The sequence below is a fragment of the Okibacterium sp. HSC-33S16 genome (assembly GCF_024171565.1).
Classification (GTDB): domain Bacteria; phylum Actinomycetota; class Actinomycetes; order Actinomycetales; family Microbacteriaceae; genus Mycetocola_A.
Map to the genome: position 1 here is coordinate 684,810 of NZ_JALJZZ010000001.1, position 56,537 is coordinate 741,346.

Here is a 56,537-nt window from a genome sequence, read left to right on the forward strand (position 1 = left end):
GTGCTTCGCCCTGTCGGGGTTCTGTATGCTTACGGCCGCGCTGACGGCGGTGATCTCTGACCAGGTGCCGGTCAGCCAGCGTGGAACAGTCTCCGGATGGATGAGCGCGCCTCAGGCGATCGGGGTCATCCTCGGCGTTGCGCTCGTGACCTTCCTGGCACTCGGTCAGGTCGTCGGCTATCTGGTCGTATCGATAGCGCTTCTTGTGCTCGTCTGCCCGTTCCTGCTTCTCTTGCCGGATGAGGTGCTGCCTGTCGGCGAGCGCGCTCCACTCACGGTGCGCTCGTTTGTCGCGGGCCTGTGGATCGATCCGCGGACCCACCCGGACTTCGGCTGGACTCTGCTCGGCCGTGTGCTGGTGAACCTTGGAAATGCTCTGGGCACCACGCTTCTGCTCTACTTCCTCACCTATGGGCTCCTGGTGGATGATCCTGAGGACGGACTGCTTGGGCTGACGTTGGTTTATATGGTGTTCGTCATTCTGGCGTCGGTGATTCTGGGGAACCTGTCTGACCGGCTCGGGCGCAGGAAAAGCTTCGTCTTCGTGGCTGCGGCGCTGCAGGGGGTGGCTGCTCTCGTTCTGGCGTTCGTGCCGAGCTTCGAGGCGGCCCTGGTCGCGGCTGCACTGCTCGGAATCGGCTACGGCTGTTTCCTCTCCGTTGACCAGGCCCTCGCGACCCAGGTTCTCCCGGCGCAGGAGGACAGGGGTAAGGACCTCGGCATCATGAATATCGCGACGGCGGTGCCGCAGGCGTTCGCACCCCTGGTCGGCGCACTCGCTGTCGCAGCGTCCGGTGGCTTTGCCGCGCTGTTTGTGGCCGCGGGTATCGCCGCTCTTCTCGGCGCCGTTGCGATCATTCCTGTGCGGTCGGTTCGGTGACGTCGGCGACGCAACCCCTTCGAGAGCGTCAGTGGGTTTCTCTAGACTGAACAGGTGACTGATAGCACCGAGACGAAGGCCACAACGCCGACAGACCTGGAGAAGGCCGCGACCGAGGCCGGTGAGCTGACCACGCGTATCCTCGAGCTGCGCGACGCCTACTACGAGCGTGATACCTCGCTGGTGTCCGACGCGGAGTACGACGCCATGATGCACCGCCTGGAGCACCTCGAGCGTCTCTTCCCCGAGCTGCAGGGTCAAGACAGCCCAACCCAGACGGTCGGTGGCCGCGCCCAGGCAACGCTGTTCGACCCGGTCACCCACGTCGAGCGCATGCTGAGCCTCGACAACGTGTTCTCCGCCGAGGAACTCCGCACCTGGAGCGAACGCGTGGAGCGTGCGTCTGGCCGAGCGGTGCATTACCTCACTGAACTCAAAATCGATGGTCTCGCGATCAATCTGCGATACGAGAAGGGAAGGCTGGTCAGCGCGGCAACCCGCGGTGACGGCGTTGTCGGCGAAGACGTCACCGAGAACATCGCGGCAATCACCTCCATCCCCAGTCGACTGGCCGGCACCGGACACCCCGACAGGGTCGAGGTTCGCGGCGAAATCTTCTTCCCAGTCGAGGCGTTCCTTGAGCTCAATGAGCAACAGCTTGCCGCCGGTGAGAAAGTCTTCGCCAACCCTCGCAACGCGGCGAGCGGGAGCCTGCGCCAGAAGGCCGAAGGAAAGAGCTCCTCAGCGCTCAAACTCATGAAGAACCGGCTGGGCCGGCTCGAGATGCTGGTCCATGGCGTCGGCGCGTGGCCCAACCCCCCTGTCACCGCGCAGAGCGAGGTCTACGACCTGCTCGCGGGCTGGGGACTACCCACCTCGACGCATTACCGGGTCTTTGACGACATCGATGGCGTGATTGGCTTCATCGAATACTTCGGTGAACACCGCGCGAGCGTAGAGCACGAGATCGACGGAATTGTCATCAAGGTCGACGAACTCGCCCTCCACGACGAGCTCGGCGCTACGAGCCGGGCTCCACGATGGGCAACCGCGTTCAAGTACCCACCCGAGCAGGTGAACACCAAGCTTCTCAACATCGTGGTGAGCGTCGGGCGCACCGGTCGAGCAACTCCGTACGCCCAGGTGGAGCCCGTCCGCGTCGCCGGATCAACCGTCAGCCAGGCGACGTTGCACAATCAAGACGTCGTGAAGGCCAAGGGCGTGCTCATCGGTGACACGGTCGTCCTTCGCAAAGCCGGCGATGTTATCCCGGAGATCCTCGGCCCCGTTGTGGAACTTCGAGACGGGACGGAGCGCCCGTTCGTCATGCCGGAACGTTGCCCGTCCTGTGACACCCCGCTCCGACCGGCGAAGGAAGGCGACAAAGACCTCCGCTGCCCGAATTCCCGGTCCTGCCCGGCCCAAGTGCGTGGCCGTGTCGAGCATGTGGGGTCGCGTGGGGCACTCGATGTCGAAGGTCTTGGCGAGGTTGCGGCTGCCGCACTGACCCAGCCGCTCGACCCGGCCCGTCCTCCGCTCGCTGACGCGAACGGCGACGTGTCCGAAGCCGGACTCTTCTCGATGACCATCGAGGACCTCTTCCCGGTCACGGTGACAGTTTTTGACTTCGAAACCGGGCTCCCCAAAGTCACTGACGATGGCGAGGTCAAGCGGGTCACCCCGTTCCGCCGTCGGCGGGCAAAGAAAGATGGGCCATTCGATCCAAATGCTGAGACGTTCTCGGGCGACGAGTTCTTCGTACCGTCCAAGGGCGCGCTCGAATTGCTCGACAACCTGTCGGCATCGAGAACGAAACCGCTCTGGCGAATTCTGGTTGCACTGAACATCCGACACGTCGGACCGGTCGCCGCTCGGGCTCTGGCTAACTATTTCGGCTCGCTCGACGCGATCCGAGCTGCCACGCGGGAGCAGCTCGCTGAGACCGAGGGCGTCGGCGGAATCATCGCAGACGCTGTCACCGACTGGTTCGAGGTTGACTGGCACCGGCAGATCATCGAGGAGTGGACACGGGCCGGAGTGCAGTTCAGCACCCCGGGCCACCCCGGTCCCGGCGCCGCGGGCGACGAGGGTGGAGTGCTGTCCGGATTGACGGTCGTGGCCACCGGTTCTCTCGAGGGGTTCACTCGAGAGGGTGCGCTCGAAGCCATCATTGCTGCAGGCGGCAAGGCTGCGTCGAGCGTCTCCAAGAAGACCGACTTCGTCGCTGCCGGGCCTGGAGCCGGTTCGAAACTCGCGAAAGCCGAGGAGCTCGGGCTTCGAATCATCGACGCCGAGCAGTTCGCACTTCTGGTGACAGAGGGACCGGCGGCTCTCGACTAGCTCGAGCGCCCGGATTCCTTCTGCAGCAGCTGCTCACGAACCTGCTTACGCAGTACCTTGCCGATCAGTGAGATCGGCAGTTCGTCGATGAACATGATGCGCCTCGGTACCTTATACGGCGTCAGGTTGTTGCGGGCGAACTGGCGAATCGATTCGCGGTCAGCTTTCTCGCCTTCTTTGAGAACTACAGCTGCGACAACGTCCTCACCGGAGTGTGCGCTCGGCATCCCGACAACGGCGACGTCGGCAATGGCCGGGTGAAGGCGCAACGTGTTCTCAACCTCGGTCGGTGCCACGTTGAAGCCACCCGTGATGATCAGTTCCTTGATCCGGTCAACGACTCGGATGAAGCCGTCAGCATCCATCGACACGATGTCGCCGGTGCGGAACCACCCGTCGACAAAGACGGCGTTTGTCTCCTCGGGCTTGCGGTAATAGCCGGAGAACACCTGCGGGCCGCGAACCAGAAGTTCGCCCGCCTCTCCTGGAGGCACGGACTGGCTCGGGTTCTCTGGGTCGACGATCCGTACGTGTGTGCTCGGCAGCGGCAGGCCTACCGTTCCTGGCCGACGGTTGTCCGACACCGGGTTTGCCATCAACACGGGCGAGCACTCGCTGAGCCCGTAGCCCTCGATGAGGTATCCGCCGGTCGCTTCCTCGAACGGCACGACCAGTTCGTGCGGCAACGCCATGGCGCCGGTGATACCGATTTCCAAACCGCGCAGCGAAACGCCCTGATCCTTCGCCCGAGCAAGCAGGCGCTCGGCGATGGGCGGAACAGCAGGAAGGAATGTCGGCGGATGCTTCTGGGCTGCCTTGAGAACCAGATCCGGGTCGAACTTCGGGAAGAGCACGAGGCGGGCGCCGAGGCTCATTGCGAAAGTGAGGCAGAGGGTCAGTCCGTAGGCGTGGAACATGGGAAGCACGGCATAGATCGTGCAGCCGACGTGCGTGATGGTCGGGGTCCACGCGCGCGCCTGCACGGCGTTCGCCAGCAGGTTCGCGTGAGTAAGAACGGCACCCTTGGGGGCACCCGTCGTGCCCGAGGTGTACTGGATGATCGCGGTGTCGGTCGATTCCGGACGTGGGTGCGCCGGGTCGAGCGTGCGCGAGGCGCTGATGCTTGACCAGCTAATGGTGTCCTTCGTCTGTGCCGTAAGCGCGTCGCGCGACTCGCGGGCCTTAGCGATGGGCAGCTTGAGGGCAAGGCGCGTGCCCAATGGCATCGACCGGGTGATGTCTACGTCGATGAGCGACTCGACCGCTATGTCTTCGGGGAAGTCCTGCACGGTCGCGACGACCTTGTTCCAGACGATGGCGACCTTGGCGCCGTGGTCCTCGAACTGGTGGCGAAGTTCACGCGGGGTGTAGAGCGGATTGTGCTCGACGACAACTGCCCCGAGGCGCAGAACGGCGTAGAACGCGACGATGTGCTCTGGGCAATTCGGAAGAACGATGGCGACCGGGTCGCCTTTCTGAACTCCGAGCCGCCGCAGCCCCTCCGCCACGCGCTGGATGGCGTGGTGCAGCTGGCGGTACGTCGTCGTTGCCCCGAAGAACTCGAGGGCGACCAGCGAGGGGTGGCGCTCCGCCGAGATGTCGACCAGATCGCCGAGGGACCCGTCCTGGACGGGGATGTCGAAAGGAACATCCGGCGCGTAGTTGGCCAGCCATGGTCGCGTAGAGGTATCACTCACTTGTCCCACTCTAATCCCGGCCCACTCTGGCGACGAGTCGGGACATCCAGCCGCAATACAATGGAAGAACACCCCAGTACTTATGTGACGGAGACCTATGTCTGAAATTTCCGAGGAGCAGGTGGCGCATCTGGCGAACCTTGCCCGCATCGCCCTCACTCCCGAGGAGATCTCGAGTCTCACGACCGAGCTCGACCAGATCGTCGACAGCATCGCCAAGGTGCAGGAGGTTGCGACGCCTGACGTCCCTGCGACCAGCCACCCGGTTCCGCTGTCCAACGTGTTCCGTCCCGATGTCGTCGGCGAGACGCTGACCATCGAGCAGGCGTTGCAGAACGCACCCGAGCAGGCGGACAACCGATTCAAAGTATCGGCGATCCTGGGGGAGGAGCAGTAATGACCGACATCATTCGGATGACCGCTGCCGACCTGTCCACGCACCTGCAGAGCGGCGAGATCAGTGCGGTCGACGCAACCCAGGCGCACCTGGACCGCATTGAAGCCGTCGACACCGACGTACACGCATTCCTTGCCGTGTCGTCAGACGCGCTCGACACCGCTCGCCGCATCGACGAGCGTCGCGCCGCGGGCGAAAAGCTGGGCCCGCTCGCGGGGATTCCACTCGCCGTCAAGGATGTTCTCGTCACCACCGACATGCCGTCTACCTCGGGAAGCAAAATCCTCGAGGGCTACATGTCGCCCTTCGACGCCACCGTCGTGCGTTTGTCGCGCGAAGCCGGATTGATTCCGATCGGCAAGACGAACATGGACGAGTTCGCCATGGGGTCATCGACCGAGCACTCTGCCTACGGGCCGACCCGCAACCCGTGGGACCTTGACCGGATTCCCGGCGGTTCGGGCGGTGGATCGGCAGCTGCCGTCGCCGCTTTCGAGGCGCCGCTCGCTCTCGGCAGCGACACCGGTGGATCGATCCGCCAGCCGGCCCACGTCACGGGAACCGTCGGTGTCAAGCCGACCTACGGTGCCGTCAGCCGCTACGGAGCCATCGCCCTCGCGTCCTCGCTTGACCAGGTCGGTCCGGTGACACGAACCGTTCTCGATGCCGGCCTGCTGCACGACGTCATCGCGCAGCATGACCCGCACGACTCCACCTCGCTCACCGACACCTGGCCGTCCATGGCCGAGGCAGCCCGATCGGGCGCCCGCGGAGACGGCCTGGCCGGTCTCAAGGTCGGCGTCGTCCGTGAACTCAGCGGCGACGGCTTCCAGGCTGGCGTTCAGAGCCGGTTCGAAGAGACCGTTGCCCTGCTCACCGCTCAGGGCGCCGAAGTCATCGAGGTCAGCGCACCGCACTTCGAATACGCGGTCGCGGCGTACTACCTGATCCTGCCTGCGGAAGCCTCGAGCAACCTCGCCAAGTTCGACTCGGTTCGGTTCGGCATGCGTGTGCAACCCGACGGCGGCGGAACCGTCGAACAGGTCATGGCGGCAACACGCGAAGCCGGATTTGGTCCCGAGGTCAAACGACGCATCATCCTGGGCACCTACGCACTGAGCGCGGGTTACTACGACGCCTACTACGGCAGCGCGCAGAAGGTACGTACGCTCATCCAGCGCGACTTCACCGCGGCGTTCGAGCAGGTCGATGTGCTCGTCACCCCGAGTGCTCCGACGACGGCGTTCAAGTTCGGCGAAAAGCTCGCCGACCCGATGGCCATGTACCTCAACGACATCACCACGATTCCCGCGAACCTTGCCGGTATCCCCGGCATCAGCGTTCCGATCGGGCTTGCGCCGGAGGATGGCCTTCCGGTCGGTATTCAGGTCATGGCACCGCAGCGTGAAGACGCCCGTCTCTACCGCGTTGGAGCGGCAATCGAAGCTTTGCTTGAGCAGCAGTGGGGTCACACGTTGATTTCCAAGGCTCCGGCACTGGGAGGAAAATAATGGCGAAAGACGCCCTGATGGACTACGACAAGGCGCTTGAGCTGTTCGAGCCGGTGCTCGGCTTCGAGGTCCACGTCGAGCTGAACACCAAGACCAAGATGTTCTCGGCTGCCCCGAACGAATTCGGGTCCGCACCGAACACGAACGTGTCCCCGGTTTGCCTGGGCCTTCCCGGGTCGCTTCCCGTCGTCAACGAGCAGGCCGTTCGGTACGCCATCAGCCTGGGCCTCGCGCTCGGTTGCTCGATCGCTCCGTCGTCACGGTTCGCTCGCAAGAACTATTTCTACCCTGACCTGGCGAAGAACTACCAGATCTCCCAGTACGACGAGCCGATCGCGTTCGACGGTTCGGTGGACGTTGAGATGCCCGACGGCCGCATCGTTCCGATCTCCATCGAGCGTGCGCACATGGAAGAGGACGCCGGAAAGCTCACCCACGTCGGCGGGTCGACCGGTCGCATCCAGGGCGCCGAGTACTCCCTCGTCGATTACAACCGTGCGGGAGTTCCCCTGGTTGAGATCGTCACGAACATTATTTATGGGGCAGAAGCGGATGCTCCGGAGCTCGCAAAAGCGTACGTCGCGACCATCCGTGACATCGTCACAAGCCTGGGCATCTCGGACGCCAAGATGGAGCGCGGCAACCTGCGTTGCGACGCGAACATCTCGCTCCGTCCCCGCACAGCGGAGGGCGAACCACCTGCACCGCTCGGCACACGCACCGAAACCAAGAACGTCAACTCGCTGCGCTCGGTCGAGCGCGCCATTCGGTACGAGATCCAGCGTCAGGCTGCGATCCTCGCCGATGGTGGCACCATCACGCAGGAAACCCGTCACTGGCACGAAGACACCGGGCGCACGAGCGCTGGTCGGCCGAAGAGCGACGCCGACGACTACCGGTACTTCCCTGAGCCCGATTTGCTGCCCGTCGAACCGAGCCTCGAACTCATCGAAGAACTGCGATCCGCGTTGCCGGAGCCCCCGGCCGCTCGTCGCCGTCGGCTGAAGGCCGAGTGGGGCTTCACCGACCTCGAGTTCCAGGATGTTGTCAACGGCGGGCTGCTCGTGGAGATCACCGAGACGGTTGCTGCTGGCGCGTCACCCGCCGCCGCGCGCAAATGGTGGACCGGGGAGATCAGCCGGATCGCGAATGTGCAGGGGGCGGAAGCATCCGCTCTCGTCTCGCCACAAAATGTTGCGGCTCTCGCTGCGCTGGTCGACGCCGGAACGCTCACTGACAAGCTCGCACGCCAGGTGCTCGAAGGTGTCATCGCCGGTGAGGGAACCCCCCAAGACGTCGTCGACGCCCGCGGTCTCGCCGTTGTGTCCGACGATGGCGCGCTGATTGCGGCCATCGACGATGCACTGGCGTCACAGCCCGACGTGCTGGCGAAGATCCGCGACGGCAAGGTGCAGGCGGCCGGTGCCGTCATCGGTGCGGTGATGAAGGCGATGAAGGGCCAGGCCGACGCTGCTCGCGTGCGTGAACTGGTGTTGGAACGGGCGCAAAGCTAGGTTGTAAACCCACTTCCCCCGCCGAAACGGCGGAGGTACCATCGGGCCATGCTGGTGGAGGGTTCGATTCGCTGGCAGATCACCGAGGACTGCCCGAGGGATCTGCTCCTCGCGCTTGCCCTGAGAGACCTCGCGGGCCTCTCGGAGGAATGCGAAGAGCAGGTCCCTCCGGTGTTCCCTCCACCGGAGGCGATCTCGGTTCCCGACCTCGACCGTCGAGCTCTCGCTGCACAGTGGCGAGGGTGGTGGGCCGGCATTGTCCGGCGTGAGACTCGTCCGTTCATCAGTCAGGTGCGCCCGCCGCACTTTGAAGTTTTTGACCGGGCGCTTGAGCTCCAGGACCTGGTGTATTCCTGCTACGGCACGGTGACGGAGTGGGTCGAGGCGCGGCACGCCGAGTACCTCGCCGCCGTGAAGGCGCGGGAGCACCCGCTTGCTGACGCCTACGAACTGGTGCAGCGGCGGCAATTCGAACTCCGACGACAGACGGGCTCATTTCGACTCGATCTCGAGGTCCTTCCCGTCGCTCGACCGGGCGCATGGGTGGTCGCGCCAGACACGGTGATCATCGCTGAATCCCTGCGGGAGGACCCTCACGCGTTCCGTGAGTGGTTGAAGCCGGTTGTGATCGCTTTGGTCTGACGCGAGAGGCTCCCGGGGCTGCCAAAACTGGGAGAATGGATGTTATGAGTCGGCAGGATGGCAGCGCGCGTCAGGTGACGCAGGGTGTCGTCAACGACGATGGGGCACACATCCTGCACATCGACATGGACGCGTTCTTCGCGTCGGTTGAGCTGCTCGACTATCCCGAATTGCGCGGGAAGCCGGTGATTATTGGGAACCCGGAGGGGCGAAGCGTGGTGACGAGCGCCACCTACGAAGCTCGGCGGTTCGGGGTCACCGCGGCCATGCCGGTGTCGAAGGCCATTCGGCTTTGCCCGCAGGCCACGATCCTTCCGCCCCATCACGAGCGCTATACCGAGTTCTCACGGCGGGTGATGGCGATTTTCCGTGACGCGACCCCGCTTGTCGAACCGTTGAGCATCGATGAAGCGTTTTTGGACGTCTCGGGGGCGCGCCGGTTGCTCGGATCGCCGGCCGTTGTCGGCCAGCACATCCGTGAGAGGGTACAGCGGGAGACCGGTCTGACCTGTTCGGTCGGTGCTGCGGCAACCAAGTTCGTCGCGAAGGTGGCGTCCGGCCGCGCCAAGCCGGACGGCTTGTTGGTTATCCCCCCGGCCGAGACCCTGGCCTTCCTGCACCCGCTGCCGATTCGGGCGTTGTGGGGTGTTGGGGCCAAGACTGAGGAATCACTCCTCCGCATCGGACTCCACACCGTCGGTGATGTCGCCGACACCCCGCTCGCGACCCTGACCCGGGCGGTCGGTGAGGCCACCGGCCGGAAGCTTCACGAACTCGCTCACGGTCGAGACGCCCGCAGCGTCGTGACGGCAACCGCCGAAAAAAGCATCGGCCACGAGGTCACTTTCCACACCGATGTCGCTGATCCGGCGCGGGTGCGACTGGAGATGCTCCGCTTGGCGGACCAGGTCGCGGCGCGACTGCGCCGCGCCGACCTCTTCGCCAGAACGGTGGCAATCAAGGTTCGGTTCGAGGACTTCACGACCGTCACACGGTCCCGTACCTTGGCGGAGCCCTCCAATGTTGGCCGCAGGCTCTATGAGGAAGCAAGCGAACTGCTCGCCGCTCTCGAGCTCAACGGTCGAGCCGTGCGACTTGTGGGCGTGCGAGCTGAACAGCTCACCGGCGAACACGACGCAATGGCAGCCCTGTGGGACCCTGACGAAGAGTGGCGGGAGGCGGAGACAACGATCGACTCCCTGCGGGCGCGGTTCGGCGGCCAAGCCGTGAGGCGCGCCTCCCTTCTGGGCCGAAAAGGTAACGACACAGCGGGCGGAACACGTGCCCCGTCTGCGTGACGGGCAGATCGTCGTCGATGAAACAACCCGTGGCGCGCCTCGTGTCAGGCCGGTAGCGTGAGGCCATGACTAATCTCGCGTTGGAAATGGCAGACAGGTTCAAATCGATCGGAGTCACCTCCGTATACGGCGACCCGGTCGAGGTCGACGGAGCGAAGCTCGTTCCTGTCGCACTCGCCTGGTACGGCTTCGGTGTGGGCGAGGGTGAAGGCGAAGGCGACACCGCGTCGTCGAGCGTGTCGGGCAAGGGCACGGGCTCAGGTGGCGGCGGAGGCGGATTCGCTCTCCCAATTGGTGCCTACCTCCGCACAAGTACCGGCCTGCGCTTTGAGCCCAACGTCGTCTCACTCATGGCTGTCGGCATCCCCTTCGTCTGGGCAGTTGGCAAGGCGCTCGGCTTCGTGATCAAGGCACTGAAGAAGTAGCGTTCAGGCTATACTCGCCTGAGTAACACGGGAGTCCGGTGAACCGGGCTGAGAGGAAGATTCCATAATCTTCGACCGTCGAACCTGATCTGGGTCATGCCAGCGCAGGGAGGCAACCAATCTCGCTACCCGTGCCCTGTTTCTATACGGAGGGCGCGAAAGTGCATTTCACATCTACAGAATCCAACAGTTCGCTCGACGCTGGGCGGGCCCCGCTTCCTGACCGGAATCCGGTCCAGCGGTCGTCACGTTGGCGTGTCGTCGACATTGTCACCGCCAGCGTCCTGGGCGTTGCGGCCGGGGTGATCTTTTGGGCCTGGGGGCTCGCGTGGGGTCCGCTCAGCACGGCGCTCGCATTCACGCCGGGCCTCGGAGGGCTTCTCGCCGGGGGCTGGCTCTTCGCCGGCGTGCTCGGTGGACTCGTTATTCGTAAACCGGGCGCTGCCATCTATACCGAGGTTGTCGCGGCAGCCGTGTCGGCGCTCATCGGAACGGTGTGGGGCTTCGAGACCCTGATCTGGGGTCTGATCCAAGGCGTCGGAGCTGAGATCATCTTCGCGCTGTTCTTCTACCGCAGCTTCCGACTGTGGGTGGCGCTGCTGGCCGGTGCGGGAGCTGGGGTGGCCGTCGGTTTCCTCGACACGACGTTTACGAGCTATGCGGCGCTGGATGCCGGCGCGAAACTGACGTACTTCGTCAGCGCGGTGGTCTCGGGCACCGTGCTCGCGGGTCTGCTGTCGTGGTTCGCCGTTCGCGGACTGGCTGCGACCGGTGCTCTCTCTCGATTCGCGTCGGGCAACCAAACCCGGGCGCGGGCGCGGCGGGCGGGTTAAGTGCCGCACACCTTCTCTCGGCACACCGCTGGGGCGCGGGTGTCAGCGGCCGGCTGGGGGTGGCGCCATGCCGGTCGGCTGGCCCCCGCCGTTGCTGACCTGACGCTCACCATCGAGCCCGGGGAGCGAGTTCTTCTCCTCGGTCCGTCCGGTGCGGGGAAATCCACACTGCTTGCCGGTCTTGCTGGTGTGCTCGGCGGTGACGAGGAAGGTGACGAGTTCGGCGATCTCAGAATCGACGGGAAGCGGCCGGCTGAGGTCCGTGGTCGTGCAGGCCTTGTCCTGCAGGACCCGGACGCGCAGGTTGTGCTGGCGCGGGTGGGAGACGATGTCGCGTTCGGTTGCGAGAACCTTGGCGTGCCGCGCCAGGAGATCTGGCCGCGGGTGCGGTGGGCGCTGGATGCCGTCGGCCTCCAGCTTCCGCTCGAACATCCGTCGTCGAGACTGTCGGGTGGGCAGAAGCAGCGCCTCGCCCTCGCTGGTGTCCTGGCGATGCGGCCCGGCCTCGTGCTGTTGGACGAACCAACTGCCAACCTTGACCCGAGCGGGGTGACCGAGGTGCGCGACGTCGTGGCGCGGGTCATCGAAGAGACCGGGGCCACGCTGATCGTTGTCGAGCATCGGGTCGCGGTGTGGCAGGACGTGGTCGACCGGGTGATCGTTCTTGACCCGGCCGGTGGCGTGCTCGCCGATGGCAGCCCTGACGCTGTGCTTCGGACCCACGGGGCGCAGTTGGCCCGTGCGGGGGTCTGGGTTCCCGACTTCCCACCAACGCTGCCAGCGCGAGGTTCGCGCGCTGCTCGCGGTGACGAGCTGCTCGTTTCTCGGAGTCTCACGGTTGGACGCACACCGTTTGCCTCTCGGACAGCGCTACCGGCGGCATCCGCTCTCAATATTTCACTGTGCGAGGGGGAGAGCGTCGCGATCACCGGGGCCAATGGTGCTGGCAAGTCGACTCTGGCACTGACTCTTGCTGGCCTTCTTGCGCCCCTCGACGGCACGCTCGAGGCGCGACCCGCATTGAGTCGGGGCCTGAGGGCCGAACCCGGGCGGTGGAAGTCTCGCGACCTGCTCACCCGGATGGGGACGGTTTTTCAGGACCCCGAGCACCAGTTTCTGGCGTCGACCGTTCGACGCGAGCTGGCCATCGGCCCCGCGGCTCTCGGCCTTGGCGACGCGGAGGTGACGTCGCGAGTTGATGAATTGCTCACCCGGCTGCGGCTCGGTTCTTTAGCCGACGCGAATCCGTTCACCCTGTCGGGTGGCGAAAAGCGACGGCTCAGTGTTGCGACGATTTTGGCTACCAGGCCGCAGATCTTGTTTCTGGATGAGCCCACCTTCGGTCAGGATGCGACGACCTGGCGCGAGCTTGTGGGCCTGCTGCGTGAACTGGTTGATAGCGGCAGTTCGATTGTGACGGTGACCCATGACGCCGAACTCGTGCGAGCGTTGGCGGACCGGGTGTTCGAACTTCAGCCTCAGTCAGCGGTGGCTGCATGACCGGGCTGAGTGCGCCGGTGCGGCCCTCGGCCATCGCTCGGGTGAACCCCGTGGCGAAGCTTGCTGTTGCGGTGCTCATCAGTGTGGCCCTGCTGCTCTCGATCGATGTGGTGTCGGCCTCGGTGGCTCTCGCGCTCGTCGGCATTCTCCTCTTCTGGTCGGGCCTCGACGCTCGCGGGTTTTGGTTGCGCACTGCGCCGCTGTGGCTGGGTGCGCCGTTTGCCGGGCTCACCACCGTGCTCTACGGGAAGGACTCCGGCGACGTGGTTGCGTCGCTCGGATTTGCCACGGTCAGTGAAGGTTCGCTGACTCTGGGCATCGCGATCACCCTGCGCGTGCTGGCTATCGGGTTGCCCAGCATTGTGCTCTTTGCCACGACCGATCCCACCGACCTCGCGGATGGCTTGGCGCAGGTTCTTCGTCTGCCGTCACGATTCGTGTTGGGCGGATTAGCCGGTCTGCGGATGGTCGGTTTGTTCGTCGATGACTGGCGTGCTCTCGGCCAGGCCCGCCGGGCGCGCGGGGTTGGCGACGCTCATGTGTTCGTCCGTTTCACCAGTCAGGCGTTTGGGCTTCTGGTGCTCGCCATTCGGCGCGGAAGCAAGCTCGCCACCGCGATGGAAGCCAAAGGGTTCGGTTCACATGCGCGGCGTACATGGGCGCGCCCGTCCACGGTGGGTCGGCCCGAGGCAGTGTTGCTGCTCATCGGCGCCGGGATCGCGTGTGCGTCAATCGCGGCCGCTGTGCTCGCCGGCACCTGGACGTTCATTCTTGCCTGACGTCGACCGGGAGGCGGCCGTTGGGGCAATCCGATCGCGGGTGAGAAACGATGGCACCGATGTCATCCTGCTCGACGGACCCAGCGGCGCGGGAAAGTCGACCCTCGCTGACGCCCTGGTTGCCGCCTGGGCGGGCCCAGTCGAGCTGGCACTCGTCCGAATGGACGACATTTACCCGGGATGGAGTGGGCTGGCTGCAGCGGGGGAGCATGTGCATGACCACCTTCTCGTGCCGCGGAGCCAGGATGGTCAAGCGCGCTGGCAACGACACGATTGGGTGCGTGACGCCCCTGCAGAGTGGCACAGCGTTCCGAATACCGTACCTGTGCTGATCGAGGGCTGCGGTGTACTCACCCGGGCGAATGCGCCGCTCGCCTCGTTGACCGTGTGGCTTGACGCTGACGACGCGCTCCGAAAAGAACGTGCCCTGGCTCGAGACGCCGGGGCGTTCGATGCACACTGGGAAGAGTGGGACGCCCAGTTCGTTCGCTTTGTGAAGCAGGAAGATCCGCTGTCATCAGCGAAACTGGTGCTCCGCTCGACTTAAGTGGTCAGGGAGTCAATGAGCGAACCGATCACCGGAATCGGGTGAGACAAGCGCCAGAAGACCCCGGGGTCGGTGAGCGCCCGGTCGAGTGTGAGCGACGTTTTCGCGGAACTCGAACCGTCGACGACCGTGATGCTTCCCACCTTCGTACCCGTGCCCGCGTTGGAAACCCGTTCGGTGTTGACGGTGATCTCCGGAGGGGTAGCTCCCCACCGGAGGCGGGACGGGGAGGCCCCTGAAATGCCGTTCGCCGTGTCACCCCACGCGGTGCTGAAAGCCACGACGGCGCTTCCTTCGGCCAGCACAGGAGTCGGAGTGACGCCCGCTCGTGCGCTCTCCATGATGGCGGTCACGCCGCTCTCCAGTGCGTCCCAGTCTGGTTGCTGCAGCACGGCACCGTAGAAGCGGTACGACTCACCTTCGACAACGACGTCACCGGCGAAGAGCAGGCAGATGCCGGCAGCGTCCGTGTAGCTTCGCGAGATGCCGGTTACCTGCTGCTCCGGCAGGTAGGTCGTAGTATTCGAGATCCCACGGCGGCTCGGCAGGCCCGTCACCGGCTCCGACAACACCGAAGCGATAGCAGGCTCGGCGAGTGCCAGCGCGGCCAGCCGAGAGAGGTCCGTCGCCGTGCCCACGCTGTCGTCGCTCAGGCCCGTGGCGTCGACCACGGTTGTATCGGGCATCTCGTTCTCATCGAGCCAGGCGTTCGCAGCACCGACATATGCATCGGTCGCTCCAAATGCCCAGCGCGCAAGCGTTTCGGCGTGGTTGTTGCTCGATCCGAGAAGCATCGCCTGGAGCATTTCCCGTTCGGTCCACTGATCTTCGGTGTACACCGTGACCGTGCGAGTGCCCGCATCGCGAAAGTCGAGATATGACAGGTAATCATCGGTGGTGATGGGTACAGTGCCGCCCGGTTCGCCGTCGGCAAGGGGCTTCGCATCCAGCACTACAAGTGCCGTGATGACCTTCGTGATCCCTGCCATCGGGACCGCGCCGGCCTCGCCGGCGACGGCCATCGGAGCCCCTGTCGCGCTTTCGGTGATCGCGCTGGCTCCACCCGCCGGAAGTGCAGGTGGAACAGCAGGAGTGTCCGGCGTCGCTGCAGGAAGATCAGAAACGGATGCCGCGGGGAGCGGACCAAGGAGCGTGGCGGGACCGTAAATCCCCGCACCCAATATGACCAATGTTCCGGCGAATATTCCGAGACCTCGAGCTACGCCCACCGTGTACCGCCTGAATCTGTCACGGACTCAGGCTAACCCGACGGATCTGCTTTGGCCGTTAGCCCCAGCCGAGGGAGTGTAATTCGTCGTCGCCGATCCCATAAAAGTGGGCGATCTCGTGGACGAGGGTGATGCGAATCTGTTCGCGAAGATGTTCCTCGCTGTCAGCCATGGCAAGAAGTGGTTCGCGGTAGATGCTGATGACGTCGGGAAGTTCCCCGAATCCGTACTGTCCACGGTCGGTCAGGGCAACGCCGGAATAAAGCCCAAGCAGCTCGAGCGACCCGTCTTCGGGAAGGTCTTCGATGATGATGGCGACGTTATCGAGCCCGTCCACCATGTTGTCGGGCAGTTCATCGAAGATCTCGCCAACCAACGCTTCGAATGCATCGGCGTCGAGGTTCACCACGAACATCCGCCGATCCGACTCGCTTTCACACATCACGTGAACGAGTCTGTCTCTCTTGGGGTGAGTAACGGGGCTTGAACCCGCGACCTCCTGAACCACAATCAGGCGCTCTACCAACTGAGCTATACCCACCATGCGCATCGTCCGGTTCGTGAACCGTGCGATTGCAACCCTGAAAGTCTATTACATGATTGGAGCGTAATTGTTCACGACGGCCTGTGCAGCGGACTTTGCTTCATCCGACGACGGTCCGGGCTGCGGAACGAACACCGCTTCGCGGTAGTAGGCGAGCTCGCGAATCGACTCAAGGATGTCGGCCAGCGCGCGGTGACCGCCGTCTTTAGCCGGGGCGTTGAAGTATGCGCGCGGGTACCAGCGCCGTGCCAGTTCCTTGATGGATGACACATCGACATTTCGGTAATGCAGCTGTGCGTCGAGCCGGGGCATGTACTTCGTCAGGAACGCGCGGTCGGTTCCGATCGAGTTACCGGCGAGGGGAGCGCGCTGTTCGGCTGGGATGTGGGAGAGCACGTATTCGAGAACCTGGTACTCGGCGTCCGCGACGCTAATTCCGTGGGGAATCTCCTCGAGAAGCCCCGAAGTGGTGTGCATATTGGTCACAAACTCACCCATGTTGGCGAGAGCCGAGTCGTCGGGCTTGATGACGATATCCAGGCCCTCGTCGACCGGCTTGAGGTCATAGTCGGTGATGACGACAGCGATTTCAACGAGTTCGTCGTTATCGATGTCGAGTCCCGTCATTTCGCAGTCAATCCAGACAAGGCGGTCGCTCACAGTGCTCATGTGGTCAATGCTATCCGTGCCCGGTGACGCTGGGCGTCGGGTGGGCGGGTGCTCGCGTCGTTGGGCCTGCGGTATTCTGAGAGACGCCCGCCTCCGTAGCTCAGGGGATAGAGCAGGAGCCTTCTAATCTCTTGGTCGCAGGTTCGAATCCTGCCGGGGGCACCGTGCCGCGGCGCCGTGGTCTATTTATCAGGACCGAATCGTGCCGATTTGCCCCTCCCTGCCCCGTGAAGGCAGTGGCGGCTCCACGCGGATTCCCCATGGTTGCTTTGCTTGTGACTGGCTGCTCTGACTCGTACAGCTACCGGAACCTTCTGCCCCGCGGGAGCGACGTCCCTCTTTGGAGAGAATGAGCCGCGAGGTGTGGTAATTTTACGAATGTAAAATAGAATCTGGAAAGTAGAACCGATGACCGGAGAAGACCCACGGTGGACACGATCTCGCGCCGCCCTCATCGCCGCCGTCACGTCGCTGATCGACGCCGGCGAGAGTCCGACGATAACGGACGTCGTGCATCGAGCCGGTGTAAGTCGTCCCACCTTCTACCAGCACTTCGGCGACCTGCCGACTGCACTCAGCGCCGCGGCGTTGGCGCGAGTGGAATCCCAATTCGTCGACGTCGCATCTCCGGCAGGTGTTGGCGTTGATATCAATCTCACGCGGAAAACGATCACCGCACTTCTCAGGCATCTGCACGACCACCGCGTCTTCTACCGAGCTGTTCTGAGCGATTCGAGCGCCCGCCGTTTCACCGAAAGCGTTGTGGAGTTTGTCGCGAACCGGATACTCACGGTGTCACCGCTGCGTATGAAGCGAGGCGAGGAAACCACAGTGCTGACCGCCGACCGGGTGGCCGTGATGGCCGCGGGGTTGGTCTGGCTGATCACGCAGTGGCTCAAGCGCAGCGACGGTGGCGTTGGTGCTGACCCAATATCCGTGATGGCAGACCGTCTGGTCGCCGTGATGGAGTCCTTCGGTACTGCATCGGTCCAGCCCGCCTTTGCGGGCGATACGAATACTCCTCAGCACGGGCTCGTTCAAGACGACTCGTCACTGGGTCACGCACCACGGAAAGACTGACATGTCATCACTCCTTTCACGCCTCAAAGGATCCGCCAAGACGCTGGTCGTCCTCGTGGGAATTTCGCTGATTCCCGTGATCTATTCCGGCGCTCTGATCTGGGCCAACCAGGACCCGACGCACAATCTCGATGGCGTTCCAGCGGCGTTGGTCAACCTGGACAAGCCCGCGACTCTGGGGGATCAGACCCTCGATGTCGGTGCGACCCTCACTGAGGACCTGATCACGTCGGACAGCGAAACCAATTTCGACTGGACAGAAATGGACGAAGCTGGCGCGCTGTCAGCACTGAACGCCGGTGACGTTCTTGCCGTGCTGACCATCCCTGCCGACTTCTCAGCTCACGCGATCTCGGTGGGAGACTCGGACGCTTTGAGCGCATCGACAGCGGGTCTCAGCATCCGCACCAACGACGGAGCCAACCTGATCGCCGGGTCCATTGCTTCGAACATCGGATCGGCAGTGCGCAGCAGTCTCGCGGCACAGTTGAGCGAGGAGTATCTGCAAAACATTTACATCGGGTTTTCCACCGTTCATGACAAGGTTGCCGAAGCCGCCGACGGAGCGGACAGGCTCGTGACCGGAACCGCGAGCGTTGAGGACGGAGCCGGGGAACTTGTCGTCGGGTTGAATGACCTTGCCGACGGCAGCGCCCTTCTCGCGGATGGGGCAACATCGCTATCCGCCGGGGCCGCACAGGCCAGCTCTGGTGCCGACGCTCTCGCCACAAGCCTGAATTCCCTGGCGGGCAAGACTGCCGAACTCCCCAGGCAAGCGGATCAGCTCGTCGTCGGAGCCCAAGCCACATCGGCTGGAGCAGTCGCTCTTGCTGACTCGTTGACACAACTGGACGCGGCTGCGAAGAAGGTGACCAACGCGAGTTCTTCCGCATTCGCCGATGCGCAAGCGCTGCAAGGCAATCTTGGTGCTGTGGCTGACGGCACCTCGACATTGTCCGATGGAACGAAGAAATTGACGACCGCTCTCAACGTCTTGGTTGCGCAATACTCCTCGCTCACCGACGAACAACGACTCTCCTCCCTTGACGAAATTATCTCGAGTGCAGAAGGCCTGGATTCTCAGGTGGACAGCTTGAGCAGCTCTGCGGGAAGCCTCGGAGCCGGCGCTGCCGCATTGGTCGGGACGGCCGACGCTGGCACCGGACTGGCTGCACTCGCGGCGGCCTCGGCGACTACGGCTACCGGCGCAGAGAAAGCAGCCACCGGAGCTTCCGAGCTCAGCAATGGGGCGGTGGCCGTGGCTACCGGCGCCGCGAACTTCTCCTCCCAGCTCCCTCAAGTGACCTCGGCAATCGGCTCGCTGGCATCCGGGGCAGGCGTCCTGAGGACGGGAGTGGCTGCCGTGGGGACGGGCGCGGAGACTCTGTCTACGAAGACCGGTGCGCTTGCCGTGGGGTCGCTCAAAGCTCGTGACGGAGGAGACCAACTCAATACCGGGCTGGCTGACCTGGAAGCGGGCGAGAACACTCTGAGTGGTGGACTCCGAAACGGTCTGGAAGACATTCCTTCATACACCACCCAGGAAGCAGATCACCTCAGCAGCGTCGCCTCTGAACCTGTCTCGGTTGTCGCCGAGCGCGAAAATGAGGTGCCGGGCTACGGATACGGGCTTGCGCCATACTTCCTGGCTCTCGCCTTGTGGGTCGGTGCTCTGGCTTTCTACCTCATGATGCAGCCGCTGTCGGGCAGAGCACTGGCTGGTAGGCAGTCGCTCGTGTTTGTCGCGCTGCGGAGCTTCGTTCCCGGTCTTGTGATGGGCATGGTTCAGAGTGCACTCGCCGTCTTTGTGGTCTCCCGCGTTGTCGGAATCGTGCCAGTCCATCTCTGGGGGCTGTTGGGAATGATGATGCTGGCCAGCGTGACGTTCGTGGCCATGAATCAAGCCTTAGTGGCTCTCTTCGGGGCCCCCGGACGATTTATTGGACTTGTGATGATCGTCCTTCAACTCTCTGCAGCCGGTGGCACGTATCCGATTCAGACTGCACCCTCGTTTTTTCAAACGATTCACTCGTGGCTACCACTGACCTATGCCGTAGAAAGCTTCCGCTCACTCATCGCCGGAGGGGACATCGCGATTTCTCAGGGCATCTGGGTTCTACTCGCGTGGATGTTCGGGGCACTGCTAGTCACGACTCTTGCAGCATTCATAGCTCGCCGCTCGATCGAAGTGCCCGCGGTTGAGCAGTCAAACTCTCAGAGCGGCGCGACGAATGACGAGAACGGCGCTTTGACCAGAGTGGACGGAGCCGCGAGTGAGGGGACTACCGATGACGGCGCACGGTCAGCCAGCTCAGAGCGCACTATTGATCTCCGCTCGTAGAGAGACGTGAGTAGATTACTGTCATGCGAGAACTCCAGAAACAGATAATTGCCGACCTGCATGTTCTTCCCGAGATAGACCCGGAGGCGGAAGCCCGTCATCGGGTCGATTTCCTGGCTGACTACCTCAAGGCTTCTGGCGCCCGTGGCCTCGTCCTCGGAATCAGCGGTGGTCAAGACTCATCGCTCGCCGGCAGATTGTGTCAGCTTGCTGTCGAGCAATTGGCAGAAGATGACGTGAAAGTGTCCTTCGTTGCGGTCAGGCTGCCATACGGTGTCCAGCACGACGAAGAGGACGCACGCCTGGCTCTGGAGTTCATTCAGCCGCAGCATGTCGTTACCTACAACGTGAAGCGGGGAGTTGATGGATTCGAAGCCGAGTTCAAGGACGCAATGGGAAATCCCATCACCGACTTCAATAAGGGGAACGTTAAAGCGCGAGCCCGGATGATCGCCCAGTACGCAATTGCCGGGCAGGACGGCATGTTGGTCGTTGGTACGGACCACGCAGCTGAGGCCGTCACCGGATTCTTCACCAAGTTCGGAGATGGCGGAGCTGACATCGTGCCGTTGACCGGTCTAACGAAGCGGCAGGGGAAACAGATCCTGAAGTTCCTGGGCGCTCCGGCGCGACTGTACGAGAAGCTGCCGACGGCAGACCTGCTCGATGAACAACCTGGCCAGACCGATGAGGCCAACCTCGGCCTGAGCTACGAGAACATTGACGAGTACCTCGAGGGCGGCGAGATTCCGACTGACGTCGCTGAGGCGCTCGAGGCGCGCTACCTGGCAACGCGTCACAAGCGGACGACTCCGGTTGAACCCAACGACCAATGGTGGCGCTGACATAGGCGCAGAGAAAAAGCCGGTCCCGCAAGCGTGCGGGACCGGCTTTTTGGTGGAACGGCGAAGACCTAAGCCAGCTTCTTTTCGTCCGTGGAAGCGGCCGTGGAGCGCGCGACGTCCATAGCAGCCACGTCATCGATCAGCTTTTGCGTGGTCGTATCCGGCGCGTCAGCCTCCGGTCGAGAGAAGGCAGCGGGTGTGACGGGCGTTTCCGTCTGAGCTGACGGCTTTGCAGATGCCTCGGGACTGTACTTTTCGTGATGCTGGCGCGCCGCCCATGCGTCCTGCTCAGCGAGGAGGGTCTTCTCGGTCGCGGTGTTCTCGAAACGCCAGCGCTCGAGATCGCTCTCGAACACACGCTTCGCCCGGTTCGGCTTGTTCTGCCACTCGACCAGACGGTCTCTGAATTCAGCAACGACCGGGCCTAGCTCATAGCCGAAGGTCGCCGAGTTCCTCTTCATGTCCGCGAGCTGATGAGCCGACCAGTTAGCGGCTGTCGAGGCTCCCTTGATTGGAAGGAGGCGCAGCTGGATGTCGGCTTGCGCTACGGCGCGGTCTGCGAGCGTCTGCTCCTGAAGCGTCAACGAGTTCCAGGCAGCCGCTTCTGTAGACGCATCCACGAGCGCCGCAATGGCGGCCGTCTTAAGGTCTCGATCCCGCTGCGCGATCAGCCGACGAACGGCTGCCTTGGTGATCGCCGCCGCCAGCAGTGCCGACACGATGATCGCTACGAACAGAACGCCCGCGGTGAAGAGCACCGGGCGAGTGTCAGTTGCGGTAAGCCAGTTTACGAATTCATTCCACCATTCCATGTGCCGAAGGCTACCCGCGTGATCACAGCTTCTGCGGCAATCTTCGCGCCGTGTCGTGCTTTTGGCGCGTCAGCAGCGCGCAGAGCTTCCATCGCACGCGCGCCGTCAGCGGAGGCAGTCGACGGCGTCCTGAATGTTCCAGAACTGGCCAAGCGAGAGGAATGACGCCCGAACAGCGTTGAAGCGCTTGGCAACGTAAACGTTTCCTGCGGCGGTGTGAACCCGTTCGATGTGACCGAGGATGCGGCCGTCACTCCGACGAACCCGCCACAACCCATCATGAACTTTGACCAATTCAATACCCGCATGGCTACGAAGCGTTTCCGCGCCTGCAGTTTCTGTTGCGATGCTCATGATGCCTCCCTTTCGGCGGCCGGCCCCGTCACTGATGTTGTGCTCTCAACGTATGAGGCACCACTGACAGTGAACGGCCAGCCGCCAGGGCGGCCTCTAGTTGAGCCCCGTGCCGTCCACCGCGTACGGCTCAATGGCGGCCAACTCATCTGCGGTGAGCGCTGGTGCGCTCAGTGCGGCCACATTCTGCTCAAGCTGAGCCACAGAACTTGCACCTATCAAGGCGGATGTCACTTGCGGGTGGCGGAGCACCCAGGTCAGCGCGAGCTGGGCGAGCGTCTGGCCTCGTTCCGCAGCCAGACCATTCAGGGCACGGGCGCGTTCAAGGTACGTCTCCGAGATTCGCTCCGCTGGGAGGAAATGGCTGGTGGCGGCGCGGGACCCCGCGGGGACGCTGCCGTCCAGATAACGGTCGGTCAGTAAGCCCTGTGCGAGAGGGGAGAAGACGATCGATCCAGCACCCACCTCGTCCAGCACTTCAAGGAGGCCTCCTTCCACGTGCCGGTTGAACATGGAGTAGCTCGGCTGGTGAATCAAGAGGGGGATTTTGTGCTCAGCGAGGGCGGCAGCCGCTGCTCGCGTTTGCTCTGGTGAGTAGTTGGAGATACCGACGTAGAGGGCCTTCCCGGAGTGCACGGCTGTTGCCAAGGCACCCATGGTCTCCTCAACAGGGGTGTGAGGGTCGGGACGGTGAGAGTAGAAGATGTCGACATACTCGAGGCCCATGCGCGACAGGCTCTGATCGAGCGAGGCGAGCATGTATTTCCGCGAACCCCATTCGCCATATGGGCCTGACCACATGTCGTACCCAGCCTTGGAAGAGATGACGATCTCGTCACGGTAGGCACGCAAATCCTCGGTGAGGATTCGCCCGAAGTTGCGTTCAGCAGATCCTGGAGGGGGTCCGTAATTGTTGGCGAGATCGAAGTGAGTGATTCCGAGGTCGAACGCACGACGAACAATGGCGCGCTGGGTGTCGATTCCACGGGTGTCGCCGAAGTTGTGCCAGAAACCGAGGGACACCCGGGGGAGGAGAAGCCCGCTTTTTCCGGTGCGGGCATATTGCATCTCGTCATAACGATTTTCTGCAGGCACGTATGTCATGTGGAAATGCTAGTGGTGCTTCAACCCCGAGCGCAGCCGCGTTGTCCTCCCCACCGCCCTGGTCTCTCACCGTTGCCCACCGAAGTCACGCGAGGACGCCCTGGCAGAGATCTCCAGCGCACACTCGATTGCACGGTCCCGGGAACGGCGGTCCGGCACGAGGGTCGTTCCCGGGGTCGCCCCCCAACGCGAAACCAGTTTGGAGATCACCATGACCGACATCATCACCCTCACAGGGCTTGTGGCAACGATTCCGGAGTATCGGAGGGTCCGCGGCGGTGAACTTGAACTAGCGAGCTTCCGGCTCGCGTCGAATCAGCGGCACTTTGATCGGAACACACAAACGTGGGTTACCGGCGATACCAATTGGTACACAGTGTCCGCCTTCCGCAACCTCGCCCGAAACGTTCAAGAGTCCATTCACAAGGGAGATCGCGTTGTCGTGGTCGGCAAGTTGAAGGTTCGGGCGTGGGACCGCGGCGAAAAGAACGGAACCAGTGTCGATGTCGATGCGGACAACATCGGGCAAGACCTCGCATGGGGTACCGCTCGGTACACCAGGACACCACCCCGAGAACCGGCGGCCGTGGCCGATTCCAACGCCGACGTTCGCGCGGAGACGGAGCACATCGATCCGGCCGCTCGTGTTGAGGAGCCGCAGGAGTCGGAGATGTCATCTGATCTGGATCAGGGACGCTGGTCTGCTGCCTCACCAGGGCACCCTGAGGGTGTTGGAGAGCCCGACGAGAGCGCCGTCCTTGCGAGCCATCACGAGGCGTACCCCGCTATCACGTAGGTGCCGCCGTTTTCATTGGTCCGCTGCGTTCGCCCTCGACCGGATGTGAGGTGAAGGTCAAATGGGGGTCGATCTAGACTCAGTAGGTGGAATGCATCCGTGGGAGGTGCGGCCGATCACGACAGACACAGGGGAGATGGCGTGGCGACAGTCGATGCGCGGTTCACGGTTCGGGTGGGGTTGGGCTTCGCCTCCATGTCACTGATCGGGTTCCTCCTTGTGGGGTGCTCGATGCCGCAAACAGGGACTCCGTCACCGAAGCCGTCAGCAACGGAATCCCAATCGCCGGAACCCCAGACTCCGGTCCTCGTCCCATCCGGGTCAGCCGAAGATAACTTGCCCTTCTTCGACCTCGTCAATACTCAGACGCTTGCAGTCAACCCGACAGCCGACGGCCGTGCATTCATCGACGACCTCGTTGCAGCGGGGTTCGATAAGGCTGCAATGGAAGTCACCTCGGACACAACGACGATCGGGAACGCAGCCGACTCCATCCAGTTCTCCGTGCAATGGGGCGAGTCCTGCCTGATCGGGCAGAACGGACCGGGGGTAGGGGGCTACCACTCCACCGTTGACCGGGTACTTGGCACAGGGACATGCCTCATCGGCAAGACAAGGCCAATAGACTGGTAGCAATATGGCCGAATACATCTATTCCATGGTCCGGGCCCGCAAGGCCGTCGGAGACAAACTGATTCTTGACGACGTCACCATGTCGTTCTTCCCGGGCGCGAAAATCGGCGTTGTGGGACCCAACGGTGCCGGAAAGTCCACGATCCTTAAGATCATGGCTGGACTGGACACTCCCAGCAACGGTGAGGCGAAGCTGACCCCGGGCTACACCGTAGGCATCCTGATGCAGGAACCGGAGCTCGACGAGAGCAAAACGGTTCTGGAGAACGTCCAAGAAGGCGTCGGCGAGATCAAAGCGAAGGTCGATCGCTTCAACGAGATCTCCCTCGCGATGGCTGAACCCGATGCAGATTTCGATGCGCTGCTGGCCGAAATGGGCACTCTCCAGGAAGAGATCGACCACGCCGATGCGTGGGATCTCGACTCTCAACTCGAACAGGCCATGGACGCGCTCCGCACGCCGCCCGGGGACCTGCCGGTTTCGAACCTATCCGGCGGTGAGAAGCGTCGCGTCGCTCTCTGCAAGCTTCTGCTGCAGAAACCCGACCTCCTGCTTCTCGACGAGCCCACTAACCACTTGGACGCCGAGAGCGTTCTGTGGCTTGAGCAGCACCTGGCCAAGTACGCGGGTGCAGTGCTCGCCGTGACGCACGACCGGTACTTCCTCGACCACGTTGCTGAGTGGATCGCCGAAGTCGACCGCGGTCACCTCTACCCCTATGAGGGCAACTACTCGACGTACCTGGAGAAAAAGCAGGAGCGACTCCAGATCCAGGGCAAGAAGGACCAGAAGCTTTCAAAGCGCCTCGCCGAGGAGCTCGAATGGGTGCGGTCAAACGCCAAGGGACGCCAGGCTAAGTCGAAGGCCCGACTCGCTCGCTACGAGGAAATGGTGACCGAGGCTGAGCGGACGAGGAAGCTGGACTTCGAGGAAATCGTCATTCCGGTCGGGCCCCGACTGGGCGCACAGGTGATCGACGCGAAGAACCTCCAGAAGGGCTTTGGAGAGCGCATTCTGATCAGCGACCTGAGCTTCACACTTCCTCGAAACGGAATCGTGGGAGTCATCGGCCCGAACGGTGTGGGAAAGACCACGCTGTTCAAGACCATCGTGGGTCTCGAACCGCTCGATGGTGGAGAGCTGAAAATCGGCGAGACCGTCGACATTTCCTATGTTGACCAGAGCCGTGGCGGCATTGATCCCAACAAGAACCTGTGGGAAGTCGTCTCCGACGGGCAAGACTACATTCAGGTCGGAAAGACCGAAATTCCGTCGCGTGCCTACGTGTCCCAGTTCGGCTTTAAGGGCCCAGACCAGCAAAAGAAGGCTGGCGTGCTTTCCGGTGGTGAGCGCAACCGCCTCAACCTCGCCCTGACGCTCAAACAGGGCGGAAACCTGCTGCTCCTCGACGAGCCGACAAACGACCTGGACGTCGAAACGCTTGGCAGCCTGGAGAACGCGCTTCTCGAGTTCCCTGGTTGTGCCGTTGTGATCACGCACGACCGGTGGTTCCTCGACCGCATCGCCACGCACATCCTCGCCTATGAAGGCACCGAGGAGGACCCGGCGAACTGGTATTGGTTCGAGGGTAACTTCGAGTCCTACGAGGAGAACAAGATCGAGCGGCTGGGTCCGGATGCGGCTAAGCCGAGCCGTGCCACCTACCGCAAGCTGACGCGCGACTAATGCGGGTCCACGTTCCCATCCACCTCCGCTGGGGTGATCTGGACGCCTACAACCATGTGAACAACGTGGAGCTGATGCGCCTCCTTGAGGAGGCGCGGGTGCGGGTGTTCTGGCGCAGCACGGAGGAGGGTGGTGACGTGGACTCCGGCATGGCCTTGATTGAGGCCGAGGCCGGGTCAGAGACGATTACCCTCATTGCACGTCACGAGGTTGAGTACGTGCGACCGATTCCGTATCAGCGACCGCCGCTCGACATACAGGTCTGGATTGGCAAGCTCGGCGGCGCCAGTCTCGAGGTGAACTACGAGGTCTTCGGTGCGGTTGGACCCGATCAACCGCTCTATGCCCGAGCGTCCAGCTCAATAGTGCTCGTCGACGCGTCGACCTCGAAGCCGCGTCGAATCACCGACGAGGAGCGCGCCGCGTGGACGCGCTACCTCGAAGAACCGGTCGCTTTTACGAAACGCGGCTAGTTCTCGGTAGCCAGCGCGGTCGGCACTCGTACCATGCCCTCTTGGGCGACGCTCGCAACGAGCTCGCCATCACGCGTGTAGAACCGGCCCTGTGAGAGTCCTCGCCCACCGGACGCACTCGGCGACTCCTGAACGTAGAGAAGCCACTCATCGGCCCGCGCTGGCCGGTGCCACCACATGGCGTGGTCGAGGCTCGCGATCTTCAGATTCGGCGTCACCCAGGCGAGTCCGTGCCGACGCAGAATGGACTCGAGAAGCGGGTAATCACTGGCGTACGCCAATGCGGCGCGGTGCAGACTGGGGTCGTCAGGCAACGCCCGGAACGACTTGATCCAGACAGCATTGGTCGCGGTGTGTTCGCTCGTCACGTTCAGGTAGATGGGTGAGGGGATATGCCGAATATCGAAGGGGCGGTTATGTGACCAGGACTGTGCAGCCGGGTGGTCGATGTGGCCAAGAAGCTCGGCCGTCGTCGGCAGGCTTTCCGGGTCGGGATAGCCTTCGGGCATAGGAGTTTGGTGGTCGAGACCGTCGTCAGTGTCTTGGAATGACGCGATCATCGACAGGATCGGGACGCCCGACTGGTACGCCTGGGTGCGCCTGGTGGAGAAGGAGCGTCCATCATGAATGCGGTCGACGCTGAAGGTAATGTCCTGGTTCACGTCGCCCGGTCGAAGGAAGTAGCCATGCATTGAGTGGATGATCCGGCCTTCGTCTGTGGTCCGACTCGCCGCCATGACCGCCTGGGCAAGTACCTGCCCTCCGTAGACGCGTCCTCCCGGCATCCACTGTGACTGCCCCGTGAAAATATCCTCGCTCGTCCGAGCTCCGGTGTCGGTCAGGTTCAGGGCGTTCAGAAGTGATTCGACGGGGTCGTTCATTGCTCTCCGATCGGTGGTGCACAGGCTCGGATGGGGTGCCACCGATGCCTCTTAGGTAGTTTAGAAGCAGATGAACAACACATTTGCGCTCACTGACCCGCTCGCCTTGGCCGACCTCACCGTATACCTCTCGCGTGTTCGGCTCGTCGATGACACCGCTGTCCGGGTGATCGCGGGAGGTGGAGTGCTTGCTGTGTATTCGGCGGTGCTCGCGCCGAGGGGACTGCTTGACCGCAGCCCCACCGTTCTCGGTCTCCGGACGTTTGCCGAGGCATCCGGTGTGCAATTCGATCGTGTCCTTGCACCGGCCTCACTGGCAGACAGAATCGCGAAAATCCGAGCCGACGGCACCGAGACCTTCGAGGTGAACCTGCCGGACAGTGACGTGACGGCGAGCTGGGCCGGAATCTCACCCCCACGCGGTGGGTGGGAACACATGGGAACGCTCAGCAGCGTCGCGCTCGAACTCATCGCACGCGACGGGGCTGGCGAGGTTGCGAGAGCGATTCCTGCTCACACCGGAGACCTGATCGTGCAGAAGGTGCGTTCAGAGGTGTGGTCACGGCCTCTCGACGCCCACCCCGTTGTTCCTGCGGGCGTCGCGTTCGCTGCAGCCAGCCTCGGCTTCATCGCCGGGGAGGAGGAGGAGGTTGCGCTCTATCGATCCGGCTCCTGGCTGCGGGCCAGTGCGTACCGTGGGCACGTCCTGGCACGCTCGCTTCACGGGTAACGGACCGCGGTCAGTCGAGCAGCAGTTGGTCGATGATTTGCTCACCCATGCGTCGGTGAGACGGCGAATCATCGGAGGTGGTGACGAGCGCGGTGGCCAGGACGAGGGCCCAGCCGCGCGCACGCCGCCATGTCGCGTCCGAAACGTCCCGCGCCTCAGCCACGGCTGAGTGAAAGCGATCGCGACCGGCCGGGTCGAAGACAAGCCAGGCGGCGGCGAGGTCAGTTGCCGGGTCTCCGGCAGTGATGTCCCCGAAGTCCAGCACGGCGGCGAGATCGCCGTTGCTGTCGACCAGCAGGTTGCTGGGGTGCAGGTCACCGTGAAGCCAGACGCGTGGGCGCTCCCAAAGTGGTGCGGTTCGAGCGTCGTCCCAGATCCGGGAGACGGCGTCGGCGTGGGGAACGATGCCGGAATTGAGTCGGGATCGCACATCCCTGTGCCTGCGCTCGAGCGGGATTCCACGAAAGTTATTGACGGGTGCGTCGGCTGGCGCCGCGGTGTGCAGCTGGGTGAGGAATGTGGCCAGTGGGCTGGCCAGCCGGCCGCGTTTGTCGATCGGTAGGGTGGATGCAGCCGCGCCGTCGAACCACCTTGCGATACTCCAGTGCCAGGGGAAGTCGACGGTCGGTCGTCCGAAGTAGATCGGGCGGGGCACGGCAACGTCGACGCGGTCGGCGATTTCCGGCAACCAGCGTTGCTCGTTCTCGATGAGTGCCGCAGCGAGCTGGCGCCGGGGGAGGCGCACGACCAGTTGCTCGCCCAGCCGGTACATGGCGTTGTCCCATCCGTGAGCGACGAGTGTGAGCGGCAGGTCCGCGAGCTCAGGGTGCTGGGCCCGCAGCAAACGACGAATGAGTTCTGGGGAGATATCGACTTCTGCTGCGGGGGAGCGCGCCATCGTTCCAGTATGTCGGTGCCGTGTCAGGACAGTTGCGCGTCGATCGCCCGCCCGACCGTGCGACCGGTGAACAGGCATCCGCCCAAAAAAGTGCCCTCGAGCGATCGATAGCCGTGCATACCGCCGCCACCAAACCCGCTGGCTTCGCCTGCCGCGTACAGCCCGGGAATGGGAGAGCCGTTGTCGTCGAGCGCCCGACCGGAGAGGTCGGTCTGGATGCCGCCGAGGCTCTTGCGGGTGAGGATGTGCAGTTTCACGGCGATCAGGGGACCGGCCTTTGGATCGAGGATGCGGTGCGGGGACGCCACCCGGATGAGCTTGTCTCCGAGGTACTTGCGGGCGCCACGGATCGCGGTGATCTGCGGGTCCTTCGAGAAGTCGTTGGCGAGCTGGGCGTCGCGCAGCCGGATCTCTCGTTCAACCTGCGCGGCGTCGAGTGGGGCGTCCGGCGCGAGCCGCTGCATTCCCGCCAGGAGCTCGGGGAGGGTGCGGGCAACCACGAAGTCCTCACCCTTCTGTTTGAACGCCTCAACCGGCCCGGGAGCGCCGGGCGCGACGCGTTTGAGCAGGAGTTTGAGATCCTTATCGGTGAGGTCGGGGTTCTGCTCGCTGCCCGAGAGAGCGAACTCTTTCTCGATGATTTTCTGCGTGAGCACGAACCAGGAGTGGTCGTGACCGGTCTTCCGGAGGTACTCGAGTGTGCCCAGCGTGTCGAAACCTGGGAAGAGCGGAGCGGGCAGCCGCTTCCCGGTCGCATCAAGCCAGACGGAGGACGGCCCGGGAAGAATGCGGATGCCATGGCTCGCCCAGGCGGGATCGTAATTCGTGATCCCCTCCGTGTAGTGCCACATGCGGTCACCGTTGACCAGCCGGGCACCGGCGCGTGCTGCCATGTCGATGCCGTGCCCGTCAACCGAGGCAGGCACCCCCGACAGCATGTGCGTTGGCGGGGTTCCCAGGCGTGCCGGCCACTGTGCGCGTACGCGGTCGTGGTTGCCGCCGATGCCGCCGGTCGTGACGACGACGGCCTGGGCGGACAGCTCGAAATCGTCGATCTCGTCTCGCCCGCTGGCAACTCCGCGCTTCACGGTTGAGGCGGCGAGCACTCGTCCGCGCACGCCCGTGACGGAGCCATTCGTGATGACGAGGTCATCGACGCGGTGGCGGTGGAGGACCCGGATGCGGCCGGCGCGAACGCCGTCGCTGACCCGTCGCGCAAAGGGTGCGACAACTCCGGGGCCGGTGCCCCAGACGATGTGGAAACGCGGAACGGAGTTACCGTGCCCACCCGCGATGTAGCCGCCGCGTTCCGCCCAGCCCACCACCGGGAAGAAGCTCAGCCCCTGACCGGTCAGCCATGATCGTTTCTCTCCGGCGGCGAAATCGACGTAGGCCTCCGCCCAGCGCCGGCCCCAGGCGTCTTCGGGGCGATCGAAGGCTGCGCTCCCGGCCCAATCCTGGAGGGCAAGCTCGCGGCTGTCGGTGATGCCCATCCGGCGTTGCTCGGGGGTGTCGACAAGAAAGAGCCCGCCGAACGACCACCAGGCCTGGCCACCGAGCGACGCCTCCGGCTCCTGGTCAACAAGCAGGACCTGCCGGTCGGCGTCAGAGAGTTCAGCGGCTGCGACCAGCCCGGCGAGCCCGGCACCGACCACAATGACGTCGGCGGATCCGGCTGAATCGACAGGGGCGTGCATCCGTACTCCTTCATCCGGAGGCGACGGTGCTCACCGGTGCCCCCATCGTAGGAGATGGACTGCCGAAGCCGAGCGCTATTCGTCGAAGGTGTTGACCATCGCCTGCGCGGCGCGCTCGAGGTAGTCCCAGAGCGTCGCCTCGTGCAACGGCGAGAGTCCCAGCGTGTCGACCGCGGCGCGCATGTGAAGCAGCCAACGATCGCGGGCGTCTGGGTTGACCTTGAACGGCATGTGCCGCATGCGGAGGCGCGGGTGTCCGCGCTGTTCGCTGTAGGTCGACGGTCCGCCCCAGTACTGCTCGAAGAACATGGTGAGTCGCTCGGTTGCCGGGCCCAGGTCATCCTCCGGGTACATCGGCTTAAGCACAGGATCGTTCGCGATGCCCTTGTAGAACTCGACCGACAGCTTTTCGAACGTCGCCCGACCGCCGACCTCATCGTAGAAGGTGGGGGAGTTGAGATTCGTCATGGCTTTTGCGGCGCTTTCTTCGAGTTCTTCTTCACCGCGTGCGGTGCCTCATTGACCACCTTGAGGGGCTTGGTCCGCGGTGGGCGGGCGCCGGTGACGGACGCCGCCCCGTCGAAGCCCTCGAGCACAACGCTCTTGAGCGTCGGCAACTGGATACCCATCTCATCGGTGGCGTACTTGAGTCGTCCGCGCAACTCGCGAGCCACGTCGTCCTTGGCCGGCGGCCGGGTCTTGACGACGAGCCGTATCACGAGGGCTTCCTCGGAGATTGATTCGATGCCCCACAGTTCAGGGCGCTCGAGGATACGGCTGCGCCACTTGGGATCCTGCGCCAGCCCCGTCGCGGTGGACAGCATGGTGTCCTGCACGGCCTCGATGTCGGTGTCGTACGGCACGGCGAGGTCGATGATCACCCGGGCCCAGCCCTGCGACATGTTCCCGACGCGAAGGATTTCGCCGTTGCGCACAAACCACAGTGTCCCGTTGACGTCGCGCACTTGCGTGATGCGGATACCAACACGTTCGACCACACCGGTGGCAGGTCCCAGATCGACGACATCGCCGACGCCGAGTTGGTCTTCCATCACCATGAACAGACCGTTGAGCACGTCCTTGACGATGTTTTGGGCGCCGAAACCGAGGCCGGCACCGAGTGCGGCGGTCAAGAGGGCCAACGACCCGATGATGCTGGGGTCAATCTCGTTGACGATCAGCACAACAGTGATGACAACGACAGTGACGTTGACGATGTTTCCCAGCACCGAACCGAGAGTGCGGGTTCGCTGCACAAGTCGCACGGCAGCGAGGGGGGACACGCTGAGCGCCTGGGTGTCTTCTGCGCCCTGGTTCTTCTTGACTCCGGAGACGATCTGGCCCACTACGCGGCGAATCAAGAAATGAAGGACCCAGGAAGCCGCTAACGCGCCAACAATGATCAGCGCTATGGAAACGAGAGTGCCAAGGGGGCTCTTGAAGAACGCGTCTACCCCGGTCCAAAATTCAGTCATATTCATCACCGCAAAGTTTACGTGAGGGCTCTGAACGGATGCTGGAGGCCAGCCGCCTGCACTCCGTCACGTCAGACAGAAGGTGCGTTGCGACATCCGCTTCGGAGCTAACGACACAGGTGCCGTGCGCCGGACCCACTTTCGATCCTGCGCACGGCACCCGAGGGCAACCTACGCCCGAGCGTCACGCTCCTGGGCCTTGAGCGCCCGCTCGACACCGGCGAGGTTCTCGACCACGATGCGGCGAAGCGCCGGCGGCTCAGCGTTGTGCTCGAGCCAGGCAACAGTAGCGTCACGAAGTTCGGCGTTCGCGAGCGGAGCCGGGTAGAGACCAACAGCGAGGTACTCGGCAATCTTGTAGCTGCGCGACGCCCAAATACGCTGGAGCATTTCGAAGTAGTCCGGCACGAACGACGCGAGCACGTCCGTGTCCTTCGCGCGCTGGAAACCGATGCCGGTCCACTGCACAATGGCGTTCGGTGCCGTGTCGATGTCCACAACGGATGCCCACGCGGCACGTTTCGCTTCGAGCGTCGGGATCGCGGCACGAGCGAGTGCAGCAGCCTTGGCGCCGTTGGCCGTGTTGTCGTCAGCGAGAGCCGCGTCGACGTCCTCGTTGCCGGCAACGCCCGCAACGGTGAGCGCTGTGAGGAGCTCCCAGTCGAGGTCGGTATCGATCTCGAGTCTGTCGAGGCGAACCTCGCCGGAGCGGAGCCCACGGATCGCCTCGAGGTGCGCATCAGTCGATGCGACAGCCGCGAAGAACTTCACGAACTGGAACTGTGCGTCGCTGCCGGCTTCGGCTTCCTGCGCGAGAGTCCAGAGAGCGTCGCCGACCTCGACGAGCACAGCGTCACGAGCTTCGGGGGCCACGTACTGCGTCGCCGCCAGCACGAGCTGGTTGAGCGTGGTGCGGATGGTGGTGGACTCGGTCTCGGTCGCGATGTTGCCGAGAACGAGACGCACGTAGTCACGCGCCGGGGTCTCGGCGTCGCGGGTCGCATCCCAGGCGGCAGCCCAGACGAGCGACCGGGCCAGCGGGTCCTTGATCGCTGAGAGCGACTCGGTGGCAACGGCGAGGGACGCGTCGTCGAGGCGAATCTTCGCGTACGCGAGGTCGTCATCGTTGAGCAGCACGAGGTCGGGGCGCTTGATGCCGACGAGTTCGGCGACGTCGGTGCGCTCACCGTCGACGTCGAGCTCAACCCGGTGCTCACGAACGAGCGAGCCGCCCGTGAGGTTGTAGAAGCCGATCGCCAGGCGGTGCGGGCGGATCGTGGGGTACTCGGCTACCGCCGACTGCAGCACGGCAAACGAGGTGATGACACCCGACTCGTCGATCTCGATCTCCGGGCGCAGGGTGTTGACGCCTGCAGTCTCGAGCCAGAGCTTGCCCCAGTCGGTCAGGTCCCGCCCCGACGCGGTTTCGAGCTCGGTCAGCAGGTCGACGAGTTCGGTGTTGCCGTATTCGTGCTTCTTGAAGTAGGCGGCGACACCGGCGTAGAACGCGTCGATGCCGACCCAGGCAACAAGCTGCTTGAGCACCGATCCGCCCTTGGCGTAAGTGATGCCGTCGAAGTTGACCTGCACGTCTTCGAGGTCGTTGATGGTCGCGACGATCGGGTGGGTCGACGGCAGCTGGTCCTGCTTGTATGCCCAGCTCTTCTCCATGGCGTTGAACGTGGTCCACGCTCCGGTCCATTCGGTGGCTTCGGCAACCGCGATCGTCGACGCCCACTCGGCGAAGGACTCGTTGAGCCAGAGATCGTTCCACCACTTCATGGTGACGAGGTCGCCGAACCACATGTGGGCCAGCTCGTGCAGGATCGTGACGACCCTGCGCTCCTTGATGGCGTCGGTCACCTTGGAGCGGAAGACATACGCCTCCGTGAAGGTCACGGCTCCGGCGTGCTCCATGGCGCCGGCGTTGTACTCCGGCACGAACAGCTGGTCGTACTTGGGGAAGGGATACGGGTAGTCGAAGTTTTTCTCGAAGTACTCGAAGCCCTGGCGCGTCTTGTCGAAGATGTAGTCGGCGTCAAGATACTCCGAGAGGCTCTTGCGGCTGAAGACTCCGAGCGGAATCGTGCGCCCATCGCTCGAGGTGAGCTCACTGCGCACCGAAACGTACGGCCCGGCGATAATCGCCGTGATGTAGCTCGACATCCGCTGTGTTGGCTCGAAGGTCCAGGTCTTCGATCCCTCACCGGCAGCAACGGGCTCCGGGGTGGGGGAGTTCGAGATCACGTCCCAGTGATCGGGCGCCGTCACCGTGAACTGGAACGTTGCCTTGAGGTCGGGCTGCTCGAACACCGCGTACATCCTGCGGGAGTCAGGCACCTCGAACTGGCTGTACAGGTACACCTCGTTGTCGACAGGGTCGACGAAACGGTGCAGGCCCTCGCCGGTGTTCATGTAGATCATGTCGGCATCGACGGTGAGTTCGTTCTCCGCCTGCAGGTTGTCAAGGGCAATGCGGATGCCGTCACTGACCGCGGCAGGGTCGAGGGCAACACCGTTGAGGGTCACCGAATGCACCGTACGGGTGATGGCGTCAATAAAGGTCGATGCGCCGGGTGTTGCGCTGAAGCGCACCGTCGTCGTCGATCGGAACGTCTCGGGGCCGGTGGTGAGGTCGAGAGCGATGGAATAGCTCGAGGTCGAAACGAGTGAGGCTCGCTCCTGTGCTTCGGCGCGGGTGAGGTTTTCTCCGGGCAACGCTGAACTCCTTAGTGCGATGGGACTGTCGAACAAGACGGATTGTGTCCGAGATTCCAGCGTAGTGCTCGCGTCGTTCCCGCCGATTGGGATCGGAAGGGGAGTCGGCTCCGAAATTCATGGTTGGCTGGAGGTATGAGCACCGATACCGCGACAGCCGTTGATTTCTGGTTCGACCCGTCCTGCCCGTGGGCATGGATGACATCACGTTGGGTGGACGAGGTGGCGAACTCTCGCAACCTCGACGTCACCTGGCACATCATGAGCCTCGCGGTGCTCAACGAAGACAAGGATGTCTCCGACGACTACAAGGCGTTCTTCCCCCGAGCGCTCCGCTACACCCGCCTCGTTGCTGCCGCGCAGGAAGAGTTTGGGCAAGCTATCGTCAAGCCGCTCTACGACGCACTCGGCATGCAGATTCACCTCGGCGAGTCCACCGAACCCGATGTCGTGATCCCTCAGGCCCTCGCCGAGGTCGGCCTGCCACCCGAGTTCGCCGAGCACTCCCTGACCGACAGCTACGACGCCCAGATGCGAGCGAGCCACTTCGACGGCATTGAGCGTGTGGGCCAGGACGTGGGAACACCGGTCATCGCCGTAAACGGTGTTGCGTTCTTCGGGCCCGTCCTCTCGCCGGCGCCGAAAGGTGAGGACGCCGTTCGGCTCTGGGACGGCATCGTCGCTGCAGCCGCGTACCCCGGGTTCTTCGAACTCAAGCGCAGCCGCACCGTAGGCCCGATCTTCGACTAGCGTCACCGGGCGCACGCGGGAACGGCAGAATGGAAGCATGCGCATCCATATCGCCACCGATCACGCCGGCCTCGACTTCAGCACCGAACTCCAGCAGCATCTCCGCGACTCTGGTCACGAGGTTATCGACCACGGACCGACCGAGTACGACGCCCTCGACGATTACCCGGCCTTCTGCATCAACGCCGCCCTCGCTGTGGTGCGGGACCAGGCCGCCGGAACCGAAGCCCTCGGTGTGGTGTTCGGAGGATCTGGAAATGGTGAGCAGATCGCCGCGAACAAAGTGCGTGGCATCCGTGCTGCCCTGGTTTGGAACGACAGCACTGCGAAGCTCGCGCGTGAGCACAACGACGCCAACGTGATCTCCATCGGAGCCCGCCAGCATTCGTTCGACGAGGTCAAGTCGTTCATCGACGCGTTCATCGCCGAACCGTTCTCGGGCGACGAGCGCCACGCACGCCGGATTGCGCAGCTCGCCGAATACGAGTCAACAGGCACCATCGTCGGCAAGGGCGTCGACGTCCCGAGCGCAGAGCGAAACTAGCGTGCCCGAGGGTCACTCCGTTCATCGCATCGCGCGGCAGTTCCGGGCCAACTTCCAGGGCGCTGAACTCATCGCGTCGAGCCCGCAGGGCCGGTTTGCCGAGGGCGCAGCGGTGTTGTCCGGGCGAACGCTCGTCGACGTGAAGGCCGTCGGCAAGCAGATGTTCCTCGACTTCGATGACGAGCTGTGGCTGCGGGTGCACCTCGGGATGTACGGCGCCTGGGACTTTGCGGGCGAGATCACCACCGATGCGACCATCGCGAGCGCTAACGGCCGGATGGGCCAGACGAACCAGAAGGGCACTGACCTCGCCACGGCCATCCTCGATGACGCCGGCGAGAACTCGCTGCACTCGATCGGCGCACCCCGCAACACCCGGGTGCGAATGTCTGAGCAGACCAAGGGGCTGGCTGGCGAGGACTGGGACACGTTTCCACCGCCACCCGTCGGCGCCGTTCGCCTGCGGCTGCTCACCGAGCACGCGGTCGCCGACCTGCGCGGTCCGACTGCCTGCGAGATCCTCGACACGGCCCAGGTGAACGCGGTCATCGCAAAGCTGGGTCCTGATCCGCTGCTTGAGGACACCCCGGCGGCCGAAGACCGGTTCACCACCGTGGTGCGCAAGAAGCCAACACCGATCGGGCTTCTGCTGATGGATCAGTCCGTGGTATCCGGCATCGGCAACGTCTACCGCGCGGAACTGCTGTTTCGGTCACGGATCGATCCGCACACCCCGGGAAAGCTCGTGCCGGAGGAACTGGTTCGCGGACTGTGGCGTGATTGGGCGCGCCTGTTGCCGATCGGCGTTGAGACCGGGCAGATGATGACCATGGATGACCTCACCGGCGAGGACTACCGCAAGGCGATGGCCAGTCGCGACGACCGACACTGGGTGTACAAGCGGGAGGGGCTGCCCTGCCGGGTGTGTGGCACACACATCGCCCTCGAGGTTATGGGTGCCAGAAAGCTCTACTGGTGCCCCAACTGCCAGCGCTGACCGAGATCGGGAGCCAGGCATGACGGAGTTTCGGTTGAGTGCGGCGCGGCCTGGCTCGGGCATTCGCACCACCCTGAGAAACGCTCGAATCGTCGGGTCAGACGGCACTCCCGTCGACATCGAGATCGAAGACGCCCGCATCAGCACTATCCGTCCGGCACACGTGAGCCCCGCACAGGGTGAACCCGTTGACCTCGCCGGGCGCTGGGTGCTGCCGGGGCTTTGGGACCACCACGTTCACTTCAGCCAGGTTGCGCTTGCGTCGCGCCGACTCGACCTGGCATCGAGCAGCTCAGCGGCGTCTGTTGTCGAACTCGTGCGCGCACACTCGGCTCGATCCTCTGCCGAGCCGGGCGACATCCTCGTCGGTACCGGATTCCGGGATGCACTCTGGCCGGATAGCCCCGACCTTGCCGCGTTGGACCGTGCGTCAGAGGGGCGACCCGTCGTCCTGATCGGGGCAGACCTGCACTGTGTCTGGCTCAACGGTGCCGCGCTCGAGCGGTTCGGGCACGCCGGCCACCCGACCGGCATGCTGCGTGAGGAAGACGCTTTCGCGGTGAGCAAGGCCCTCGACACTGATGATGCACTCGTCGACGCCTGGGCACGAGAGGCTGCAGGCGTCGCCGCCGCCCGCGGCGTCGTGGGTATCGGCGACTTCGAGATGGCGTGGAACCTCGACGCCTGGAAGCGCCGAACCGCTGCGGGGGCAACGTCGCTGCGGGTGCGATTCGGCATCTACCCGGCTGACCTCGACCGTGCGCTGGCCCAGCGTCTCAGCACCGGGCAGATCGTGCCGCACACCCACGGTCTCGTCGAAGTGGGCGCACTCAAGGTGATTACCGACGGATCCCTCAACACGAGAAGCGCCTACTGCGACGATGACTATGACGGCCTCACCGGGCGCCCCGACGCACGAGGCGTGCTGACGGTGCCGACAGATGAGCTTGTGTTCCTCATGCGGCGAGCGATGACCGGTGGCCTGAGCAGCGCGATCCACGCGATCGGCGACCGAGCCAACACACTGGCGCTCGACGCGTTCGCGGCCACCGGCGCGGCAGGATCGATCGAACACGCGCAGTTACTCCGCGACGATGACATTGCGCGGTTCGCCGAACTCGGTGTGATCGCGAGCGTGCAGCCCGAGCACGCGATGGACGACCGTGACGCAGCCGAGCAGCTCTGGCCGGGGCGCACGCGCCGGGCCTTCCCGTTGCGCAGCCTGCTCGACGCCGGTGCCACCCTCCGCCTCGGCTCTGATGCTCCCGTCGCGCCACTCGACCCGTGGATTGCCATCTCTGCAGCTGTCGGCCGGTCGAGGGAGAACCGCGCCCCGTGGCATCCGGAACAATCGATCACCGTGTCCGAAGCGCTCGCTGCCGCCACCCGCACGCCCCACGAGCGCGTTGCGGCGAGACGGCTCGCTGACCTGGCTATCGTCGATGCAGATCCACTGGCATCCACCGCTGATCAGCTGAGACGGATGCCTGTGGCCGCCACGGTGTTGAACGGTCGTTTCACACACTCGGTGCTATAACGAAAAACAGAGGGCCGCCCGAAGGCGACCCTCTGCGTGAGAGCGGGGAACGAACGCTACTTCGCGACGTGGGCGACGAGGAACCAGCGGTCCTTCTCGAGGCCGCGTGAGATCTCGATAGCGATGTCCTGACTGGTGAGGTCGATGGCGTCAAGCTCGTTCACGGCCGTCTTCACGGTGGTGAGGGCAGCGTCGATCTGCGCGACGAACTCGGCGATCGTCACCTCGGACTGCTGGAATCCGGCGGTGAGCTGGGGTGTCGTGGCGTTGGCTGCGACGGTGGACAACCGTGCGTCGACCGGGAGCCCCAGGGCAACGATGCGCTCGGCTGCGCTGTCTGCCCAATCCTGGGCGTGCGCGACGATGGTGTCGAGGAGTTCGTGCACTCCGACGAAGTTCGCCCCGCGAACGTGCCAATGTGCCTGTTTGCCGTTGACGACAAGGGCGGTGAGGTCGAGAACGACCGGGCTCAGGAACTGAGCGACGCCGGCCGCGACGTCAGGGCTGACGGAGGTCTGTGAAACGGTGGTGATGTCTGTCATGGTGTTCCCCTTCACTTGCGCGTTGGTTGAGGTGCGCTCTGGACTGCAACGCTACTCAGCCCCACACATTCCGCAAGCAAGAGAAGGCTGGGCTTACCTTGTGCCCAGGCGTCCGCTGTTCGGGGGTTTTCCCCCGGAGGCATCTGGGTGGCTCCCGGATACTCCCATGCCGCGTTCACCGGGAAGCTGGATGCATGACGATAAACGATACGCAGAGCGGCCCTGCACCAGCGACGGCCGTGATTTCTGACACTCTTGACCACATGACTGGCGACGAGCGACCCGCAGCGGCCGAGCCGCGCCCACGCAACGGCTATGCGACGCTGTGGGCCGGGGTTCCGCGAGAGCTCGGCTTCCTCCTCCTCACCCTTCCGATTGCTGTGGTCGGATTCTCCATCGGCGTGACCCTGTTTTCGGCTGGCGCCTCATTGGTGTTCATCGTGGTGGGCCTCTTCGTGCTCACCGCAGCGCTTTTCGTGGCACGGGCTTTCGGGACCCTCGAACTCGTCCGGCTTGAAGCGGCGGGAAGAACACCGATTTCTCGCCCAACGTGGAACCCGATCCCCGAGAACGCAGGCTTCTGGCGCCGGACGCTCGGTCCGCTGACCCAGGGGCACTACTGGACCTACCTCCTGCACACGGGGTTCGTGAACTTCGTGGTCAGCACGTTCTCCTGGACTCTGACGATCACCTGGCTGGCCACCGCGCTCGGCGGGGTGACCTACTGGATCTGGGCACCGTTTCTCCCGCAGGACCCCGATCAGCTCTGGCTGGGCGAGGTCGTTTTCGGTTTCTTCGCACCGAACAGTGAATTGCTTGTCTCTCCCCGGGCTGCCGACATCATTCTCATGATGACCGTCGGAATCGTGTTCCTCGTCACCGTGCCCTTCATCACCCGGGGACTCACCCTTCTCCACGACACGATCGCTCGCGGTCTGCTGTCACGCTGGCAGAACGATGACCTCCGCACCGAGGTGGCTGCGCTCGCCGCATCGCGTGGCGCTGCCGTGTCGGCCGAAGACCAGTCGGTACGCCGACTCGAACGGGACATTCACGACGGTCCGCAGCAGCGTCTCGTTCGGCTGCAGATGGACCTCGCGGCCGCGGAACGTCGGTTGGGCACCGACCCCGAGTCGGCGAAGACGCTGATTGCCGAGGCACGAGGGCAGGCTCAGGCGTCACTCGACGAGTTGCGCGCCCTCTCACGTGGATTTGCCCCACCGATCCTCGAGGACCGCGGGCTGGTTAGCGCCGTTGAGTCGTTCGCAGCACTGAGCAGCATTCCGATCACCGTGGCAAGCACCCTCGATGCGGGCACCCGGCTCCCTGCAGAGATCGAGCGAAACGTGTACTTCGTGGTTGCCGAGTTGATTACCAACGCCTCCAAGCACTCCGGAGCAACGGCGGTGCGCGTCGAGATGTCGACGCCGACCGACGCCGCTGGATCCCGACGCCTTGAGGTCCTTGTCGCAGACAACGGCACCGGGGGAGCCCGGTTCGATGTCGGCCACGGACTGAGCGGCCTGCGCGATCGCCTCACTGGGTTGCGTGGCTCGCTGACTGTGGACAGTCCCTCCGGATTCGGAACGCGCGTGACAGCATCCGTCCCGGGAATCGATCGCTGATCACCCGTATGCTTGCTGGGTGATCAGCAGCCCCTCGCGCCCCATTCGCGTCGCCCTTGCAGACGACTCGGTGTTGCTTCGCGAGGGGCTTGTTCGGCTGTTCGACGAAGCAGGCTTCGAGACGGTGGGGTCGTTCGGCGACGGTGACAGCCTCAGGGCCGCGCTCGACTCGCTCGACGTCGACGTTGTTGTCCTTGACGTTCGGATGCCGCCGACATTCCGGGACGAGGGAGTGCGCACCGCAATCGCGATCCGCGCCTCGCGCCCGACGGTCGGGATCCTGCTCTTGAGCCAATACGTCGAGGCCACCTACGCCGAAGAGCTCCTCGGGGCGTCAGTTGGTGGAGTCGGTTACCTGCTCAAGGACCGCGTCGCATCCCTCAACGAACTGCAGGATGCCGTGACCCGCATCGCCGATGGTGGCACCGTTCTCGACCCCGAGGTGGTCCGAGAGCTGCTTACTCACCGCCGCGACCCGCTGGCGACGCTGACTCCGCGGGAGGCGGACGTACTGCAACTGATGGCGGAGGGACTGAACAACCAGGGCATTGCCCGTCGTCTCGTGATCGGACTCGGCGCCGTTGAGAAGAACGTGACGGCGATCTTCGCGAAGCTCGGACTCGATGCGTCAGGTGCGGAGCACCGCAGGGTGCTCGCCGTACTCCGCTATCTCCGACCGTAGCCTGCCTCGCACCGGCCGGGTCATCGCAGTGAACTGATGCTGCGGGCCACCGCTCGGAGGTCACGAATGCGTTTCTCGTATGTCGCCGCAAGCACGATGAGGATCACTCCACCGATTCCTGCCCACAGCCACCACGGCACCACCCCGTAGAGGTCCGAGATCCAGGGCCACAATTGGGCCAGCGCATGGACGATGATGACAGCGGCACCGGTGACAGCGGGGGCGCTGAGTTTCAGAGCGAGCCCGGCACCGAACACCGCGAGCGAGACGAGCCCAAGCGCAACTACCCGCCACAACTCTGTGCCGGTGAAATCGGCGAGAAGCGACGGAACCAGAAGCAGCAGCACACCAACGCCCAGGTGCGGCCAGGACCTGGCTATCGGGTCAGCAGCCAACCGAAGCGCACCCGCAGTGAGCAGCCCCGCCGCGAGGGGCACAGTGACCCACTCGAACGGGTCCGCAACCCCGGATGTTACTCCGGCTACCGCCAGGAGAAGTGCTGAGCCGAGAGCCGTCCAGCGAATCAGCGATGACCGCAGACGCTGGCTCGAGCCGACAACGTAGAGGACCAGGCAGAAGACCACAGCAATCGTGAGGCGCCAGAGTGCGATGTTGTCGACGAGCAGTGCGACGGCGAGGGGCACCGCGACAACAACGCTGGACAGCGCCACCGCCGCGGTACCGAGCGCCCGCGGATCCTTCGCGCGAAACAGCCAGAGCAAACCGGCGACCAGCAGGGCGGCAGCAACCCCCTCGTTGTGCCATCCGTCGGGTGTCCCTCGAGCCATGAGGACCACAACGGTCGTCAGCGCCGCGCCGGCCCCTGCCACGTAGACGACAGCATCCAGTCGAGTTCCGCGGACGACGGAAGGCAGGAATGGCGCTATCACCAGGAGGACAGCCGCAGCGGAGACGACCAGACCTCCGCGCAGCGGTTCCTCAGCTGAGGATGCAACGGCGCTGGGGATAACAGCAACCGCGAGAGCCGCGGAAAGCAGCGCACTGCGGCCGGATCCGGTCGTCACTGGGTGCCGGCGCACAAGGACGACCGCGAGAACGGCAAGAAGCAGACCAGCGACGGGCAGGGTGTAGAGCTCGATAACAGTGACATCATTGCGGGTCAACGCGACCCACAGTGCGGCGACGGCGAGGGGAAGACCTGCCCACGCAACGTGGTGGCGGGCTGTCCGCCCCTGGATCGGCCCACCCTCGCCGCTGGCGATGAGAATTACGGTGACGGCGAGCAGGAGGAGAGCCGCCCAGCCGAGTTCCGTGGCGCGTGCGGCCTGCACCGAGATCGGAACAATGGTGAGAGCAATGGATGCGTCCCAGGCGAGCCGAGCAATCTTCGCGGGGTGGACGATGCGCTGCGCCGCCGCTTCTGGGGCGTGAGGGGCTGGGTGTTCAGCGCGGAAGAGCACGAGTCCGACTGCCGCGAGGATCACGGTGAGCGCGGAGGCCACAACCGTGGTCCCGGGCTGGCCCAGCTGGTCCCATCCGACCCCGGCGGCGACCACAGCAAGAACGGGCGCAGCTGCGGCCCCGACGAAACGTTCGGGCCAGGTCGCAACCGTTCGCGGGAATTGCCAGAGGATTGCCACGCCCGCTGTCAGGGCGCAGACAGTGAGGAAAGGACCGGCATCGACAGGCACCCGTGTTGCGAGTTCGGTGACGCCGATGAGGACGGGGACGACAGCGACACTGGCAGTGACCGCCGCCTCGGATCGGCGGGTGACGAAGGTGGTCAAGGGGACGGCGCAGAGGATCGCGAGCGCGCACAGTGCGACGAGGAGAACCGGGCCGGCCTGGGCAGCGGTTCCCCCGGTGACCGTCTGGACCCATTCCGGCACCAGCCGCACGCTCAGTAGCAGCGACGCAACCAGCGCGGCAACGATGAATGGTGTCGTCCAGAGCGCGAACCGCGGTCGGGTCGATCTGTCGACGATCTCGCGGAATGAAATGAGAAGGGCGAGCACCGCGAGGGCGGTGAAGGGGAAGGTGACCGTATTCGTCATCCCGACCAGGAAGAGGGCGAGGGTGCTCAGCGCACTCGTTGCCGCTCCCAGGATGCGATACGGCCGATGAAGTCGCCGCGCGCCCGCGCACAGCAACCCGGAGATAGCGAGGGAAAGAAACCCGAGTGCGGTGAGCGCCGGTGTCGCGATGGCGAAAGATGCGGCGATGAGTCCGAGACTCACGGCAATGAGGGGGACCCAACCGAAACGGCGGGCCCGGTCGAGGGCCGCCAGGAGGAGCAAGGTGAGGACGGAGAAACCGAGAAGCGCGAGTGCGGCAGTCCACCGCGTGCGAATGGCCGGGCCCGTGATCTCATCGATGATGGTGAGGTCGAACGGCTGAACCCGGAGCGCGCCATCAAATCCGGAAAGCGCTATGACGACGGCGGGGATGATGGCGAGAGCGGCGACGGCGATGGGGATCGTGGTCGCGACCATCAGCAGTGTTGCGCGATCCGACACGGCGGGGACTCGAGCGATCAGTGCGAGGAGAATCGCACCAGTCAGGGCGATGACGGCAGGCATCCACAGGGCGTCCGTGAGGTCCGGAATGCGGAGCCAGAGCGCCGGCGCCATCGTGGCGACAGCTAATCCGAGCCCCACAGCGGCGAGAACCTGCATGGCTGTTGAGTGCGTTTCGCGCGTCAGCGGCTCGGACGTGGGCTCAGCCGACGCTTCGCGAGAGCGACTCAGTGTAAATGGGGACACGACGAGGTGTGCGAACCAGATGCAAGCTACGAGGGTCAGGCCGATGACCGGTCCAACGTCCCAGCCGATGAAAGTGAACGACGCCGGCACAATGGCCAGCGCGGTCGCAACGAAACCGAATGCGCGGAACAGCTGCCGTTCGAGCGCGCCGAACGGCAGGCGTTTCCAGGCGAGGCTGACAATGCCTACCGCCGAGAGCGCTCCCCATGCCGGCACGGATCCCTCGGTATCGGTGAGGATACCCACAGTGACCGCCAGGACGGCGAATGGGGCGAGCACGACCGAGGACAGGCTGATCGAGCGAAGTGGAAGACCGCGGAACGCGATGGCGAGAAGAATCGCGAGAACACCGGTGGCGATGCCGGTGTAGAGCCACCCGTCGATGTTGCCGGATCCGAAGAGGTCGTTGGCACGAATGATCCACACGTCGAGCACAAGCAGCACGATCGCGAGGACCGCGACACCTTCGGCCGTACCAAGAAGTGTGCGTCGGTACAGCAACCAGGATGCGCCGAACACGGCGAGGCTTGCCACCGCCGTGAGAACCGATCGGACCTCGAGGCTCGCAATCAGATAGGCCAACAACACGAAGAAGGTGGCCATGATCGATACGAGGATGACGCCGACGGTCAGCATCAGGATCTGGATACCCGATCGCCGAGGTCGCCCCGGGTCGGGCGGCACGCTGCCGATCACCGGTGGGGGAGTGCCCGTCGCTTGCGGGTACCAGGCGCTGAGGGGCGCGGCCTGGGGAAGAGGGTGGCTCATCCCCGGCGGTTGGGGAATCGGAACGGACGGGGCCTGCGGCACAGGGACCTGGGGCGCAGCCCAAGCTGCCTGGGCGTGGGCCGCTCGTTCGGCCTGCTGAGCACGCATCTGGCCCATTAACTGCTGCCGGCGACTCTCGGCGGCGACGATGGTCTTGCCGGTCTCGAAGACCTCGGTCGCTTCGGCGCCCGAGAGATCGAGTCCGCACTGGGTACAGACGGGACCGGTGATTCCAGGAGCGTTGCGGAAGGACGCCGCGCTCAGCGGTGCGAAACATGACGGGCATCGGGTGCTGTCGGTGAGGAAGTCAGCGCGCAAGGGCCACCGGACCGCGTCGTTCGGCGTGACGGCGGGACGTGCAGACGGCGGTGGGGAGCCCGGAGTCAGAGACATGGCCCGATTGTGACAGAGGTTGTCTCACTGCGGGTAGTTGCTCGAATGCGGTGGAGAACGTGGCTCCTGTGGAGGGAAGTGAGCGCGATAGGGTGACGACATGATGAAGCACGACGGCGCAACGATTCTTCCGCTCACCGGACTCGATGGGCCGGTGCTGGATGAGAGCGCGTTTGTGGCGCCGGGAGCGCGCATTATTGGCAACGTCACCCTTCGGGCGAATTCGAGTGTCTGGTACAACGCCGTTCTCCGTGGAGACTCATCGTCCATCGAACTGGGCGAAGGCAGCAACATCCAGGACGGCGTCGCCGTGCATGTCGATGCAGCCTCGCCCGTGGTGATTGGACAAGGCGTTTCTGTCGGTCACAATGCTGTTGTGCACGGCTGCACGATCGGCAACACCGTTTTGGTTGGCATGGGCGCGGTCATTCTCAGTGGCGCCGTGATCGGCGATGAATGTTTGATCGCCGGGGGAGCAGTGGTGCTGTCCGGTGCGGAGATTCCGCCACGTTCGCTCGTCGCGGGAGTGCCGGGGAAAGTCCGTCGTGAGCTGACCGACGACGAGATTGATGGCATCCGCCACAATGCTGAGATCTACCTCGAGCACTCGCGGCACCATGCGGAATCGTTGGGCGAAGGTTTTGCCTAGGCCGACCCGTTCTTCTTGTTCCACCGCTTATGAGCGGCCATTCCTGTGCCGAGGCACAGCGCGGCGCCGGTCATGAGCATGACCCCTGCGCCGAAACGACCGGTGCCGAGCGCAAGGCCAGCGAGAACGAACAGCACAACTCCGACGGTCGACCAGATCGCGTACGGGCGGAGCAACTTCACGGGCTTCGCCTTCGACTGGCCGGAGCATGAGGGAAAACTGGAGGGGCTGACGAGAATCGAACTCGCATCATCTGTTTGGAAGACAGAGGCTTTACCACTAAGCTACAGCCCCGAATCCTGACGTTATGCCGGGATAGATTTTTCAATTGTGGGCCAGCGAACCGGCACTCGAATATCGTAGTACACGTTTGAGGGTGGTTTGTGCACGCACGTCGTGCGCAGGTTTGGTCGGCGTCCGTGCATTAGACTGTCCGAGGCCTTCCACACCGATGCCTGTCATCTCCGTGAATTGTCCACCACCGGTATTTATACCGGGGCGTAGCTCAGCTTGGTAGAGCGCCCGGTTTGGGACCGGGAGGTCGCAGGTTCGAATCCTGTCGCCCCGACAATCCGAAACTCCTCAGATCGAGGAAAAATCCACAACACAGGAGAACACACCAACGTGAAATCCACGGTCGAACAGCTCAGCCCCACCCGCGTCAAGGTCGCCATCTCGGTGACGCCCGAAGACCTGAAGCCGAGCATCACCCACGCCTACGGCCACATCGCCGAGCAGGTCAACATTCCCGGATTCCGCAAGGGCAAGGTTCCGCCGGCGATCATCGACCAGCGCATGGGCAAGGGCGCCGTTCTCGAGCACGCGGTCAACGAAGGCCTCGACGGCTTCTACCGTGCTGCGATCGAAGAGCACGGCATCCGCACCCTGGGTCGCCCCGAGGCAGACATCGTCGAGTGGCCGAGCGACAAGGACTTCTCCGGAGACCTTCAGCTCGCGATCGAGGTAGACGTTCGTCCCGAGATCACGCTTCCCGCCTACGACGACATCACCATTGAGGTCGCTGAGGCCGAGGTCACCGACAAGGACGTCGAAGAAGAACTCGACAAGCTCCGCACCCGTTTCGGCACGCTCGTCACGGTTGACCGCCCAGCAGCCACGGGTGATTTCGTGCAGATTGACCTCGTTGCCACCATCAACGGTGAAGAGGTCGACACCGCGTCCGGTATCTCCTACGAGGTCGGCTCCGGCGACCTCATCGAGGGCATCGACGAAGCTCTCGAGTCGCTCACCGCCGGTGAAGTCACCACGTTCAGCGCACCGCTGCTCGGCGGAGACCACGAGGGTGAGAACGCTGAGATCACCGTCACCGTTGGCGCCGTCAAGGAGCGCGAGCTTCCGAAGGCCGACGACGACTTCGCTCAGATCGCCAGCGAGTTCGACACCATCGCTGAGCTGACCGAAAGCCTCAAGGAGCAGGCCGCCCGCTCGAAGGCATTCGGCCAGGGCACCGAGGCTCGCACCAAGCTGCTCGAGAAGCTCGTTGAGCTCGTCGAGATCCCCGTTCCCGAGAAGCTCGTTGAGGACGAGGTGCACCGTCACCTCGAGGGCGAAGGCCGCCTCGAAGACGACGAGCACCGCGCAGAGGTCAAGACCTCGAGCGAAGCGACATTCAAGCAGCAGCTCCTCCTCGACACCATCGCCGAGGCCGAGAAGGTTCAGGTCAGCCAGGACGAGCTCACCCAGTACCTCATCCAGGGTGCAGCCCAGTACGGCATGGAGCCGGGCGAGTTCATCAAGGTCCTCGACGAGAACCAGCAGATCCCTGCCATGGTCGGAGAGGTTGCCCGCAACAAGGCCCTCGCCGTTGTTCTCGGCAAGGCCAAGGTTGTTGACACGGCTGGAAACGCCGTTGACCTCTCGGGATTCATCCCCACCGACGACGACGCAGACGCAGCGGCTGACGACGCTGAGGCAGACGCCGCCGTCGACGCCGATGAGGCATCGACCGAAAAGTAAGCACAACGATAACGACGGATGCCCCGGAAAATTTTTCCGGGGCATCCGTCGTTTCATCGTCCTGCATGTTGGTGACGGCAGGACGAGCGCCGGCACGCGATATCTGCCCACGGCGAACAGGGCCCGAACCGGCGGTTCACCTCCGATAGATTCGTTTACACGCAACAACTGAAATGGAGCGCGACATGGCCGAACTGGCACTGCCGAACAGTGTTTTTGACCGACTGCTGAAGGATCGCATCATCTGGCTCGGCGCAGAAGTACGCGATGAGAACGCCAACGAGATCGCCGCGAAGCTGTTGCTGCTTGCGGCTGAAGACTCCAAGCGCGACATCTACCTCTACATCAACTCTCCGGGCGGTTCGATCACCGCAGGCATGGCGATCTACGACACCATGCAGTTCGTACCGAACGACATCGTCACCGTTGGAATCGGAATGGCCGCATCGATGGGCCAGCTGCTCCTGACGGCAGGAACCAAGGGCAAGCGGTACATCACCCCCAACGCGCGCGTGCTTCTGCACCAGCCGCACGGTGGATTTGGTGGAACCGCGAGCGACATCCAGACCCAGGCTCAGCTCATCCTCGACATGAAGAAGCGCCTCGCTGAGATCACCGCTGCGCAGACCGGCAAGACTGTTGAGCAGATCAACGCCGATGGTGACCGCGACCGCTGGTTCACCGCACAGGAAGCCCTGGAATACGGATTCGTCGATCACATTCGTGAATCCGCAACGGACGTCGCCGGTGGCGGCGGCACTGACGCGAGCTAAGCGCTGAGAGACAGAAGGAAAAGAATTATGGAAACCCCTACATTCCGCGCAGCAGGCAACCTCCCGCAGGCCGCAGCGGCGATGCCGAACTCTCGCTACATCCTCCCCAGCTTCGAGGAGCGGACGGCATACGGCTACAAGCGCCAGGACCCGTACGCGAAGCTCTTCGAGGACCGGATCATCTTCCTCGGTGTGCAGATCGATGACGCATCTGCTGACGACGTGATGGCGCAGCTGCTCGTTCTCGAGAGCATGGACCCTGACCGCGACATCGTCATGTACATCAACTCGCCCGGTGGTTCGTTCACGGCCATGACGGCGATCTTCGACACCATGCAGTACATCCGGCCGCACATCCAGACCGTCGTGCTCGGCCAGGCGGCATCCGCTGCTGCAGTGCTCACCGCGGCTGGAACTCCCGGCAAGCGGCTTGCACTGCCCAACGCCCGGATCCTCATCCACCAGCCCGCCGTCGGTCAGGCCGGACAGGGACAGGCGTCGGACATCGAGATCCAGGCAGCGGAAATCCTCCGTATGCGTGTGTGGCTTGAGGAGACGCTGTCTGCCCTGTCGAACCGCTCCGTGGAGCAGGTCAACAAGGACATCGATCGCGACAAGATCCTCTCGGCAGCCGAGGCACTCGAGTACGGCCTCATCGACCAGGTGCTCACCAGCCGCAAGAGCCTTCCGGCTCTGGTCAAGGGCGCCTAAGCACCACGATTTATTGATGGGACTCGAGACACGCTCTCGGGTCCCATCGTTAATTTCGCGCTACGCGAAGGCGATTGTGTCCTACCGCGCGCCGGATACGCCCCGATGTCGCATGTTCGGGTTAGGCTCAAGTAGCGGATAGCCAGAAGAGGAGAAAAACTGATGGCACGAATCGGTGAGAGCGCCGACCTGCTCAAGTGCTCCTTTTGTGGCAAGAGCCAGAAGCAGGTTCAACAGCTGATTGCTGGACCGGGTGTTTACATTTGCGACGAATGCGTTGAGCTGTGCAACGAGATCATCGAAGAGCGACTCGCTGAAGCGGGCGAGGTCGCTGCGACCGAGTTCGAACTGCCGAAGCCGCGCGAGATCTTCAACTTCCTCGAGGAGTACGTGATCGGTCAGGAGCCTGCCAAGAAGGCGCTCTCCGTCGCGGTGTACAACCACTACAAGCGCACACGCGCACGGTCAACCCTGACCAGCGCAGACTCGATCAGTGAAGATGTCGAGATTGCCAAGAGCAACATTCTGCTCATCGGTCCGACCGGGTGTGGCAAGACGTACCTTGCCCAGACGCTTGCCAAACGACTCAACGTTCCCTTTGCGGTCGCTGACGCGACGGCCTTGACCGAGGCAGGCTACGTCGGCGAGGACGTCGAGAACATCCTCCTCAAGCTCATTCAGGCCGCGGACTACGACGTCAAGCGCGCGGAAACCGGCATCATCTACATTGACGAGGTCGACAAGATCGCCCGTAAGGCGGAGAACCCGTCGATCACCCGCGATGTGTCGGGTGAGGGCGTTCAGCAGGCCCTGTTGAAGATTCTTGAAGGTACAGTCGCTTCGGTTCCGCCCCAGGGTGGGCGCAAGCACCCTCACCAGGAGTTCATCCAGATCGACACGACCAACGTGCTCTTCATCGTTGCCGGCGCATTCGCGGGGCTTGAGGAAATTATCTCGTCCCGCGCGGGCAAAAAGGGCATCGGGTTCGGCGCTCCGCTGCACTCCAAGGGCGACGACATGAACCTCTTCAGCGAGGTTCTGCCGGAAGACCTTCACAAGTTCGGGCTGATCCCCGAATTCATCGGTCGTCTTCCGGTCGTCACCACGGTGACCCCGCTGGACCAGGATGCTCTTATGCAGATCCTCACGGTGCCGAGGAACGCGCTCGTTCGCCAGTACCAGCGGATGTTCGAGCTCGATGGAGTTGAGCTTGAGTTTGAGCAGAGCGCCCTGGAAGCGATCGCTGACCTTGCCGTGCTGCGCAAGACTGGTGCCCGCGGGCTGCGAGCAATCCTCGAGGAGGTCCTCGGCCCCGTCATGTTCGACGTGCCGTCGACCGAAGAAGTCGCACGTGTGATCATCACTCGCGAGTCGGTGCTTGAAAACGCCGCGCCGACGATCGTTCCTCACAAGCAACGCCGGCAGGAAAAGTCAGCCTAGCCTCACTCGGTCAGGCCACGACGCGCGAGAAGCGGCTCGATGCGTGCGTTGCGTCCGCGGAACGTTCGGTAGGCCTCCAGCGGGTCCCTGCTGCCGCCGACGCCGAGCAGAAGCTCGCGGAAGCGGTCGCCGTTGGCACGGGTGAGACCACCGTTCTCGGTGAACCACTCGACCGTGTCGGCGTCGAGCACTTCGCTCCAGATGTAGGAGTAGTAGCCGGCGTCGTATCCGCCGGAAAAAGTGTGAGCGAAGTAGGTGCTCGCGTACCGCGGCGGTACGGCCGGATTGTCGAGACCGACGGCGGCGAGAGCCGCTCGTTCGAACGACTCCACATCGAGCACCTGGTCGGTCGGAGAGATCCGGTGCCAGGCCTGATCGAGGAGCGCAGCCGCCAAATACTCACTCGTGGCGAAGCCCTCGTTAAAGGTGACCGCCTCGCTGAGTTTCGCGACGAGATCCGCAGGCATCCGTTCGCCGGTGTCGACATGTACCGCATAGTTTTCCACGACCTCCGGCCAGAGCATCCACATCTCATTGACCTGGCTCGGGAACTCGACGAAATCGCGATAGACATTGGTACCCGCGAACTTGGGATACGTCACCGTCGCGAAAAGTCCATGCAGGGCGTGCCCGAACTCATGGAAAAACGTCGTCACCTCGTCAAGGCTGAGCAGCGTTCGCTCGCCTGCGGCGGGTTTGGGCACGTTGAGGTTATTGACGACAACGGTGGGCGAACCCAACAGTCTGTTTTGCGAAATCAGGGAATTCATCCATGCGCCGCCACGTTTCGAGTCGCGCGTGTAGAGGTCGAGGAGATACAGGCCAACCGGCGAACCATCCTCGTCGGTGACCTCAAAGATACGCACGTCCGGGTGGTAACCGACCAGGTCAGTGCGTTCGGCGAAAGACACCCCGTAGAGCCGGTGAGCGGCGAAGAAGATACCGTCGACGAGCACGCGCTCGGCTTCAAAGTATGGCCTCAGCTCCGACGAGTCGAGAGCGAAGCGCTCCGAGCGCACCCGTTCGGTGAGGTACGCCCAGTCCCAGCTCTCCACCGGAGTGGACTCTCCCTCAGTGCCGACGATTGCCTGCAGATCCGCCTGCTCCCGGCGGGCATTGCGCGCGGCGGCTGGCGCGAGTGACTCGAGCATCGATGCGACGTTTTCCGGCGTCCGGGCGGTCTGGTCGGCCGTCACACAGGCGGCATGCGACGCGAACCCCAGCAGAGTGGCTCTCTCCGCACGAAGCCGCGCAATGTCGAGCACCAGCTGACGGTTGTCATATTTTCCACCACGGATGCCACGCGCCTGCGAGGCGCGCATCACCCGTTCGCGCACATCCCGGCGAGTGAGGCTCGCTAGTGCCGGGTGACCGGTGGGCAGCACGAGGGTGAGGAGGTAACTGTCGTGGAGTCCGCGCTCGCGAGCGGCTTCCGCCGCTACCGAAACTTCGCCCGCTGACAGACCGTCGAGTTCAACCTTGTCGGTGAGAACAACAGCGAGCTCATTGGTGTCTGCGAGGAGGTTCTTCTCGAAGCGGGTGGTGAGAGTCGAAAGCGTCGCATTGACCTCACGCAGCCGATTTTTGTCCTCGTTGCTGAGGTTCGCGCCGGCCAGGGTGAACTCGGTGTAGTACCGCTCGACGAGATAGCGCGACTCGTCGTCAAGGTCGAGCTGGTCAAGGGTGTCGTGAAGCGCCCGGATTCGGCCATAGAGCGCCGGGTTTAACCGAATGGTGTCCGCGTGAGACGCAAGCCGCGGAGCGATCTCCTGCTCAAGCGCTGCCGTCGTGTCGGTCGAGTCGGCGGAACACTTGTTGAAGAACACCGCACTGACTCGCTCGAGGATCTGGCCCGACCGTTCCAGTGGGATCATGGTGTTCTCGAAGGTTGGCGCGTCCACGCTCGCGACGAGCGTGTCAATCTCGGCCCGCTGTTCGACCATGCCGGCCTCAAACGCGGGGGCGAAATGCTCGTCCCGAATCTCTCCGAACGGGGGCAGCCCGGAGGGGAGGGAGCTCGGAAAGAAGAACGGGTTGGACGCGTCAGCCATGATCCCACCCTAGGCCCGTCATCTGGGCCAAGAGGCCTTCAGCGGACGCATAGGCTGGAGCTATGGCAATTTCCGAGCGCTACACGCTGGGGCACCACGAAAGCGTTCTGAGAACGCACAGCTGGCGCACCGTTGACAACTCCGCCGCATACCTTGCGCCCTATCTCGTTCCGGGCGTCCAGGTTCTCGATGTGGGCAGCGGGCCCGGAACCATCACGATTGACATCGCCCAGCGAATCACGCCGGGGTCGGTGATCGGAATGGACGCCTCAGCCGACGTGTGCGTCTCGGCGTCGACGCTCGCGCGCGACAGCGGAGTGATGAACGTGGACTTCGTGGCTGGCGACGCATACTCCCTCGACTACCCGGACGACACCTTCGACATCGTTCACGCCCATCAGGTGCTGCAGCATGTCGGTGATCCCGTCGCAGTGCTCCGCGAAATGCGCCGTGTCGTCAAGCCGGGCGGAATCGTCGCGGCCCGCGACGTGATTTATGGCGCCGCTAGTTGGTATCCGCTTCTGCCTGGTCTCGACACCTGGATGCGGGTCTACCAGTCACTGGCACGCTCGAACGCGGGCGAGCCCAATGCCGGACGTTCACTCAAGGCATGGGCCATGGAGGCGGGCTTCACCGAGGTGGAAAGTACAGCGTCGATCTGGTGCTTCTCCACGGACGACGATCGCGACTGGTGGGGAAGTGCCTGGGCCGAACGCGCCGTCGGGTCGAGCTTCGCGGAGCAGTCGATTGAGACCGGTGCAGCATCGAAGGAAGAGCTCGCGGAGATCTCGACCGCGTGGACGGAGTGGGTGTCCGATGACCGCGGCTGGTACGCGATGCCGCACGGCGAGATCCTAGCCCGGAAGTAGCACGAGGGACACGGCACCGCTACCCCCGCCCCGAGGGCGATGAGGGGACTACTGTTGCCGGGTTGCGTCAGGCCGTCAAAGGAGTTTCATGAGTCAGAGTGCCCCCGCCGGTTCTCCTCACACTGACAGGTACATGAAGTATCGCTGGTGGGGACTTCTCGCTATCAGCTTGGGCGTTGCCCTGATCATCATGGACTCCACGATCGTCTCGGTCGCCGTCCCATCGATCGTCGATGACCTCGGCATCTCGAGTACCGAAATCCAATGGGTGCAGGAGATCTACACCCTGCTCTTTGCCGCGTTGCTGTTAACGTGGGGCAGAATCGCCGACCGGGTCGGTCGTCGCCGAATCATGCTCATCGGTGTCGTAATCTTCCTCGTGGCCAGTGTTGTCTGTGCGCTCTCCGGAAACGGGGCCGTGCTCATCGGCGGTCGAGCACTTCAGGGACTCGGTGGTTCGATGATCCTGCCGACCACCCTCGCCTTGCTCAACGCCAACTTCCACGGCCGCGAGCGCGGTATCGCCTTCGCCGTGTGGGGATCGACCATCGGTGGGATGGCCGCCATCGGCCCACTCGCCGGCGGCTGGCTCACTGAGAACGCCAGTTGGCGCTGGGCGTTTGGGATCAACGTGCCGGTGGGCGTGCTGATCATCGCGGGCCTGCTGCTCTTCGTCGCGGAGTCGGCTGAGGCTGTGACCAGTGCTGCGCAACGGCTCGATGTGAGCGGGGCGCTGCTCTCCATTCTGGGCTTCGGCGCCCTGGTGTTCGGCCTGATCGAAGGTCGAAACTATGGTTGGTGGGTCGCTGAACCGGAGGCACCATTCGATGTGGCGGGGCTCTCGCCTGTTCCGTGGGCGTTCCTGGTCGCCGTCGCCGCTCTCACCGCTTTCGTCCTGCTGGAAAGAGCGCGCACCCGAGCCGGCAAAGGCGTCATCCTCGACCTCTCACTGTTCCGAATCTCATCGTTCGCCAACGGGAATATCACGGCCCTCATCGTGAGCTTCGGCGAATTCGGCTTGATCCTGTCGCTACCACTGTGGTTCCAGAACGTACTCGGCTACACGGCCTTTGAAGCCGGTCTTGCACTCGTTCCGCTCGCGGCCGGTTCCTTTCTGGCCAGTGGCGCCGTTGCAGGCCTCGCGCGGAGATTCTCCCCGATTGTCGTGGTGCGGATGGGACTCAGCCTGGAGATCCTCGCTATTGCCGCACTCGCGCTCCTCATCCGTCCTGACAGCACAGCGTGGCTGACGTCGCCGGTCCTTTTCGTCTATGGCATGGGTGTCGGTCTCGCCACCGCCCAGCTCACGAGTGTCGTCCTCGCTGATGTTCCGGTGGAGCGAAGCGGCCAGGGGTCAGCAACGCAGAGCACAGCGCGCCAGACGGGATCCGCTCTCGGCATCGCCGTACTCGGAACGGCGTTCTTCAGCACGCTCAAGATCGGAACAGAGAACCGCTTGACGGACGCGATTGCGGATAACCCTCAGGTTCAGTCGTTGGTGGACTCGGTCAACGCCAGTTCAGGGGGCAACATCGCCTCCCTCGGGGCGGACCCGTCGACGGCTTTCATAGCTGATGCTGCTCGCGCGGCCATGACCGACGGAACATCCCTGGCTGGCTGGATTGCGGCGGCCGCACTTGTCATCGGTCTGATTTCGAGCCTGCGAATCAGGTCGACTCCCGCCGGAGTGACGGCGGACGCACCGGGCGCCAGCCGGTAGGGCCGCGAGGGCGACGAACTATTCTTCGTCGTCCTCGCTGGCGTCATCCTGCTGACGAATGGTTGCGGATCCCGTCGACGGGTTGAAGGTGATCCGTGTGCCATCGTCGAGTTCAACGATCGGCAATCGCTCCAGCCAGGTCAGAGTCCAACGCCAGCCGGCCGTAGGAACGTCTTCTGCGCGCAGTTCATCCTCGACCGTTCGAACGGCTGCGACGATGACGTCTGGGAGTCCCGTTGGTGGCGGGTCGCCAACGGACCACCGCGTCCCGAGCTGCATGACCTTAGCCCTGCACCTGGAGGTCGTAGGTGACCCACTCGGTACGGTCAGCGACCTTGTCGTAGAGAATCTGCGCTTCGTCGTTGTCTGGAGCAGTGATCCAGCGGACGATTCCTGCACGCTCGGACCGCGCGATATCGGTGACGCGCTCGATGAGAGCGGTCGCGATGCCGCGGCC

Annotated in this window: 52 protein-coding genes, 4 tRNA genes and 1 riboswitch (2 of these 57 cut by a window edge); of the genes, 35 read left to right on the forward strand and 21 right to left on the reverse strand. The window is 63.7% G+C overall.

From position 1 onward, the window contains the following. Both L1277_RS03325 and ligA read left to right on the forward strand, forming a co-directional pair. On the forward strand, nt 1–880 hold the 3' portion of the coding sequence (locus L1277_RS03325; RefSeq protein WP_253374915.1) for an MFS transporter. It extends 386 nt beyond the left edge of the window; the window shows 880 of its 1,266 coding nt (coding positions 387–1,266); its start codon lies off the left edge, out of view; its stop codon occupies nt 878–880. Nucleotides 881–934: 54 nt separating this feature from the next. Beyond that, nucleotides 935–3,220 carry an NAD-dependent DNA ligase LigA gene (gene ligA / locus L1277_RS03330; RefSeq protein ID WP_253374916.1) on the forward strand — a complete coding sequence of 762 codons (2,286 nt, stop codon included), beginning with the start codon at nt 935–937 and terminating at the stop codon, nt 3,218–3,220. Here ligA and L1277_RS03335 read toward each other — a convergent pair. Further along, complete coding sequence (locus L1277_RS03335; protein WP_253374917.1) at nt 3,217–4,917, reverse strand: long-chain-fatty-acid--CoA ligase; 1,701 nt, start codon at nt 4,915–4,917, stop codon at nt 3,217–3,219. The genes ligA and L1277_RS03335 overlap by 4 nt on opposite strands. Nucleotides 4,918–5,014: 97 nt before the next feature. Between L1277_RS03335 and gatC the strand changes: the two genes are divergently transcribed. The 10 genes from gatC to L1277_RS03385 all read left to right on the forward strand — a co-directional run bounded on the left by gatC (nt 5,015) and on the right by L1277_RS03385 (nt 14,363). Then, nucleotides 5,015–5,314: an Asp-tRNA(Asn)/Glu-tRNA(Gln) amidotransferase subunit GatC gene (gene gatC, locus L1277_RS03340; protein ID WP_253374918.1), complete on the forward strand. Its 300-nt coding sequence runs from the start codon at nt 5,015–5,017 to the stop codon at nt 5,312–5,314. Further along, nucleotides 5,314–6,825 (forward strand): Asp-tRNA(Asn)/Glu-tRNA(Gln) amidotransferase subunit GatA, encoded by a 1,512-nt coding sequence (gene gatA, locus L1277_RS03345; protein WP_253374919.1) that lies wholly within the window; start codon nt 5,314–5,316, stop codon nt 6,823–6,825. Before gatC ends, gatA begins: the two co-directional genes overlap by 1 nt. Further along, nucleotides 6,825–8,339, forward strand: coding sequence for an Asp-tRNA(Asn)/Glu-tRNA(Gln) amidotransferase subunit GatB (gatB, locus tag L1277_RS03350; RefSeq protein WP_253374920.1), 1,515 nt, complete (start codon nt 6,825–6,827; stop codon nt 8,337–8,339). The genes gatA and gatB overlap by 1 nt, the downstream gene beginning before the upstream one ends. A 48-nt stretch (nt 8,340–8,387) precedes the next feature. Continuing rightward, nucleotides 8,388–8,981, forward strand: a complete 594-nt coding sequence (locus L1277_RS03355) for a hypothetical protein (protein WP_253374921.1) — start codon at nt 8,388–8,390, stop codon at nt 8,979–8,981. Between the two features lie 44 nt (nt 8,982–9,025). Beyond that, the gene (locus L1277_RS03360) at nt 9,026–10,279 is read left to right on the forward strand and encodes a DNA polymerase IV (RefSeq protein ID WP_253374922.1); all 1,254 of its coding nucleotides are present in this window, start codon (nt 9,026–9,028) and stop codon (nt 10,277–10,279) included. Nucleotides 10,280–10,344: 65 nt separating this feature from the next. After that, nucleotides 10,345–10,704, forward strand: coding sequence for a hypothetical protein (locus tag L1277_RS03365; RefSeq protein WP_253374923.1), 360 nt, complete (start codon nt 10,345–10,347; stop codon nt 10,702–10,704). 17 nt (nt 10,705–10,721) lie between these two features. Next, nucleotides 10,722–10,833: riboswitch (TPP riboswitch) on the forward strand. 32 nt (nt 10,834–10,865) lie between these two features. Further along, entirely contained in the window at nt 10,866–11,537 is a 672-nt protein-coding gene (locus tag L1277_RS03370) for an ECF transporter S component (RefSeq protein ID WP_253374924.1), read from the forward strand. After that, nucleotides 11,538–13,037 (forward strand): ABC transporter ATP-binding protein, encoded by a 1,500-nt coding sequence (locus L1277_RS03375; protein ID WP_253374925.1) that lies wholly within the window; start codon nt 11,538–11,540, stop codon nt 13,035–13,037. It abuts the gene before it with no gap. Further along, on the forward strand, nt 13,034–13,816 hold the full coding sequence (locus L1277_RS03380) for an energy-coupling factor transporter transmembrane protein EcfT (RefSeq protein WP_253374926.1): 783 nt from the start codon (nt 13,034–13,036) through the stop codon (nt 13,814–13,816). The genes L1277_RS03375 and L1277_RS03380 overlap by 4 nt, the downstream gene beginning before the upstream one ends. Further along, the gene (locus L1277_RS03385; RefSeq protein ID WP_253374927.1) at nt 13,809–14,363 is read left to right on the forward strand and encodes an ATP-binding protein; all 555 of its coding nucleotides are present in this window, start codon (nt 13,809–13,811) and stop codon (nt 14,361–14,363) included. The genes L1277_RS03380 and L1277_RS03385 overlap by 8 nt, the downstream gene beginning before the upstream one ends. Here L1277_RS03385 and L1277_RS03390 read toward each other — a convergent pair. The 4 genes from L1277_RS03390 to orn all read right to left on the reverse strand — a co-directional run bounded on the left by L1277_RS03390 (nt 14,360) and on the right by orn (nt 16,805). Then, on the reverse strand, nt 14,360–15,544 hold the full coding sequence (locus L1277_RS03390; RefSeq protein ID WP_253374928.1) for a hypothetical protein: 1,185 nt from the start codon (nt 15,542–15,544) through the stop codon (nt 14,360–14,362). The two genes, L1277_RS03385 and L1277_RS03390, sit on opposite strands and share 4 nt — an antisense overlap. 106 nt (nt 15,545–15,650) lie before the next feature. Next, nucleotides 15,651–16,034, reverse strand: coding sequence for a metallopeptidase family protein (locus L1277_RS03395; RefSeq protein ID WP_253375277.1), 384 nt, complete (start codon nt 16,032–16,034; stop codon nt 15,651–15,653). A 23-nt stretch (nt 16,035–16,057) separates the two neighbouring features. Next, nucleotides 16,058–16,133, reverse strand: a tRNA-His gene (locus L1277_RS03400). 51 nt (nt 16,134–16,184) lie between these two features. Then, a complete protein-coding gene (orn, locus tag L1277_RS03405) occupies nt 16,185–16,805 on the reverse strand; it encodes an oligoribonuclease (protein ID WP_253374929.1) in 621 nt (206 codons plus the stop codon). Between the two features lie 89 nt (nt 16,806–16,894). On the opposite strand from orn, the gene L1277_RS03410 reads away from it, so the two are divergent. The 4 genes from L1277_RS03410 (at nt 16,895) to nadE (ending at nt 21,071) form a co-directional block, all read left to right on the forward strand. Continuing rightward, nucleotides 16,895–16,967: transfer RNA gene (locus L1277_RS03410), tRNA-Arg, on the forward strand. 246 nt (nt 16,968–17,213) lie between these two features. Next, nucleotides 17,214–17,885 (forward strand): TetR/AcrR family transcriptional regulator, encoded by a 672-nt coding sequence (locus L1277_RS03415; protein WP_253374930.1) that lies wholly within the window; start codon nt 17,214–17,216, stop codon nt 17,883–17,885. 1 nt (nt 17,886) lies between these two features. Further along, nucleotides 17,887–20,226: a YhgE/Pip domain-containing protein gene (locus L1277_RS03420; RefSeq protein ID WP_253374931.1), complete on the forward strand. Its 2,340-nt coding sequence runs from the start codon at nt 17,887–17,889 to the stop codon at nt 20,224–20,226. A 23-nt stretch (nt 20,227–20,249) separates the two neighbouring features. Beyond that, entirely contained in the window at nt 20,250–21,071 is an 822-nt protein-coding gene (gene nadE / locus L1277_RS03425; RefSeq protein WP_253374932.1) for an ammonia-dependent NAD(+) synthetase, read from the forward strand. 68 nt (nt 21,072–21,139) lie between these two features. Here nadE and L1277_RS03430 read toward each other — a convergent pair whose 3' ends face one another. The 3 genes from L1277_RS03430 to mgrA form a co-directional block, all read right to left on the reverse strand. Then, nucleotides 21,140–21,883 carry a hypothetical protein gene (locus L1277_RS03430; RefSeq protein WP_253374933.1) on the reverse strand — a complete coding sequence of 248 codons (744 nt, stop codon included), beginning with the start codon at nt 21,881–21,883 and terminating at the stop codon, nt 21,140–21,142. A gap of 105 nt (nt 21,884–21,988) precedes the next feature. Next, on the reverse strand, nt 21,989–22,237 hold the full coding sequence (locus L1277_RS03435; protein ID WP_253374934.1) for a hypothetical protein: 249 nt from the start codon (nt 22,235–22,237) through the stop codon (nt 21,989–21,991). Between the two features lie 96 nt (nt 22,238–22,333). Further along, nucleotides 22,334–23,341, reverse strand: coding sequence for an L-glyceraldehyde 3-phosphate reductase (gene mgrA / locus L1277_RS03440; RefSeq protein ID WP_253374935.1), 1,008 nt, complete (start codon nt 23,339–23,341; stop codon nt 22,334–22,336). 211 nt (nt 23,342–23,552) lie between these two features. Here mgrA and L1277_RS03445 point away from each other — a divergent pair, with 211 nt between their 5' ends. The 4 genes from L1277_RS03445 to L1277_RS03460 all read left to right on the forward strand — a co-directional run bounded on the left by L1277_RS03445 (nt 23,553) and on the right by L1277_RS03460 (nt 26,930). Then, nucleotides 23,553–24,137, forward strand: a complete 585-nt coding sequence (locus L1277_RS03445; RefSeq protein WP_253374936.1) for a single-stranded DNA-binding protein — start codon at nt 23,553–23,555, stop codon at nt 24,135–24,137. 141 nt (nt 24,138–24,278) lie between these two features. Beyond that, nucleotides 24,279–24,770 (forward strand): hypothetical protein, encoded by a 492-nt coding sequence (locus L1277_RS03450; protein WP_253374937.1) that lies wholly within the window; start codon nt 24,279–24,281, stop codon nt 24,768–24,770. A gap of 4 nt (nt 24,771–24,774) precedes the next feature. After that, complete coding sequence (gene ettA, locus L1277_RS03455) at nt 24,775–26,457, forward strand: energy-dependent translational throttle protein EttA (RefSeq protein ID WP_253374938.1); 1,683 nt, start codon at nt 24,775–24,777, stop codon at nt 26,455–26,457. Beyond that, nucleotides 26,457–26,930, forward strand: coding sequence for a thioesterase family protein (locus tag L1277_RS03460; RefSeq protein ID WP_253374939.1), 474 nt, complete (start codon nt 26,457–26,459; stop codon nt 26,928–26,930). The genes ettA and L1277_RS03460 overlap by 1 nt, the downstream gene beginning before the upstream one ends. Here L1277_RS03460 and L1277_RS03465 read toward each other — a convergent pair. After that, nucleotides 26,927–27,811 (reverse strand): acyl-CoA thioesterase II, encoded by an 885-nt coding sequence (locus L1277_RS03465; protein WP_253374940.1) that lies wholly within the window; start codon nt 27,809–27,811, stop codon nt 26,927–26,929. The two genes, L1277_RS03460 and L1277_RS03465, sit on opposite strands and share 4 nt — an antisense overlap. Before the next feature lie 70 nt (nt 27,812–27,881). Between L1277_RS03465 and L1277_RS03470 the strand changes: the two genes are divergently transcribed. Continuing rightward, nucleotides 27,882–28,541 carry a hypothetical protein gene (locus L1277_RS03470; protein WP_253374941.1) on the forward strand — a complete coding sequence of 220 codons (660 nt, stop codon included), beginning with the start codon at nt 27,882–27,884 and terminating at the stop codon, nt 28,539–28,541. Nucleotides 28,542–28,551: 10 nt separating this feature from the next. Here L1277_RS03470 and L1277_RS03475 read toward each other — a convergent pair whose 3' ends face one another. The 5 genes from L1277_RS03475 to pepN form a co-directional block, all read right to left on the reverse strand. Then, the gene (locus L1277_RS03475) at nt 28,552–29,439 is read right to left on the reverse strand and encodes an aminoglycoside phosphotransferase family protein (protein WP_253374942.1); all 888 of its coding nucleotides are present in this window, start codon (nt 29,437–29,439) and stop codon (nt 28,552–28,554) included. A gap of 23 nt (nt 29,440–29,462) precedes the next feature. Next, nucleotides 29,463–31,136, reverse strand: coding sequence for an FAD-binding dehydrogenase (locus L1277_RS03480; RefSeq protein WP_253374943.1), 1,674 nt, complete (start codon nt 31,134–31,136; stop codon nt 29,463–29,465). A 75-nt stretch (nt 31,137–31,211) separates the two neighbouring features. Further along, on the reverse strand, nt 31,212–31,604 hold the full coding sequence (locus L1277_RS03485; RefSeq protein WP_253374944.1) for a globin: 393 nt from the start codon (nt 31,602–31,604) through the stop codon (nt 31,212–31,214). Then, nucleotides 31,601–32,611: a mechanosensitive ion channel family protein gene (locus tag L1277_RS03490; protein WP_374110152.1), complete on the reverse strand. Its 1,011-nt coding sequence runs from the start codon at nt 32,609–32,611 to the stop codon at nt 31,601–31,603. Before L1277_RS03490 ends, L1277_RS03485 begins: the two co-directional genes overlap by 4 nt. 171 nt (nt 32,612–32,782) lie before the next feature. Next, nucleotides 32,783–35,329: an aminopeptidase N gene (gene pepN / locus L1277_RS03495; RefSeq protein ID WP_253374946.1), complete on the reverse strand. Its 2,547-nt coding sequence runs from the start codon at nt 35,327–35,329 to the stop codon at nt 32,783–32,785. Between the two features lie 135 nt (nt 35,330–35,464). Here pepN and L1277_RS03500 point away from each other — a divergent pair, with 135 nt between their 5' ends. The 4 genes from L1277_RS03500 to L1277_RS03515 are packed head-to-tail and all read left to right on the forward strand — an operon-like array spanning nt 35,465 to nt 39,157. Continuing rightward, nucleotides 35,465–36,079 carry a DsbA family protein gene (locus L1277_RS03500; RefSeq protein ID WP_253374947.1) on the forward strand — a complete coding sequence of 205 codons (615 nt, stop codon included), beginning with the start codon at nt 35,465–35,467 and terminating at the stop codon, nt 36,077–36,079. 37 nt (nt 36,080–36,116) lie between these two features. Further along, entirely contained in the window at nt 36,117–36,623 is a 507-nt protein-coding gene (locus tag L1277_RS03505) for a ribose-5-phosphate isomerase (protein ID WP_253374948.1), read from the forward strand. A gap of 1 nt (nt 36,624) precedes the next feature. After that, a complete protein-coding gene (locus L1277_RS03510) occupies nt 36,625–37,620 on the forward strand; it encodes a DNA-formamidopyrimidine glycosylase family protein (protein WP_253374949.1) in 996 nt (331 codons plus the stop codon). A 19-nt stretch (nt 37,621–37,639) separates the two neighbouring features. Next, nucleotides 37,640–39,157 (forward strand): amidohydrolase, encoded by a 1,518-nt coding sequence (locus L1277_RS03515; protein ID WP_253374950.1) that lies wholly within the window; start codon nt 37,640–37,642, stop codon nt 39,155–39,157. Nucleotides 39,158–39,213: 56 nt separating this feature from the next. On the opposite strand, the gene L1277_RS03520 is transcribed toward L1277_RS03515, so the two are convergent. After that, nucleotides 39,214–39,699, reverse strand: coding sequence for a Dps family protein (locus L1277_RS03520; protein WP_253374951.1), 486 nt, complete (start codon nt 39,697–39,699; stop codon nt 39,214–39,216). Between the two features lie 194 nt (nt 39,700–39,893). Between L1277_RS03520 and L1277_RS03525 the strand changes: the two genes are divergently transcribed. Beyond that, on the forward strand, nt 39,894–41,324 hold the full coding sequence (locus L1277_RS03525; RefSeq protein ID WP_253374952.1) for a sensor histidine kinase: 1,431 nt from the start codon (nt 39,894–39,896) through the stop codon (nt 41,322–41,324). A gap of 22 nt (nt 41,325–41,346) precedes the next feature. Beyond that, entirely contained in the window at nt 41,347–42,006 is a 660-nt protein-coding gene (locus L1277_RS03530; RefSeq protein WP_253375278.1) for a response regulator transcription factor, read from the forward strand. A 20-nt stretch (nt 42,007–42,026) separates the two neighbouring features. On the opposite strand, the gene L1277_RS03535 is transcribed toward L1277_RS03530, so the two are convergent. Next, nucleotides 42,027–45,890 carry an SCO7613 C-terminal domain-containing membrane protein gene (locus L1277_RS03535; protein WP_253374953.1) on the reverse strand — a complete coding sequence of 1,288 codons (3,864 nt, stop codon included), beginning with the start codon at nt 45,888–45,890 and terminating at the stop codon, nt 42,027–42,029. Between the two features lie 100 nt (nt 45,891–45,990). On the opposite strand from L1277_RS03535, the gene L1277_RS03540 reads away from it, so the two are divergent. Beyond that, nucleotides 45,991–46,539, forward strand: a complete 549-nt coding sequence (locus L1277_RS03540; protein WP_253374954.1) for a gamma carbonic anhydrase family protein — start codon at nt 45,991–45,993, stop codon at nt 46,537–46,539. On the opposite strand, the gene L1277_RS03545 is transcribed toward L1277_RS03540, so the two are convergent. Further along, on the reverse strand, nt 46,536–46,721 hold the full coding sequence (locus L1277_RS03545) for a hypothetical protein (protein WP_253374955.1): 186 nt from the start codon (nt 46,719–46,721) through the stop codon (nt 46,536–46,538). The two genes, L1277_RS03540 and L1277_RS03545, sit on opposite strands and share 4 nt — an antisense overlap. Before the next feature lie 38 nt (nt 46,722–46,759). After that, nucleotides 46,760–46,833, reverse strand: a tRNA-Gly gene (locus L1277_RS03550). A gap of 200 nt (nt 46,834–47,033) precedes the next feature. On the opposite strand from L1277_RS03550, the gene L1277_RS03555 reads away from it, so the two are divergent. From L1277_RS03555 to clpX, 5 genes are all read left to right on the forward strand, one after another. Continuing rightward, nucleotides 47,034–47,107, forward strand: a tRNA-Pro gene (locus L1277_RS03555). Nucleotides 47,108–47,163: 56 nt separating this feature from the next. Then, complete coding sequence (gene tig / locus L1277_RS03560) at nt 47,164–48,516, forward strand: trigger factor (protein ID WP_253374956.1); 1,353 nt, start codon at nt 47,164–47,166, stop codon at nt 48,514–48,516. Between the two features lie 185 nt (nt 48,517–48,701). Beyond that, nucleotides 48,702–49,289, forward strand: a complete 588-nt coding sequence (locus L1277_RS03565) for an ATP-dependent Clp protease proteolytic subunit (protein WP_253374957.1) — start codon at nt 48,702–48,704, stop codon at nt 49,287–49,289. A gap of 27 nt (nt 49,290–49,316) precedes the next feature. After that, nucleotides 49,317–50,000 (forward strand): ATP-dependent Clp protease proteolytic subunit, encoded by a 684-nt coding sequence (locus L1277_RS03570; RefSeq protein WP_253374958.1) that lies wholly within the window; start codon nt 49,317–49,319, stop codon nt 49,998–50,000. A 162-nt stretch (nt 50,001–50,162) separates the two neighbouring features. Further along, entirely contained in the window at nt 50,163–51,440 is a 1,278-nt protein-coding gene (gene clpX / locus L1277_RS03575; protein ID WP_253374959.1) for an ATP-dependent Clp protease ATP-binding subunit ClpX, read from the forward strand. 2 nt (nt 51,441–51,442) lie between these two features. Here clpX and L1277_RS03580 read toward each other — a convergent pair whose 3' ends face one another. Then, nucleotides 51,443–53,491, reverse strand: coding sequence for a M3 family metallopeptidase (locus L1277_RS03580; RefSeq protein WP_253374960.1), 2,049 nt, complete (start codon nt 53,489–53,491; stop codon nt 51,443–51,445). 62 nt (nt 53,492–53,553) lie between these two features. On the opposite strand from L1277_RS03580, the gene L1277_RS03585 reads away from it, so the two are divergent. Together L1277_RS03585 and L1277_RS03590 are read left to right on the forward strand one after the other, a co-directional pair. Next, the gene (locus L1277_RS03585; RefSeq protein ID WP_253374961.1) at nt 53,554–54,360 is read left to right on the forward strand and encodes a class I SAM-dependent methyltransferase; all 807 of its coding nucleotides are present in this window, start codon (nt 53,554–53,556) and stop codon (nt 54,358–54,360) included. Nucleotides 54,361–54,448: 88 nt separating this feature from the next. Beyond that, entirely contained in the window at nt 54,449–56,080 is a 1,632-nt protein-coding gene (locus tag L1277_RS03590) for a DHA2 family efflux MFS transporter permease subunit (protein ID WP_253374962.1), read from the forward strand. 18 nt (nt 56,081–56,098) lie between these two features. On the opposite strand, the gene L1277_RS03595 is transcribed toward L1277_RS03590, so the two are convergent. Continuing rightward, the gene (locus tag L1277_RS03595; RefSeq protein WP_253374963.1) at nt 56,099–56,359 is read right to left on the reverse strand and encodes a hypothetical protein; all 261 of its coding nucleotides are present in this window, start codon (nt 56,357–56,359) and stop codon (nt 56,099–56,101) included. Between the two features lie 4 nt (nt 56,360–56,363). Next, a protein-coding gene (locus tag L1277_RS03600; RefSeq protein ID WP_253374964.1) for a GNAT family N-acetyltransferase crosses the window boundary here: on the reverse strand, nt 56,364–56,537 show its 3' portion. Its footprint extends 279 nt past the window's final position; only the last 174 of its 453 coding nucleotides appear in the window; its start codon lies off the right edge, out of view — the gene reads right to left on this strand; its stop codon occupies nt 56,364–56,366.

What these genes read in the sequence shown, in the direction of transcription:
- L1277_RS03515 (WP_253374950.1), top strand. Translation starts at nt 37,640, where the DNA reads ATGACGGAGTTTCGGTTGAGTGCGGCGCGGCCTGGCTCGGGCATTCGC.
- gatC (WP_253374918.1), top strand. Translation starts at nt 5,015, where the DNA reads ATGTCTGAAATTTCCGAGGAGCAGGTGGCGCATCTGGCGAACCTTGCC.
- L1277_RS03595 (WP_253374963.1), bottom strand. Translation starts at nt 56,359, where the DNA reads ATGCAGCTCGGGACGCGGTGGTCCGTTGGCGACCCGCCACCAACGGGA.
- ettA (WP_253374938.1), top strand. Translation starts at nt 24,775, where the DNA reads ATGGCCGAATACATCTATTCCATGGTCCGGGCCCGCAAGGCCGTCGGA.
- L1277_RS03540 (WP_253374954.1), top strand. Translation starts at nt 45,991, where the DNA reads ATGATGAAGCACGACGGCGCAACGATTCTTCCGCTCACCGGACTCGAT.
- mgrA (WP_253374935.1), bottom strand. Translation starts at nt 23,341, where the DNA reads ATGACATACGTGCCTGCAGAAAATCGTTATGACGAGATGCAATATGCC.
- gatA (WP_253374919.1), top strand. Translation starts at nt 5,314, where the DNA reads ATGACCGACATCATTCGGATGACCGCTGCCGACCTGTCCACGCACCTG.
- L1277_RS03590 (WP_253374962.1), top strand. Translation starts at nt 54,449, where the DNA reads ATGAGTCAGAGTGCCCCCGCCGGTTCTCCTCACACTGACAGGTACATG.
- gatB (WP_253374920.1), top strand. Translation starts at nt 6,825, where the DNA reads ATGGCGAAAGACGCCCTGATGGACTACGACAAGGCGCTTGAGCTGTTC.
- L1277_RS03490 (WP_374110152.1), bottom strand. Translation starts at nt 32,611, where the DNA reads ATGACTGAATTTTGGACCGGGGTAGACGCGTTCTTCAAGAGCCCCCTT.
- L1277_RS03525 (WP_253374952.1), top strand. Translation starts at nt 39,894, where the DNA reads ATGACGATAAACGATACGCAGAGCGGCCCTGCACCAGCGACGGCCGTG.
- L1277_RS03470 (WP_253374941.1), top strand. Translation starts at nt 27,882, where the DNA reads ATGAACAACACATTTGCGCTCACTGACCCGCTCGCCTTGGCCGACCTC.
- orn (WP_253374929.1), bottom strand. Translation starts at nt 16,805, where the DNA reads ATGAGCACTGTGAGCGACCGCCTTGTCTGGATTGACTGCGAAATGACG.
- nadE (WP_253374932.1), top strand. Translation starts at nt 20,250, where the DNA reads ATGCGAGAACTCCAGAAACAGATAATTGCCGACCTGCATGTTCTTCCC.
- L1277_RS03445 (WP_253374936.1), top strand. Translation starts at nt 23,553, where the DNA reads ATGACCGACATCATCACCCTCACAGGGCTTGTGGCAACGATTCCGGAG.
- L1277_RS03500 (WP_253374947.1), top strand. Translation starts at nt 35,465, where the DNA reads ATGAGCACCGATACCGCGACAGCCGTTGATTTCTGGTTCGACCCGTCC.
- L1277_RS03435 (WP_253374934.1), bottom strand. Translation starts at nt 22,237, where the DNA reads ATGAGCATCGCAACAGAAACTGCAGGCGCGGAAACGCTTCGTAGCCAT.
- L1277_RS03420 (WP_253374931.1), top strand. Translation starts at nt 17,887, where the DNA reads ATGTCATCACTCCTTTCACGCCTCAAAGGATCCGCCAAGACGCTGGTC.
- L1277_RS03520 (WP_253374951.1), bottom strand. Translation starts at nt 39,699, where the DNA reads ATGACAGACATCACCACCGTTTCACAGACCTCCGTCAGCCCTGACGTC.
- L1277_RS03415 (WP_253374930.1), top strand. Translation starts at nt 17,214, where the DNA reads ATGACCGGAGAAGACCCACGGTGGACACGATCTCGCGCCGCCCTCATC.
- L1277_RS03395 (WP_253375277.1), bottom strand. Translation starts at nt 16,034, where the DNA reads ATGTGTGAAAGCGAGTCGGATCGGCGGATGTTCGTGGTGAACCTCGAC.
- L1277_RS03475 (WP_253374942.1), bottom strand. Translation starts at nt 29,439, where the DNA reads ATGGCGCGCTCCCCCGCAGCAGAAGTCGATATCTCCCCAGAACTCATT.
- L1277_RS03505 (WP_253374948.1), top strand. Translation starts at nt 36,117, where the DNA reads ATGCGCATCCATATCGCCACCGATCACGCCGGCCTCGACTTCAGCACC.
- L1277_RS03485 (WP_253374944.1), bottom strand. Translation starts at nt 31,604, where the DNA reads ATGACGAATCTCAACTCCCCCACCTTCTACGATGAGGTCGGCGGTCGG.
- clpX (WP_253374959.1), top strand. Translation starts at nt 50,163, where the DNA reads ATGGCACGAATCGGTGAGAGCGCCGACCTGCTCAAGTGCTCCTTTTGT.
- L1277_RS03565 (WP_253374957.1), top strand. Translation starts at nt 48,702, where the DNA reads ATGGCCGAACTGGCACTGCCGAACAGTGTTTTTGACCGACTGCTGAAG.
- L1277_RS03460 (WP_253374939.1), top strand. Translation starts at nt 26,457, where the DNA reads ATGCGGGTCCACGTTCCCATCCACCTCCGCTGGGGTGATCTGGACGCC.
- L1277_RS03360 (WP_253374922.1), top strand. Translation starts at nt 9,026, where the DNA reads ATGAGTCGGCAGGATGGCAGCGCGCGTCAGGTGACGCAGGGTGTCGTC.
- L1277_RS03465 (WP_253374940.1), bottom strand. Translation starts at nt 27,811, where the DNA reads ATGAACGACCCCGTCGAATCACTTCTGAACGCCCTGAACCTGACCGAC.
- L1277_RS03585 (WP_253374961.1), top strand. Translation starts at nt 53,554, where the DNA reads ATGGCAATTTCCGAGCGCTACACGCTGGGGCACCACGAAAGCGTTCTG.
- L1277_RS03535 (WP_253374953.1), bottom strand. Translation starts at nt 45,890, where the DNA reads ATGTCTCTGACTCCGGGCTCCCCACCGCCGTCTGCACGTCCCGCCGTC.
- L1277_RS03570 (WP_253374958.1), top strand. Translation starts at nt 49,317, where the DNA reads ATGGAAACCCCTACATTCCGCGCAGCAGGCAACCTCCCGCAGGCCGCA.
- L1277_RS03380 (WP_253374926.1), top strand. Translation starts at nt 13,034, where the DNA reads ATGACCGGGCTGAGTGCGCCGGTGCGGCCCTCGGCCATCGCTCGGGTG.
- L1277_RS03430 (WP_253374933.1), bottom strand. Translation starts at nt 21,883, where the DNA reads ATGGAATGGTGGAATGAATTCGTAAACTGGCTTACCGCAACTGACACT.
- L1277_RS03355 (WP_253374921.1), top strand. Translation starts at nt 8,388, where the DNA reads ATGCTGGTGGAGGGTTCGATTCGCTGGCAGATCACCGAGGACTGCCCG.
- L1277_RS03365 (WP_253374923.1), top strand. Translation starts at nt 10,345, where the DNA reads ATGACTAATCTCGCGTTGGAAATGGCAGACAGGTTCAAATCGATCGGA.
- L1277_RS03480 (WP_253374943.1), bottom strand. Translation starts at nt 31,136, where the DNA reads ATGCACGCCCCTGTCGATTCAGCCGGATCCGCCGACGTCATTGTGGTC.
- L1277_RS03580 (WP_253374960.1), bottom strand. Translation starts at nt 53,491, where the DNA reads ATGGCTGACGCGTCCAACCCGTTCTTCTTTCCGAGCTCCCTCCCCTCC.